The following is a 56,922-nucleotide window of genomic DNA, read 5'->3' on the forward strand; positions in this document are numbered from 1 at the left end:
AATCGTTCATACGCGCACGCAACAGCTGGGAAGGCCGGAACACCAGAACGGCACGCGGCAGGATCGGAACCTCCACGCCCGTCTTTGGATTACGCCCGATGCGCTCACCTTTCTGACGAACCGAAAAGCTTCCAAATCCGCTCAGTTTGACGGACTCACCCTTTTCCAGTGTCGCGGAAATATTTTCCAGCACACTTTCCAGAATGTTGGAGGAATCGTGCCGGGATAGCCCAACACGGCTATAAATCTGCTCGACAAGATTCGCGCGTGTGACTGTGCTCATGACATCTGCGTATCATGCTGTTCAGAACAGTCAAAGGAATCAATCATCAGGGCGCACGGACTTACATCCGGACGAGAGCAGACCCCCAGGTCAGACCACCGCCCAACGCTTCCATCAGCACCAGATCGCCCTTGCGGATACGGCCATCACGCACGGCTTCATTCAGTGCCAGTGGAATGGAAGCAGCAGACGTATTGGCATGTCGGCCGACGGTAACGACAACACGGTCCGAAGGAAGAGCCAGCTTTTTGGCCATTCCGTCAATAATACGAAGATTGGCCTGATGCGGAACAAGCCACTGGATGTCCTTACCCGTCAGGCTGTTCGCAGCCAGCGCCTCATCCACGGCCTGAGACAGTTTGGCGACGGCATGACGGAAAACTTCACGTCCCATCATCTTCAGACGCTGGGTCGTCTGGGTGCAGCCAGCCGCCCCGTCAACATACAGGATATTCCCTGTCCGACCGTCCGAATGGAGATGCGTGGAAAGGATACCCTCTTCGTCTCCGGCTTCCAGCAGAACTGCACCTGCACCATCACCGAAAAGGACACAGGTTGTCCGGTCTTCCCAGTCCAGAAGGCGGGAAAATACCTCAGTCCCGATAACAAGAATCTTGCGGACCTGACCTGATCGGATCATCGCATCCGCTGTCGCCAGGGCATACACGAAACCCGAGCAGGCGGCGCTGATATCAAATCCAAATCCGCGATGCATACCCAGAAGAGCCTGGATCTGTACGGCAGCGGCTGGAAAGACACGATCAGGCGTGGACGTCGCTACAAGGACAGCATCGACGTCATCGACCGAAACGCCTGCATAGTCGAGAGCCTGCCTTGCGGCATTTGCCCCCATGCTGGCGGTATTTTCATCACCTGATACGATATGCCGCTGTGTGATGCCCGTTCGTGTCCGGATCCACTCATCCGAGGTTTCGAGACCGTATTTCGCTGCAAGCTCATCATTGGTCAGAGCTTCGCGAGGCAGATAACCGCCGACACCGGTCAAGCGGGCATGAAGGGTAGCAGACATTTCTCAGCTCACCGGCTCGGGCGTGACCTTGTCAGCTGCCGCGGAAGCCGTTCCTGCCTCCAGCATACCAAGCTGCTCAAGGCGATCACGGATCCGGTCATTCAGTTTGTGGGTTACGGCATCCATGGCCACGTCAATCGCTGCGGCGAAGGCTTCGCCGTCTGCGCCGCCATGGGATTTGACGACAATCCCGTTCAGACCAACGAACAACGCGCCGTTGTAACGGCGCGGATCGATCCATTCCCGCATGCGCTCCAGCCCGGGACGAACCAGAAGATAGCCGATCCGTGTCAGCAGATTGGTCTTGAAGACGCGCTTCAGAAGCGCGAAGGCCAGTTTGAGCGCCCCCTCACCTGTCTTGAGCGCGACATTGCCGGTAAAACCGTCCGTCACTACGACGTCCGTTGTCCCGGCTGTAATGTCATGCCCTTCGACAAAACCATGAAACTGGGAGGAAAGCACGCTCTCACGCAGCCGTTCCGCGGCCTGGCGAAGGCGTTCGTCTCCTTTGAGGTCTTCGGACCCGACGTTCAGCAAACCGATTGTCGGTCGTGGCAGACCGAGAGCAGCCTGCGCGAAAGCCTCGCCCATAATGGCGAATTCAACAAGATTGCGAGCATCACAGGCAATATTTGCCCCAAGATCGAGCATGACCACGTCACCGCGGGCGGAGGGCTCAACAGCGACCATGGCAGGTCGGGAAATACCCGGCATAGCTTTCACGATGATCTTGGCAAGCGCAAGCATGGCGCCACTGTTGCCCGCTGACACCACGCCATGCGCTTCGCCAGACGCGACGCTCTCCATTGCAAGACGCATGGAAGACCCACGGACACGAATAGCGGCCGTCGGTTTCATTTCCATCGAGATGCTGGCTGGAGCATGGCGGATCTCGCAGATCCGGGCTGCCTTTGGATGCTGCGCCAACGCCGGCTTCAGCAGTTTCTCGTCCCCGATCAGAAGCACACGCGCTTTCGGATGACGGTCGGCAGCAAAATCGAGACCTGTCAGGACGATGTCCGGAGCGCTGTCGCCTCCCATTGCATCGACGGCGAGGGCATAAGGCCCGGAGGCCGCGATGTCACGGTCAGACGTGACAGACGCATTGCTCATTGAGACAGTTTCCCGGACAGCATCTTACAGAGACGGGCAGCCAGAGAGTGGGCTGCCCATCGACAGGTTTCAGGCGCGGACAGCGGTCTTCAGGGTCTTGCCAGCCGCCACGATCTCACGGCCGTCATAGTGACCGCAGTGGCTGCAGACATTGTGTGGACGCTTCAGTTCACCGCAGTTGCTGCACTCGGCATGTGCTTCAGCGCGGAGGGCATGGTGGCTGCGGCGCATGCCACGACGGGACGGCGTAGTCTTTCTTTTGGGGACGGCCATGGCTTTTATGCCTCTTTCTGCTTCTGTGTCGGCACCCCTGCTCCGCTCCCTGCGGCATCCGGTGCCCTGTTGTTCGTCGTCTCGTAATTTACGTCGAGTTCAGGCGGGCGGCTCTAGCAGAGCAGAGCGAAACCTGCAAGCCAGACGTGGCATTTTATTCTTTCCGGCCGCCGTTTTTCAGCGCGGCCAGCGCCGCAAACGGATTGGGACGGGACGCCGCGTCAGACGGTTCACCCGGCAGTCCGGGTCCTTCTTCCCCTTCTGACGGGGCCACGTCAACCGCGTTTTCAAGACCGGCCCCTGGTCTGCGCGGATATGGGTCCAGCATGAGAGCAAGCTGCTCGGCCGCTGCCTCCCCGATATCCAGCACCTTCCCGTCGTGCGGAACTTCGTCCGGACCTTCCAGATCAATGGAATCGATGTCGAATTCATCCTCCGGCATTTCCGATTCCGGGATGAACCTCAGAACGAAGCTCTCGGCCAGAACATCATCGAACGGTTCAGACGTGATGACACAGAGCTGCGTCACTTTCGCCGTCAGACGCCCTTCCGCAAGTATGGCATCCCCTGTGGAAGGTGTCAGATGAAAGCGGCAGTTCAGGGCTTCAATGGCGGGAATGCCGAACCGTCGCGCCAGAGCCGCCCTTTCCTTTGGTGAGGCCTCGATGCTCTCTTCCAGCCCCTTGCCCAGCTGGTTGAGCGGAATACGACGGGAAAATTCAGCAGGACGGGACATTCAGACACTCCGACCCCGGATATGGCGGGGAAATCGTTGACATGCGCACGCCATTCGGGCACGCGCTCAGTTAAGCGGTTCTCTTGCACAGGATAGTTTCCGGTTCCATGAATAACGCATCTTCCCCAATGACCCCAAGCAGAACACGCGCTCTTCGCAGCCTAGGGCTGACAGGGCTGGCCTGTGTTCCGCTGCTGCTGGGTGGATGCTCCTTTTTCGCCCCGATTCCCGAGCCCAGAGGATCGCTCATCGAGAAGACGGACTACGCCCAGCTTTCACCGGGCACGACGACGCGCTCGGAAGTGCTGGACGCCCTGGGCTCCCCGACGGCTCACGCCACCTTTGACGACAACACGTGGATCTATGTTTCCATGGTGACGTCCCCGACCCCGCTCGATTTTCCCACCGTGGACAAACAGCAGGTTGTCGTCCTGAATTTCGACAATTCAGGTGTGCTTCGCAAAATGGATACGCTCCACAAGAGAGACGCCATTTATGTTGGAATGGTTGGAGCCAAGACCCCGACCCCGGGCACCAAGATTTCGGTCCTGCAGGAACTGCTCGGCAATGTGGGTCGCTACAATCCGATGAGCAACATGAACAGCACGTTTGGTGGTGCCAATGGTCCGATGGGCATGGGCGGCCAGGGCACAGGCAATGGCGGCTCGGGCAATACCCTGCCCTGATCTGACTATTTTGGCAGGGTGATCAGGACGGCCAGTCCGCCAAGCGGGCTGTCCATCAGCCTGACAGCGCCTCCATGGGCGCGGATGATGTCGCGCACGATGGTCAGTCCCAGACCCTTGCTGCTGTTACCATCCGTGCCTTTCATCAGCAGTTCCTCGCGCCGGTTCGCAGGCAGGCCGGGACCGTCATCCTCCACCATGATCTCGACATTCTCTTCTCCTTCGCGAAGGGAAAAGCGCATCGCACCGCCATGGCGCCGGGCGTTTTCCGCCAGATTGGTCAGTACCCGACGCACCGCATCCGGCCGGACCACGGCCTCGACGCCCCCTCGCCCTTCCACACTCAGAACACGCCCGCCTGCCCTCAGCGTGGCAGCGGCGACTTCGTCCAGCAGCGACCGCATGTCTGTCAGAACAGGCTCTTCAGCCCCTTCTCCACGGGCAAAAGAGAGATAGCTCCCGATCAGTTTCTCCATATCGTCAATATCGACCACCATGTCAGCGAAATCAGGCTGAAGGTCTTCCGCCCGGATCATCCCTTTGACAGGCATCATGGCGATCGTCAGCCGCAGTCGCGTCAGAGGCGTACGGAGATCATGTGACACGCCAGCAAGAACTGCCGTTCGCTGGGTCACGAAACGGTTGACCCGCGACTGCATCCGGTTGAAAGCGACGGCGGCCTGCCGCACTTCCCGCGCGCCCTGCGGACGGATAGGCCCTTCATCCCGCCCCATTCCAAAAAGTTCGGCCGCCTTTGCCAGCCGCCTGATGGCACGGACCTGATTACGCATGAACAGACCCGCAATCAGGAACAGCAGAACGGAACTGCTGACAGCCCAGGCCACGAACAGCCAGATCGGCCCGATATTCAGTCTTTTCTGTGGAACAAGAACATTCAGAACGCCCGATGGCAGGGCTATGGAAACCCGAACGGTCTCATTCGGGCGCGACCAGTGCACATTGAACGGCCGCGCGAGACCTTGCCGGATGGCCCGGGCAAAATCATCATCCATTGGCCCCAGTACGTGATTGGTACCCTGCTTTTGCAGATGGGCGGCCGGACGAAAATCAAACGTCAACTGGGTCCGGGACGAGGCATCGGCAAGGATCCGGCTCCTGTCCTGCGGAGAAGGACTGCTCTCCAGCATGGCGATGACCAGCGAGATCTCTCCCGTCACCCCGTCTGACAGGCGGCGGGAAACGACGTTCAGATAGGAGCCGTAGAACAGGGCCAGCGCGATGATCTGTGTAACAAGCAGCGGGATCAGGACAATCAGCATGGACCGCCCCAGAAGAGAACGCGGGAGCACGCGCCTCAGGGGACGATCCAGGTTTTTCCATCGCTCTGTCGCCAAGGTTCTGTCAACGTCCCGGTTTGAGAACATAGCCCTTGCCACGCACGGTATGAAGAAAGCGTGGCTCACGCGGATCAGGTTCGATACGGCGGCGCAGGCGCGTAACTTGGACGTCCACCGCCCGCTCCCCGATCTCGTCCATGTCGAGGGCACGGGCAATTTCCTCCCGGGACATGACCACGCCCGGCTGACGAGTCAGAACACCCAGCAGAGCAGACTCTCCGCCCGTCAGATGAACAGGACCTTCCGGTCCGCTCAAAAGGCCGCGCTTGACCTCGAATTCCAGCACACCGAGATGCAGTACGTCCGGAACGTCTGCCACCGGCTGGGGCATCGGAACAATACGCCGGAGATGGGCGCGCAGACGCAGAAGCAGCTCACGGGGTTCAAACGGTTTGCCCAGATAGTCATCCGCCCCTGTTTCCAGACCATTGATGCGGTCCGCGGGCTCTCCCCGAGCGGTGAGAAGCAGGATAGGCACGGAAATGCCTTCCGCACGGAGCGAACGGGTCAGAGAGAGGCCATCTTCGCCAGGCATTGTCACATCCAGCACCAGAGCGTCAGGCTGGATCAGTTGCAGGACCTGCCGCGCCGCAGCAGCGTCTGCTGCCGTCGTGACGCGGTAACCGTTTTCGGACAGATAGCGCTGAAGCAGTCGGAGCAGCCGCGCGTCATCATCCACAACAAGAATATGTTCGTCACTCATGGCGCATTTTCACCTGTCGGGATCTGCAGCGGAACCAGAACGCGCCGGAAACCCTCTACGGCCGTAACCCCCGCTTCACGATAGGCCTGTGTCATGGCTTCCCGGATTAGTTTGAAGAGGTCTCGTTCAATGGCCTGTCCCTGCGCCGTAAGATGAAGAGGGCGTTTGCGCCGGTCATGCCGACCCTCGGACTGGATCAAAAAATTGCGCTCTCTTAGATCACCCAGTGCACGCCCCAGGGACTGCTTGGTGATGCCAAGGCACCCGAGAAGCACGCCCGGAGTAATGCCCGGGTGGACCGCCACCAGGAAAAGAATCCGGTGATGGGCAGCCCCCAGCCCGTACTCACGCAGCAGGGCTTCACAGCCAGCGTTCAGCGCCCGCCATCCCAGCATCAGGGATTCATAGGACTGACGGATCTGCTCTTCACGTAAATAGAGGTGGGCCGTCGCGGAAGACGGACCTTCCGGCGCACGTCCTGTCACCGGACAATTTCCCCAACGTAGCCGAAGCGGCTGAAATTCTGGATCCGCTGGGGATACAGGATCCCTTCCAGATGGTCGTACTCATGCTGGAGGACATTGGCGTGGAAACCTGCCGCCTCTCCTTCAAGCACGTTGCCATTCATATCCAGCCCCCGGTAGTGTATTTTCGCATGCCGGGGCACATCACCCCGAAGGCCGGGAATCGAGAGGCATCCCTCACTGCACACCATCATGTCATCTCCCACAGGTGTGATCTCGGGATTGATCAGAACACGGGGCAGCAACGAATCTTCCGGATTCGCCACCCTGTTGGCAGGAACGTGATAGACAAACAGCCGCAGGGGGTTGTGAACTTGGGGTGCGGCAAGACCTGCTCCGCGTGCATCGGCCATTGTCTCAAGCATATCCCCGACCAGACGGCGGATTTCCGGTGAACCCGGATCGGACACAGGCGTGGCAACCTGATGCAGGACAGGGTTTCCCATACGGGCAATCTTGAGCAGGGCCATATTAATGTCTCCATCAGCGGGGCAAAGCGTAACACCGTTAGTCTTTCTACAGATTGCGCGGGGATAAAAAACCGCACAAGCCGCATGGAAGGAATTGCATTACCCAAAAGGAATATGGTAATGCGACCACCCTTAGTTGGAATGCCATATCACGGGTGACGCTGATGAAGCGGACCCAGAAGGAGTTGACGGCACCGTGCAGGTTCTCGTTCGTGACAACAATGTTGACCAAGCGCTCAAAGCGCTGAAGAAGAAGATGCAGCGCGAAGGCGTTTTTCGTGAAATGAAGCTGCGCCGCCACTTCGAAAAGCCCTCCGAGCGTCGCGCCCGCGAAGCAGCAGAAGCTGTGCGTCGCGCCCGCAAGATGGAGCGCAAGCGTCTGGAGCGTGAAGGCTTCTAAATGCCTTCCGTTGTCTGAACGGTAAAAAGCCGCATCCCGAGAAGGGATGCGGCTTTTTTTGTGCCGTCATCCCTCGCTCCCGCCGCAAAGCAGCGGGAGGTTTCTGGGAAAGATTAGTGAGACATCAGGCGATGGCTCAGATAGATGGCTTCCAGTGCGCGTTCATGCGCCACTTCCGCGGCATTGACTGTTCCCGCATGTCCACCTTCCACATCCTCATAATACAGGAAAGGAACGTGAAGATCCGTCAGGCGGGCCGCGAACAGACGGGCATGAATTGGTCCGACCCGGTCATCACGTGTGGATGTGAAGATGAAGGGTTCCGGATAGGTCACGCCGGGTTTGAGATTCTGAAGGGGTGAGGTCTTTTCCCAGAACGCACGGTTCTCAGGGATGGAAACGCTTCCATATTCCGCAGCCCACGACGCTCCGGCTGCCATATGCTCATAGTTCATCATATCCAGCAGCGGGACACCAATGATGGTGGCGTTCCAGAGATCAGGATGCTGGGTGAACTCCACGCCCATCAGCAGACCACCATTGGACCGCCCTCGAATACCCAAGAAACGGGGTGACGTGATTTTTCTGGCGGACAGGTCGCGCGCCACAGCCGCAAAATCATCGTAGGCCCGCTGACGTCCAGCATGTCGTGCTGCCTCATGCCATACAGGCCCGAATTCTCCCCCTCCCCGGATATTGGCCATGACATAAACGCCGCCACGCTCGAACCAGGTAATTCCCAGATCAGCGTGATAGACGGGAAGATAGGACAGTCCGAAACCGCCATAAGCCGTCATCAGCGTAGGATTTCTGCCGTTTTTCTGCCAGTTTCGCTTATGAACGATGAAATAGGGGATTTTCGTTCCGTCCGTGCTGGTCGCCATCATCTGCTCAACGGTAAGATCCGCTGCATCAAAGAGAGCGGGTTGCCGGTAAAGCACATGGCTGGTGTCATCAGCGGTGTTCACGCTCCATATCTGGGGCGGCTGAATGAAACCTTCCATCTGCAGATAGGCCTGTGAACTTTCAGGATCGGTGGATGCGATACTGATCGCCATATTGGCAGGATGGGTAATGGATCGGCTCTTCCACGTTCCATCTGTCGCTCGTTTATAGAGAAGCAGTTGCGGCTGCACATTATCATACAGAACGACGAGAAGACCGTCTTTTGTCGCCGCAATGGCGCTTCCAAGCCCGTCCCCGATCGTCTGCCGCGCACCGGGAGAAATAATGACGTCCACAGCACCGGGTTTTTCCGGATTGATGGCAACAACACTGTCAGCCGGAATTTTCCCCTGCGGTCCGGTCCAGTCCTGAAGAAGATGGAAAACCAGCAAACCGTCAAAATAGGTCAGCCCGTCATATTTTTCTGGCAGATTGACAGGGAACAGTTTTCCAGTCGCCAGATCATAGCGTTGCAGGTCCGAGTGAAAGAAATCCTTGTGACGATCAATGAGAACGAGCCTGCGTCCTTTGCCGTCCCTCAGAACAACAGGCGACACATCCATATCCGCCGGTGTTCCCCGGAAGACTTCCCTGGCCTGTCCGGGCGCTTCTCCACGATGCAGGATCCGCACAACATAGGGATAGCCGGACGTGGTCAGGCCAGCATTCGGAACACCCCAGTCCCGGGCGACCAGCAGCGTATCCTTGTCTAACCACTGCGCATTCTGTTTCGACGTCGACAGGAAAAAACCATTCTGAACGAAATGACCTGTCCGGGTATCAAATTCCCGGAGTTCATGAGCGTCTTCCCCTGCGTTTGACAGCCCCATGAGACAGAAACGCTCTTCAGGTCGCAGACAGTCCAGTCCTTTCATGACCCAATTGGCATGTTCAGAACGGGCCAAGGCATCGAGATCGAAACGTGTTTTCCATTCCGGATGCCCCGAATCATAGGCAGCTTCCGTCGTACTGCGCCAGATTCCACGGGTGTGCTGGCTATCCTGCCAGTAATTCCATATCTCCCCGCCCTGCTGCACAGGATCAGCCAGACGCTCGGGAGACTGCTCGGCTTTCAGAATTCGATCGTACAGCGGCTTGTAAAGAGGATCGGATGTAAGCGTTTCCTGCGTCCGGGCATTTTCCGCCCTGACCCAGTTCAGTGCAGTCTGACCTTCCAGCTGCTCCAGATCATGAACTGGCGGCAATGATGGGGTGGATGTCTGGGCCATGACCCCTCCCAGCGGCAGGAGCGGCAAAGACAGACAGAAGACCCGCAATGCGGTAAGGCGCATGGACCGATCCTTTCGAAGACCGTTTACAAATGATAACGGCATCGTAAAGGAGAAGCCGGGTAGCGCAAGCCTCTGGTCAGGTGACGGAAACCGCATTCACGGCATCTTCCACTTCCTGAAAACCGGGCATCAGTCCGGATGGGATGCTTTTGCGGCCAATTTCCACACTGACCTGCGGGGCGTTACCTTGCAGATGGGCAACGATGACCGAGCGGATCAGCTCCCGGTAACAGGCGTCCTCTTCCACCACCCCTCCCAGCCGGCCAGCGACTGGCGCAACGATCCCATAGGCCAGAAGTATTCCCAGAAACGTGCCGACCAGCGCGCCTGCGATCATTTCCCCCAGAACAATGGGCGGCTTGCTGATGGACGCCATGGTCTTGATGACGCCGAGCACGGCCGCGACGATGCCGAGCGCTGGCAACGCATCTGAAACAGATTGCAGGGCATGTGGAAGATGCATGTCCTCCCGGAGGTTTTTTTCAGTTCGTTCCCCATGACCTCATCCATCTGATAGGGATCGGTCACGTTCATACCGGCCATCCGCAGGTAATCGCAGATGAAAGCGCAGATGCGCGGATTGTCCCTGATTTTCGGGAATGCACCGAAAATGGTGCTGGTTGCTGGCTCTTCAATATGGGATTCGAGCGCCATCAGCCCTTTCATCGAAGCCAGCCTGGTCAGGTGGAACAGTAGCCCCAGCATGTCAATGTAATCCTGCCGTCCGTACTGAGAGCCCTTCATGGCCCTTTTGATACCAGCAGGAACGTGTTTTACGGCCTCAATCGAATTGGCCATCAGAAAGGTCCCAATCGCCGCACCCAGAATGGTCAGCAGTTCGAAAGGCATTGATGACAGGAGCGGACCGATTGCGCCTCCGGATGCTACAAATGACCCGAAAACACAGGCCAGAACGACCCCTAGACCAATAAGAATGAACATTCGGAAATTCCTGACTGAAATCTGCTATGGCGCATCGGTGGACAGGACAAGCACGATGCGCCGGTTTCGCGGGTCGAGAGGATGTGCGGGATCGAAAAGGTTGCGGTCAGCATAGCCGCTGACAGATCTGAGGCGCCGGTCGGGAAAGCCGCTCTGGACCAGAATATCCCGCACGGAGACCGCGCGCGCGCTGGACAGGCTCCAGTTGCTGGGCTGCCCGGGGCGGAACGGAGCCGCATCCGTATATCCTGCGACGGATAGCTGCCCGTGCAACCGTTCAAGATAGGGCACGATCAGCCTGAGAAGCCGGACAGTGCGTGCATCAGGTCTGGCCTGCCCGAGCGCAAACATGGGCTGATGATCGGTATCCGCGATTTCGACATGCAGGCCGTCATCCCCTGCCCTGACCGTGACTTGTGACTGGACATCCGCCAGATCAGAAGCCGCGCTGACGACTTTTCTGATTTGGCTGGCTGCCTGAATCCGGGCTGCATGTTCCTGCGCCGTCGGCCCATCCGTTACAGGTGCCTCACCGGGCTGCACCTGATTGTCATGGAGCACGACAATCTGCGCACTGTGAATGCCGGTTGTACGAGGAGATGATGTCTGTCGGCCTGATGTTCCGTCGTCGGGATGAATCCCTTCCGTCCGACCCGGCTCAAGGGTCAGGGGACGGTTGGTCTCGGCTTTTGGAGTAGAATCGACAGGCGGAATGACGGTCTCCAGAGGGGACGACGTCTCATCGGCAGCGATCGGATTGAAAAAACTGGCAATGCCCCTGCGCTGCTGTTCCGTTGTGGCATTAATCAGCCACATGACCAGAAAGAACGCCATCATTGCCGTTACGAAATCAGCATAGGCGATCTTCCAGCTGCCACCATGATGGCCGCCGGCGACCACATCGAAGCGCTTGATAATGACTTTCTGTTCCTGGCCGTTGTTCGACATCCCGCCTCCTGAGATGGCGCGACTATGGCAGGCAGAAGTTAAGGAGAAATTTAAATCCGTGCCGGAAGCTGTATTCCAGTGACAGTCACCAGCATTTTCAGGCGGTAACAGCGGATGAACCGCCCCCTGCGGCTGCGACAGAGTGCATCGGCACCAGACGGAGCAGACAAAGAGCGGTCTTCCGTAACGGTCAGGGCCTGCGCGACCGTCTGACGTGGAAGATGGAACAGGGCCCAGCGGGGATCGGTCCCGAGCACGGGAAGAAGCGTCTGGTTCAGTGCCAGTTCGGATGCCAGACCATAATCCTCCACGACAAGCGCGGTCGCACCCTCCTGCCTGGCTTTCAGGGCAATCTGGCGGGCGAAATCATTCCATCCCCCGGTCTGACGCAGAACCGGGTCCCGGTGCGGAGAGAGAGGCAGAAGCGAGCAGAGGGCCTGAAGACAGACAAGCCCCGTCAGGAACAGCCCGCTTGCTGCCGCCCATTTGACGCGACGGCCGGTCTGCACCGCAGCGAGCGCAAGAACGGGATACAGAACCGCAGGCCAGTTGGCCTGTACCCGGTCCCCGAACGCATGGAAGACGAAAACAGCCAGAGGCAGAAGGGCAAGCCATGCCAGCAGCCGGTTCCGACGCACGGACACCATGATCCCCAGCCCAAACAGGACGAAAATCAGAGGTGTTGCAAGACCGATCTGACCACCGATCAGTTCCCCAAGGAACTGGAAGGCGCGTGCCGGATGCCAGTCGCCTGCCCGTCCGCCCTGCCGCATGAAACTGGCCCAGTGATGCCCGGCATTCCAGACAAGAACTGGCGTTGTTGCCGCAAGGAAAACCGGAATGGCCAGCCAGGGGCCCGGCTGACGGCGGAAACGGGCTGTCGTCAGAACAGCCCCGCCAAGAGCCGCGACGAGCAGAACGGCCGTGTATTTCGAATCAAACCCCAATCCGAGCAGGACGCCTGTCAGCAGCCACCACGGAAGAGCCCGCAAAGGGGAAATCGCAGGTTCGACGGCGCGGCTCAGCGTGTAAAGGGCACAGGCAACAAAGAAGACCAGAGGTGTATCAGGCGTCATTGTCGCAGCACCAAGCCCCAGCATCAGGGTGCTGTTGAGCAGGAGCGCGGCACGCCAGCCGGACAGTGGCCAGACAATCGACGGCAACAGCCTTCTGGCGGCATGATAGAGGGCCCAGCTTCCTGGCAACACGGACAAAGGCCCCAGAAACCGGACCCCCAGGGGCGTATCGCCACAGAACCAGGTGCCGATGCGGATCCATAGCGCCACCATAAACGGATGATCGAGATATCCGCCCTGCAGATGCCGCGACCAGACCCAGTAATAGGCTTCATCCGGCATGAGCGGCAGAAAAGCTGCCATGAAGAGACGCAGCACCATCAGGACCAGCAGGAGCGCCCAGAACAGGCGCCATTCCTCCCAGAGGGGCGTGCGGTTCACGTCACCGCCAGACAAGCGTGGAGGATACGGCGTAGTTCCAGACAACACCGATCACGGCACCGGCAGCCGAAGAGCGATCCCAGTGACCGTGGCCGGCTCCATGCAGGACCATGCGGGCAATCCCGATATTGGCCAGACCTCCGAGCGAACAGACCACAATAAAAATCGCCAGTCCCCGCCAGAATGACGGCCCTTTCAGGCGGCGGTCATAATAGGTGAAGCGGTTGTTGAGCAGGAAGTTCGCCAGGATGGCGCAGGCCGTTCCCGCAAGCTGCGACCAGGAGAAACCCAGCCCTGCGGCACGGGCCAGATTCATGATCACGACATTCACCACGACGCCACTCAGTCCGACCAGCGCGAAGGAGAGAAACCGCGTTGGCAGCCAGCCATGGGTCAGTTTGTCGAGTACCATGGTACCGAACTGAAGCAGCACAACCACATCGAGCTTGCTTTCCCCGGCGGCACGGGGCCGAAAGACAAACGGGACTTCCGTAATGCGGATCTGCCGGGGTGCCGACATGACGATATCCAGCAGGATCTTGAAGCCCGTGCCAGACAACTGGGGCACGATCTGTTCGAACAGATCACGGCGCATCGCGAAAAACCCGCTCATGGGGTCTGTCAGGCAATGGTGCATGACAGTCTGTGCGGCACGTATGCCTGCCTCTGAAAGGAAATGTCGTCCCCGCCCGGCGAGGCCGCCGCTATCCCCTCCTTCGACATGCCGGCTTGCCACCACGATATCCGAACCGGCCTTCAGGTCAGCCAGCATGGTCAGCAGGACGGATTCGTCATGCTGCATATCCCCGTCCATCACAGCGACATAAGGCGCACTGGACGACAGGAAACCCTCGATCACTGCGGACGACAGCCCCCGCCGTCCGATCCTGCGGAGAACACGCACGCGCGGGTCCTGACGCGCAATGGCAGCAACACGGTCGGCCGTACCGTCAGGGGAGTTGTCATCTACGAAAATGACTTCCCAGGCCTGCCCTGCGAGAACCGCATCGAGTGCCGCCACCATGGGCGCAACATTGGGGGCCTCATTGTAGCACGGCACAATGACGCTGAGGTCGGCCGGGAGATTTTCCTGAACGGAAACGGGCATGGAATGTCTCTGCCGTCAGATCGGCACGCCTGCGAGATCACGACTCGTATGGATGGTCTGAAGAGTCTGGACGCGGACGACATGGGCGCTATCCGTCAGACGGCGGGTAAGAATATTCTGGTGAGCGGCATCACGGGCGACAAGACGGACGAGAAAGTCCCCCCCACCCCGGATCATGTGACATTCCCGGGTTTCCGGCCAGGCTCCGACCTGCGCTTCGAATGCTTCCAGAACGCTGCCTTTCTGGCTGTCGAGTCCGATCAGGGCATAAAAATTGAGAGACCATCCGAGAAGCGCCGCATCGACTTCCGCGTGGTATCCCCTGATGATCCCCAGTTCCTCCAGCCGGCGAACCCGTCGCAGGCACGGAGGCGCCGAGATCCCGGCCCGACGTGCCAGTTCGACGTTGGTCATGCGGCCATCGACCTGCAGCTCGGCAATGATCTGCCGGTCGATGGCATCCAGTTCAATCGGGGGCGAGATCGTAGAAGCGTTCATTTCACCAAAGGGTATATGGCAGCGGTTCGCATCCGCAAAGATGGCAGATGCATCCAAAGTCTCTATATGGAACGGCAAACACCCATAAGGATCGATCATGCCAGCAATCCATCGTACGGACCTTCTGGTCGTCGGCGCCGGCCCTGCGGGCTATACTGCCGCGATTTATGCCGCCCGCGCCAGCCTCAAGCCGATTCTCGTGACCGGCCTTCAGCCCGGCGGCCAGCTTACCATCACAACGGATGTTGAAAATTATCCCGGTTTTGCCGCCCCGATCCAGGGACCGTGGCTTATGGAACAGATGCGTGAACAGGCCGAACACGTCGGTACGCAGCTGGTCTATGACCTGATCGTTCGCGCCGACCTCAGGAACGGCCCCGCACCGGATGGATATTTCCGCCTGTACGGCGATTCCGGTGACGAATTCCATGCCCGGACCATCGTCATCGCCACGGGGGCCCAGGCCAAGTGGCTGGGGCTCGAGTCCGAAAAACGCCTGCAGCGCGGCGGTGTCTCGGCCTGCGCGACCTGTGACGGCTTTTTTTACCGCGGGAAGACGGTTGCGGTGGTCGGTGGTGGAAATACGGCCGTCGAGGAAGCCCTGTACCTCACCCACCACGCCGACAAGGTTCACCTCATCCATCGGCGTGACAGCCTCCGGGCCGAACGTATCCTTCAGGAGCGCCTGTTCGCGAATCCCAAGATTGAAATCCACTGGAACCGAGCCGTAGAGGCGGTCCTCGGTCACGGTGAACCCGAGGTGGTTTCGGGTCTTTTTCTGAAGAATACCAGAAACGGAGAGACGGAAACCCTGCCGGTGGACGGCGTCTTCATCGCGATCGGCCATTCTCCGAACACCGGACCTTTCCGGAGCGAAGTAGCCTGCGACAGCGACGGATACGTCGTGACGGAAAAGGGCGGCACAACAACATCTGTCAGGGGCGTTTTCGCAGCCGGCGACATTCAGGATCGCATTTTCCGCCAGGCGGTTACCGCTGCGGGCAGTGGCTGCATGGCCGCACTCGAAGCCGAACGATATCTTTCTGGCATACCTGCCATGACAAAAACTTGACCCTCGCAACAGCTTGAGACAGTTTCGTCCGCTCAACGACACCTCTTGACGGATAGCGCCAGGGCTCATGGGTAAAAAGGACGAGGAACGCCGTTCCGGCGAACGTGGAGAACACCAGATGGACTGGGACAAGCTGAGGATTTTCCATGCTGTCGCCGAAGCTGGTTCCTTTACCCATGCAGGCGACCGGCTCGGACTCAGTCAATCGGCCGTCTCACGCCAGATTTCCGCTCTGGAAGACGTCCTGCGTGTTCCGCTGTTTCACCGGCATGCCCGTGGACTGATCCTGACGGAGCAGGGCGACGTCCTGAACCGGACCGTGCGGGAAGTCTTCTCCAAGCTTGCACTGACCCAGGCTTTTCTGAGTGAGAGCAAGGAACGCACCGCCGGCAAGATCAAGATCACGACAACAACCGGCTTTGGGCTGTCATGGCTCTCGCCGCGTCTTCACCGTTTTCTCGAGCACCATCCCGACATTGAGGTCACGCTCCTGTTAGAAGACGCGGATCTGGATCTCGGGATGCGGGAAGCAGATGTGGCGATCAGGCTGCATCCACCAACCCAGCCTGATCTGGTGCAGCGTCATCTCGCCAATTTCCCGATGCCCATCTACGCCAGCCCTGATTATCTGGAGCGGCACGGCACGCCAGGCACCCTTCAGGAACTGGCAGATCATCAGATCATCACTTTCGCCGGCTGGCATCTGCCTCTGCCCAATATCAACTGGCTTCTGGACCTCCTGCGGCACGAAGGACTGGCGCAGCGTGGGTCGCGGCTGGCCATCAACAATATCGCCGCCATTGCAAATGCGATTGCCGCCGGAACAGGCATAGGGTCCCTGCCCCTTTATGCCGCAGCAGAGCATCCCCATCTAGTCCGGGTCCTGCCCGAACAGACCCTTCCGCAGGTGGAAGCTTATTTCGTCTATCCGGAAGAACTGAGAACCTCAAAGCGGATTGCCGTATTCCGTGATTTCCTGCTCGCGGAAATCAGCAATCTTAAAGGACACTGACAAGCCCGTATCCGACAAGACTGCCTCCGTTCAGCCTCGCCGGATACGGGAATACGGACAGGCCTGCGCCGAGGGACGGGAGCGGAAAACGGCTTCGCCAATCGGAGCGAAGCCGTTTTTATGGCTGGCCATATAATGGTTGCCATTCTGCTTCAGGAAAATCAGACCCGCAGTCGAACGGTAACACAGCTCTTCATGCGCCGGGAGCTGTGCAGTCCTGGTTGCCTGTCTGGAGTTGTGATGAAGCCGGGAAGACGGGAACGAATGTGCCTGGGCACCTACCGTAACGGTCCCCGCGCAAAGGCAGGACAACAGCAGGGGAACAAGGGTCCGGGAAAAAACCGCGCATGACATCCCGCGATGATACCTCAAAACCATATGGCTGAAGCCCCTTCACCAGCCTTGGGCTGATGTTCTCCCGCAGGCTGATGCAAGAACATCACAGCCCGGCCCAGCGGGATCATCAGGTGGACGTTTTCCGCGTCTGCATGTGGTGATTGATGCGCTCGCGCAGTTCCTTGCCTACCTTGAAGAACGGCACGCTTTTTTCCTCAACGGCAACCATATCGCCCGTACGGGGATTCCGGCCGTTCCGTGCATCCCGCTTGCGCGGGATAAACGCACCGAAACCACGAAGTTCGACTCTGTCTCCACGCGCAAGAGCCGCACCGATTTCTTCAAAAATTGTGCCGACGATCCGTTCGATGTCACGGATAAGGAGATGAGGATACTCCTCGGCGAGTTGAGCAATAAGTTCCGATCGGGTCATGACAGCACTTCCAGCTGACTGCGGCCTTGCGTGAAGACCTCAGAGTTGCAGAACCGCAACGGCACCGTCAAGGCTGGCCGTTTCAAACTTTTCCAGCAACGTGTTTCCGAACATCCATGCCAGCGCAGCACGACGATGAGGGAAACTGAACCAGTTAATGTGGCGCGATGCAGGAAGTAGCGGAAGAACCGGGCAGGAGGCGTCGCTGACGTGAAGTCTCTGACGCAGCCAGTGCCTTGCAGCCTCTTCGTCACCAAGCTCATCGACAAGACCGAGAGCCAGTGCCTGATGGCCCGTATAAGCTCTTCCATCCGCAAGAGTGCGGACCTTTTCCTCGGTCATATGGCGTCCTGTCGCCACCATGGTCACGAACTGGTCGAACAAATCATTGACCAGTCCCTGCAGCATGGCGCGTCCGTCAGGCGTCAGATGACTGGTCGGGTCAGTCTGATCCTTCATTGCGCCGGATGTGACCGCATCGACCTCCACACCGATCCGCCCCAGAAGAGACGTCACGTCAGGCCGTTGCAGAATCACACCGATGGAACCGGTCAGGGTGGATGGAAGAGCCACGATATGCTGGGCAGGCACGGACAGCATATAAGCTGCCGAGGCGCCCATATCTTCCATCGTCACAGCAACGGGTTTGGCGGAAGCGAAGCGGGCGATGGCGTCATGAAGCCTTTCCCCCCCCGTTACGCCTCCACCGGGACTATCCACAACAACAAGTAATCCCCTGACGTTCGGGGACTTTGCAGCCTGTCCAAGAGCCTCGGTCAGATCGGAAACATTGTTTCCGATAATGCCGTGAATAACCAGTCTGGCGATATGAGGCCGGGCAACCTCATCGGAAAGAGCCGGCGTCTTCCTCATCCATGTCATCGCAAAAAGAGCCACAAGAAACAGCGTCACGGCGGCGACCCGCCAGGCTACCAGCCGTCGCTGCCGCGTCCGCTGTATAAGCAGCCATCCCTCCGGAGGAGAACTGGCGGGACTTCCATTTGTGGATGACAACGACTACTTCCTCCCGGCGCCTCTTTTCAAGGAATAATCAGGCTTCGGTCTTTTTGGAGCGGCGTGTCCGGGCGGACTCTTTTTTACCGTCTCCGCTACTTGCACTGATCTTGCGCCCGAGACCGATTTCCCTTGCCAGTGCTGAACGGCGCTCTGCATAATTCGGCGCAACAAGAGGGTAATCGGCGGGCAGTCCCCAGCGCTCCCGATACTGTTCGGGCGTCATGTCGTAAGCGCTCTGCAGATGACGCTTCAGCATCTTGAGCTTTTTGCCGTCTTCCAGACAGATGATGTAGTCCGGGAAAACCGAGCGTTTGATGGGTACTGCGGGCTGGGGGCGTTCGGGAACTGGCTCCTCCTTGGGAGCATCAGCCGTCGCGAGAGCATCATAAACCTGGCGGATCAGAACAGGTAATGCTTCGGCCTCAAGGGAACCACGGGAGGCCTGAGCCGCTACAATCTGCGCAGTCAGTTCCAGTAGACCAGTATTGGAGGCGTTTTCAGACATGCCGCCCTACCCTTTCTATTCATATGTTTTTTTTCAATTCCCTGCCATCCAGAGATGATCAGGTAAACGGGAAGTCGAAATATTTAGCCATACCGTGATGGTTGATGTTCACTATCACGAATCATAAATATTTCGCAAACACAAAAAAGACTTCAACTCACCACGTTCTGCCACGCTTCACAGGGTTTCAGAGGATATCATGACCAAGCATACCGTCAGTCTGGCTTCGAGCAGCGACTTCGCCGGATGGCGCGCCTGGTCCCGGGAACTCCTGAACCAGCAGGTCCCGTCCAATGCGATTGAATGGAAAATCGAACCGCCAGCCGACCTGTACGCACCCCAGGCCTCACGCACCCTACCCGAGGCTCCGTCCACCGTCAGAGTCCCTCGCGCCATGGGAAAACTCTTCCCGGCAATATTTGCCTCGGACACCACGGAACGGTTCTCGTTACTCTACCAGTATCTTGAACACCTTCAGAAACAGACGCCCGTTCCGGATCATCTTCTCGCACAACTACAGACTCTTGCCCGTAACGCTGAAGACATCATTCTCTCTTTCAGAGCCCTGATGCCTGACGGCCATCTTCCCGGTTGGCAACCGATCACCTCGGATCATGCAGCCTCGATCATTGATTCACAGGCCAGTCTGCTTCCGAATCTACGCCTGGGTCCGTGGGCCGTTTCCGCGCCGGAACGGACCCTGTCGTGGGACGGCCAAGAACTGCGGTTCGGGCCACCACTTGAAACCACACCATCCTCACCCGAGGACTGCATTGCCGCCATTCGCGCCGCCACGACCGCCGGGCCAGGCAATTCCTACTGGCAGGCCCCTCTGCCAGCCCGCCTGCACCCTGAGCCGGAAGACGTCCGTCAGGCAAATGCCCTTTCGGAGCTGAGAGCTCTCGCACTGGACTGTACATTCTGCGATCTCTGCAAACCGGCGACACGCACGGTTTCGGGTGAAGGTACTCCGGGAAGCAAACTGCTTTTCGTCGGGGAACAACCAGGAGACCAGGAAGATCTTCAGGGGCGGCCATTCGTCGGCCCTGCAGGACAGCTGTTCGACCGCGCCTTTCAGGAAGCCGGAGGCGACCGCGACAGGACGTGGATCACGAATGCGGTCAAACATTTCAAATTCGTCCCACGCAACCATCGAAGAATTCATCAGAAACCCGACACAGCTGAAATCCAGAGCTGTGCTCCATGGCTTTCAGCAGAGCGCAGAATTCTTCGGCCGCGTGTAACGGTAATGCTGGGCGTAACGGGTGCCAGCGCCGTATTGGGCCGCCCCGTCACCATCTCCAGGGAGCGCTCACGTTTTATTGAACTCGAAGACGGCAGCACCGGTATCGTGACGGTTCATCCCTCTTATTTACTGCGTCTTCCTGACCCCGAGGCAAAAGCGCGTGAATATACAAAATTTGTAACGGATTTAAGAATGGCCATTTCCGCTCTCGCCGAGTAAGGGGGTTTGGGGGTATTACACCTCCCGTAATGAGTGGCAGCACTACGTCTCCGGGACGACCGACTCCGAGCAGTTCAGCATCACCAGGCGCCTGGGCTGCTCCTCTCCGACCACGGTCGCGACCATTTCTCTCCTGGCTTTACGCCCCGAGCGTATCTTCCGTCACATTCGCGCTCCGCAACACGATCGCCGCCTGCATGGCAGTCGGGATTGCGTTCTGGATGGAACTGGACAGCCCGGCCTGGGCCGCCATGACGGTCTGGGCCGTCGCACAGACCACCCGCGGCGAAAGCCAGTCCAAGGCAAAATGGCGTATCGTCGGAACAGTCACCGGCGCTACTGCCGCAATCAGCATCATGGCAGCCGCTCCGCAGGCGCCATGGATGTTCTTCCCGATGCTGGCCACCTGGATTGCCCTGTGCAGCGGCTTTGCAACATTCGTCAGTAACTTCCGTTCCTATGCCCTTGTTCTTGCAGGATATACCTGTTCGATCATCTGCATGGGAGCGGCGTCCAACCCTGACAATGTCTTCATGGTGGCAATGTCCCGTGGGACATACATTATCCTTGGTGTGCTGTGCGAAGCCTTCATGGGGCTGATCTTCGCCACCAGCCAAGAACGACATGCCCGTGCGCAGATGCGCCAGAAACTGGAATCGGCGCTTATTCTCGTCACAGGGACCCTGTGCAGTATTCTGGGCGAAGATCGCGGCGCCCTGAACACAGCGCGCAGACAGTTCGGCACCATACTCACGATCAACGACCAGATCGAATTTGCAGAAGTCGAAATGGGTCCGCATGGTCATGAAGGGGATCACGCGCGCGCGGCTCTGGCCGCGGTTTCAGCGCTGCTCTCCCGCGGGTTTGGCATGGCCATGCGGCTTCAGCTTCTCAACCATGAACATCCGCTGTTCACACGCACGGCCGACGAAATTCTGGCGTTCCTGAAACAGTTTCCCCAGCGTCTGCCCGATCCTGCCGAAATCCCTGCCCTGCTCGCCGACCTTCAGCACTTCCGTGACACCTGCCGCCTTTATGCGGCTCCTCATCGCGAAACAGACGTCCAGCCTGACAACGAACCGATTGTCGGAAGCGATCCATTTGATACCGTAACGGGAAACCCGGAGACGGAAGACGCGCATCAGGACGAACGTATCCTGTTTGTTTCCCTGGGCGAACTCCTGGGAGACCTTGAGCAGGCCATCAAGGAATATGAGGCCAGCACCCACACCATTCGCGGAGATCACTTCCATTTCCAGATGGAAACACATCGCGACACCCGCGAGGCAGTTCACAACGGCCTGCGTGGTGCCTGCGCCGTTCTTCTGACAGCTTATATCTATGAAGTCACAGCCTGGCCGAATGGTCTGGGCTTCATCGCCATTACCACGCTTGTCTGCGGCCTGTTCGCAACCAAGGAAAATCCGGTTCTTGGCACAACCGAATTTCTCAAGGGTGCCATAGCCGCCTATTTTGTTGCGTGGATTCTGGTCTTTGTCCTGATGCCGAAGGTTACGACCTTCGAATCCCTGGCTCTCTTCATGGGGCCTGCCATGTTCCTGGGGGGGCTGGCCAAAGGCAATCCGGCAACGGCAGGTGGTTCTGCGGCCTATGGCCTCCTTCTTCCCGCCATGCTGGGATTGCAAAACCATCATGTCATGAACGAAATGGCATTTTATAACGGCAATATGGCTACGGTTTCCGCGGTAGCCGTAGCCGTTCTGGTCTTCCGGAGCGTCCTGCCTTTCAACAGCGATTCAGAACGCTATCGTCTGCGCCGTATCATGCTGAAAGAACTTCAGCATCTCGCCAATCCGAATTTTCATCCGCAGACCAGCGTCTGGATTGGCCGTAACACCGATCGCTTCGCCCGCCTCATCCGTCACGCAGGCCCTACACCTGCCCCGCTGATCGAAGCCTGCATCATTGGCACGCTGGCCGCCCTCACCCTTGGACTGAACGTGATCCGGCTCCGGACATTGCTGGATCGCGAATATCTGCCTGACAGCGCACGCCGCCCCATCCAGCTTGTCCTGCATTATATCGAGCAATCCACGCGCCGCCATGATAAGGCCGCGCGCATCGCGAGTGCCGCTGTCCGGCGACTTCGCGCCCTGGATGAGCAGGAAACCGATCTTGTGACACGCCTGGAGCTGACGCGCGCCATCACTTATCTCGTGGTGGTTGCACACATCATGAGCACGAATTCAGATTTCCTGGACGCCAGCAAGCCATTCCGGGGAGAAGGAAACAAACTGCCCGCCCCCGAAATCCAGCCCTGATCCAACCCGTCTCACCGTAAGGGAAAATCCAGGCAAGGCGCTGTCTGAAGAAGGCATGCCGTCGCGATATATGAAGGGAATGGCGGAGAGGGTGGGATTCGAACCCACGGTACCCGCGAAGGCACAACGGTTTTCGAGACCGCCCCAATCGACCACTCTGGCACCTCTCCGGATACGGTCCATGATCATGGACCTGATCGATGGAGGGCTTATGACGATCTTTTCGTGACAATGCAAGAGGGTAACCAGCATCTTCGGGCATGAAGTGACGGGACATTCGCATCGCAATCTGCCGTTTTTGATTGACGGGAAGCGCTCTCCCCTGTATCGACCTCCGCTGTTCCGGATCCCTGACCGATCAGGCCGGAACCAATGACAAAAAGCGACTGGGTCGCATCAGGCCGGATCAGTCCGGTCAGATTAAAGAAGCGACCACGGGTTCGGAACGAGAGAGAGTCTCCAGAATGTTTGCAGTCATCCGCACAGGCGGAAAGCAGTATCGTGTTGCTCCGCAGAGCATCCTGAAGGTTGAGAAGCTTGAGGCGGAAGCCGGCAGCACCGTAACCTTTTCCGACGTCCTGATGGTCGGCGGCGAAGGCTCCCTGACCGTTGGCGCTCCGCTGGTTGCCGGTGCAACCGTGACCGCGACCGTCGTGGCGCAGGACCGGCTGCCGAAGGTTATCATCTTCAAGAAGCGTCGTCGCCAGAACAGCCGCCGCAAGAACGGTCACCGCCAGCCGGTGACCGTGCTGCGCATCGACGCCATCAACGCGGCCTGATCAGCCGCACTTTAGGAAGGATACACAGCCATGGCACAAAAAAAGGCAGGCGGTTCCAGTCGTAACGGACGCGATAGCGCCGGTCGCCGTCTGGGCGTCAAGAAGTTCGGTGGCGAAAGCGTCATTGCAGGCAACATCATCGTCCGTCAGCGCGGCACGAAGATGAAGGCCGGTGCGAATGTCGGTATCGGCCGCGATCACACGCTGTTCGCCCTGGTGGACGGACATGTGAAGTTCCAGCGTCGCGCCGAAGGCCGCGTCCACGTTTCCGTGGCACTGCCGGAAGCCGCCGAATAATCACCGCGCCCTAAGCGCGAGCTGAAGGGCCGGTCCTGTTCTAGGGCCGGCCTTTTTTCTTATGTTGCGGATAATACGATGAAGTTTCTCGATCAGGCCAAGATCTATGTACGCTCGGGCGACGGTGGCGACGGCGTGGTTGCATTCCGGCGTGAGAAATACATCGAATTCGGCGGCCCGGATGGTGGTGACGGCGGCAGGGGCGGTGACATTATTTTCCGCGCGGTTCCCAGTCTCAACACCCTGATCGATTTCCGTTACACGCAGCATTTCCGCGCGCGCAAAGGTGGCAATGGCGCGGGGTCAAACCGGACCGGCGCCGCAGCCCGCAATGTCGTGATTGACGTCCCGATCGGGACCCAGATCCTTGATGAAGATCGCGAAACCCTTCTGGCCGATCTGTATGAAGCCGGAAAGGAAGTTCTCCTCTGCCGTGGCGGAGATGGCGGCCTGGGCAATGCGCACTTCAAGACCAGCACGAACCGCGCACCTCGCCGTGCGGACAAGGGCTGGCCTGGTGAAGAGCGCTGGATCTGGCTGCGGCTAAAGCTGATCGCGGATGTAGGACTGGTCGGACTGCCCAATGCCGGCAAATCCACCCTTCTGTCCGTCGCTTCCCGCGCACGCCCCAAAATCGCGGATTACCCTTTCACTACCCTTCATCCCCAGCTTGGCGTCGTCCGCCTCAACACGACGGAAGAGTTTGTCATCGCAGATATTCCCGGGCTGATTGAAGGCGCGAGTGAAGGCGCTGGGCTGGGAGACCGTTTTCTGGGTCATGTGGAACGCTGCGCGACACTGCTGCACCTGATTGACGGCACGGAAAGCCAGATTGTCCGGAACTGGCGCCTGATCCGCAAGGAACTGGAAGCCTATGATCCGGTTCTGGCCGCCAAGCCGGAAGTCATCGTGCTGAACAAGTGTGACGCACTGACGGCAGAACAGAAATCAGCCAAGAAACGGGCCCTGGCCAAAGCCTCAGGGGCAGAGGTCCTGACACTGTCCGGCGTGAGTCAGGAAGGACTTCCCGAACTGCTGCGTCTCCTTCAGGACCGGGTCACCGCGGCCAAAAGAGATCATCTGTCATGACGCTGCCGGCCGCCGCCCCTTCCCTGGCGCAGGCGCGCCGGATCGTCATCAAGATCGGAAGCGCCCTGCTCGTTGACAGCCAGAATGCTGAACTCCGCGCTTCATGGCTTCGCAGTGTCTGTTCGGATATCGCCGCCCTTCATGCACGCGGCGCGGAAGTGATCGTGGTTTCGTCCGGAGCCATTTCTCTTGCGCGCCACCAGCTTGGCCTGATGTCAAAGCGGCTGCGTCTGGACGAGAAACAGGCACTCGCCAGCATCGGGCAGATCGGGTTGATACAGGGCTGGAGTTCTGCACTGGCGGAACACAACCTCGTCGCCGCGCAACTGCTCCTCACCCCGGATGACACGGAAAACCGTGAGCGTCATCTCAATGCACGCGCCACACTACAGACGCTTCTGGACCTTGGCGCCATTCCTGTCATCAACGAGAATGATGCGATTGCCACCGCGGAAATCCGCTTTGGTGACAATGACCGCCTCGGCGCGCGTGTCGCGCAGATGGTGGGGGCTGATTGCCTCGTTCTGCTTTCGGATATTGATGGTCTCTATACAGCAGATCCGCGCAGGGACCCGGCTGCCAGACATATCCCTGTCGTCGAGCAAATGACGGACGACATCATGGCCATGGGCGGGGCACCGCCATCGGGTTACTCATCCGGCGGAATGCGCACAAAGCTGCTGGCCGCTCAAATCGCGAACCGGGCCGGGGTTCATATGGTCATTGCGGCCGGACAGGCCCCTCACCCCATCCAGAGACTGCTGGAAGGAGGCCTGTGCACGTGGTTTCTGGCCCAGACGGATGTTGGATCAGCCAGAAAGCGGTGGCTTGGAAGCAGCCTTCACCCGCATGGACGCATCGTGATTGATGCCGGTGCGTACCAGGCCCTGCGACAGGGAGCCTCCCTTCTGCCGGCAGGCGTCTGTGGCATCGAGGGCGATTTCCGTCGTGGAGATCTGGTCCTGATCTGTGCGGAAGACGGAACCGTCCTGGGCCGCGGCCTGAGTGATTATGACGCCGAAGAAAGCACAAAGCTGATCGGCCATCACTCAGATGAGATGGAAGAGCTGCTGGGATATCGCGGTCGTGATGTTCTGATCCATCGAGACGATCTGGTCCTCGATCACCCCTGAACTGTCCCGATCCTCAGCCGCGGGGAGGCCATCGCAACTGGGGTTCCGAGCGCCTTGGTCGCATCAGGGTATCGTCATCCCGATATGGCGTCTTCACACGGTGAGGCGCAGCATCGCGTCGATCAGCAGCAGGCTCGACCTGTCGGCCTTCCCACGGAGCCTGCGACCATCTGCGCTCGCCGGCCGGCATGGCGTCCCTGCGCGCTGCACGCGGCAGTGCCTCTGCATCCTTCGCCATGGGGCCATCCTCATAGGAGGGCATGTCGGGACGAATCACATGAACAGGGTCCAGATACGCTTCCGGGGAAATTTCCGGAGCCGGACGTTCTGCCTTCCCGTGCCTGCCGTCAGAGGAAGAGCGGTCAACCCCCTGCTCTTCCGGCGGCGCGGCTGACGTGACCAGTCGCTCGGACGGAGGTGTGGCCAGCCGCAGGCTGATGGACTGGATTTCAGCCCGCAGTTCGGCAAGCTGGTATTCCATTTCCAGCATCCTGGGTTTCAGACCGAAAACCGCAAACGGCATGCACAGAAACACAAGCCCCAGCAGTCCGGCTGCCACGAACAGGGTAGCCTGCGCCCATACCGGTAACCACGAGATGTCCAACATCATATCCAGATCCGGTCTTCTGACTGAAACTGCTGGTAGGATTACATGCCCAGAGCGCGGCGATAGATGTCAAGCAGTGTTTCCTGCTCTTCGACCTCAGCGGGTTCCTGTTTGCGCAGACGGATGATCTGCTTGATCACCTTGACGTCAAAGCCGGCGGATTTCGCTTCGGAAAAAATATCCTTGATGTCGCCGGCCAGAGCCTTGCGTTCTTCTTCCAGACGCTCGACCCGTTCGATAATGGAGCGCAGACGGTCTGCGGCGATGCCGCCCGTTGCGGCGCCTTCGTTTCTGCTTTCTGCATCCATGTCCGATTTCCTTTTCCAGGGTGTGTCCGGGGATCTGCGGGGACGCAGCTCCGACCGCGCGGCTTATCCCGCAGAGGGTGGTATGGTCAATGGCAGGAGGCGCACATTTCATGAACATATTCTTTTCCGTGATCGTCTCTCCCGATGTCGTGCGAGGCCTGCAGCTTGACAGAAAGACCCCTGACGCGGAACTAGACCTTGCCTGAGCGAGGCCTGAACCTTAACCCCCCTTCCCGGCATCACGGGTTCGAGAGGTCAGAGAGTCAATCCATGGAACATTTCCAGCAGGTCGAGCCATTCGACTACGTCATCTTCGGCGCCACGGGCGATCTTACGATGCGCAAGCTGTTGCCTGCGCTCTACAATCGCATGCGTGTTGGCCAGATTCCCGACGAAGCCCGCATTATCGGAACGGCTCGGACGGAACTGAATCGCGAGCAGTACCTCGAGCGCGCACGCGACGCCCTGCAACGCTTCCTCCCCGCGGACATTTACAATCCCGGCCTCACAGATCGTTTCCTCGGACAACTCGACTACGTGACGCTGGACGCCACGCAGTCAGGCACCGACTGGAATGATCTTTCCTCCCTACTTGCAGAGGCGCCTCCGGAGCGTATCCGTGTCTATTACTTCGCGACCGCCCCCCAGCTCTATGCCAGCATCTGCGAAAACCTGCATTCGCATGATCTCATCACTCCCCAGTCGCGCGTCGTGCTCGAAAAGCCGATCGGCACGGATATGGCGACGGCAACCGTCATCAATGACGGCGTGGGGCACTATTTCCCCGAGAGCCAGATTTACCGGATCGACCATTACCTCGGTAAGGAAACGGTCCAGAACATCATTGCCCTGCGCTTCGCCAACCCCCTGCTGAATGCGGCCTGGACAAAGGATTTCATCGAAAGCGTACAGATCACCGCTGCCGAGACAGTCGGCGTCGAGGGACGCGCCTCCTATTACGACACGTCCGGCGCCCTGCGGGACATGATCCAGAACCACCTGCTACAGGTTCTGTGCCTGGTCGCGATGGAAGCACCCGATACGCTGGAAGCCTCCAAGGTCCGCAATGCCAAGCTGGCCGTTCTCAACGCGCTCCGGCCCATTCCCGAAGACAGGGTGGCGCAGGAAACAGTGCGCGGTCAGTATACCGCCGGCGTCGTCAACGGTGAGAACGTGCCCGGTTATCTGGAAGAGCTGGGACAACCGAGCAACACGGAGACTTACGCAGCCGTCCGCGTCTGGGTAGACACCCCACGCTGGAAGGACGTGCCTTTCTATATCCGAACGGCCAAGCGATCGGCGAAAAAGGTCAGCGAAGTCGTCATCAATTTCCGCCCGGCCGCAACCGCCATGTTCGGCAGCACCCCCGCCAGCAACCGCATCGTTGTGCGTGTCCAGCCGAATGAAGGCGTGGAACTGCACCTGAACGTCAAGAATCCGGCACTGGACGTCTTCAGCCTGCATACGGCTGACCTGGACGCTTCCATCCGTATGGAAGGCGGGCAGCCTTTCCCGGATTCCTACGAACGGCTCCTGATTGACGCTGTCCGCGGCAACCCGGTTCTCTTCATCCGTCGCGATGAAGTTGAGGCCGCATGGCGCTGGGCCGAACCGGTGCTTGACGCCTGGGCACAAAACAAGGCACCGATGCAGACTTACAGCGCCGGTTCATATGGCCCTCAGCAGGCCAATACCCTGCTCGCCGATCAGGGTGACAAGTGGCACGAAGATATGGAGTGATCCTTTTTGACTGACAACGCGAACGCACCGCCTCGTCTCGGGCGACGAGGCACACCGCGTCCGCCACGCAGCCTCAAGCAGCACCTCAAACGCCGGCTCCTGATGATCGTGCCGGCGTTTCTGCTGATGTTCGTTGCGGTCCGGACAGGACTTCTGGACGTTTCCTACGACAAGCTCACGTTCAACAAACTGAGCTGGTTCGACAATACGGCCCTTGTCGAACATCTCCGGCTGACGGTCACGCAGGATGGCCTGACCGACATGCCACGGCATTGCCTAGTCTTCGTGGTCAATGGCAATGCCGCGGACAACATGCCGGATATTGACGTCTTGGGACGACATGGAAACGGCTGTCCGGGCAAGACGCCATCAGCGGACAAACTGTTCACCCTGAAGGTCAATCGCAGTGAACGCACCGTGCAGACAGATGCCGGCACCCCCGGTTCCTTTCACACCATACGTTCCTGAACAGAAAGGCGTTCCGTTCAGGACGCCTTTCCGGCCGCCCGAAAAATCCCCCTGAGAAACATGCCGCCTTCCCGCAGGGCCGTCCGGCCATCTTTAATGAACGCATAACCGTTCAGGAAACCGTGGATCATCCGGGGGAACAGGCACATACGAACGGAAACCCCGGCTGAGCGTAACAGCCGGGCATAAAGTTCCCCTTCTCCACGCAGGGGATCGAAACCGGCCCCGACAATCATGGCAGGCGCCACATCCCTCAGCTCCGACGCGAAAACAGGCGCAAAGGCAGGATCGAAAAGCTGCTCGACACTGGACAGCGTCTGACCGCAATACCAGTGCAGAAGCTCCGTCGTCAGCATGTAGCCTGAGCCATAATGCTGGCGGCTCAGTGGTGCGACGGGACCGCTGAGCGCCGGATAATAAAGAAGCTGCGCGCTCAGGGCGCGGAAGGGCTGCGTTCTCGCCCATTGCGCGAGCGCAGCAGCGAGATTGCCACCGGCACTGTCTCCCGCCACGGCGACAGGCAGCTCCGGAGCTGCTTTCATTAACCACGCAAGAGCAGCTTTCGCGTCATTCAGCCCCGCCGGAAAACGGTGCTCAGGAGCCAGACGATAATCCAGTGACAGCACCATCGCCCCTGAAGAGGCTGCCAGCCGACAGCAGATCCCATGATGAGAGACGAGATCGCAATGCACGAACCCTCCGCCATGCAGAAACAGGATAACACCGCTGACTTTTCCTCGCGGCCGATAAAGCCGCGCCGGACGTGGCCCTTCGGCTCCCGGCAGCATGACAGTCTTCCACCGCCGAATGCGAAGTGAGGAAAGACATTGAGGGAAGCTCGGCTTTCCTGTGATTTTCCTAATTTTTTCCAGCATCCGGGGAGACGGAACGGGCGCCGGAATGGGCGGAAGCTCGTCCAGGGCGATCATGCGCGGACGGATATCCCGGCGACGCGCCTGCATCTCCAGCCAGAACAGGAACAGACGAAGCGGTAGAGTCGGATGCATGACACCAGTATGCGTGGAATGCGTCGGAAAGTCTGCCCTTGACCGCATCAAAGACTGGGCGCAAGGTCCGCTCGCCAGACGGCTGGACGGTCGCTGCATTCGGGATGAGGATTCCGGATGTGGAGGAAAGTCCGGGCTCCATGGAAAAACGGTACCGGCTAACAGCCGGCGGGGGCGACCCCAGGGACAGTGCCACAGAAAACAGACCGCCCGCCGGGCTGTTTCCGCGCGAAACATGCCGCGGGCAAGGGCGAAACGGTGCGGTAAGAGCGCACCGCGGCTCCGGCAACGAAGCCGGTCACGGTAAACCCTACCGGGAGCAAGACCGAATAGGAACGGCATGCCATCTCTGGTGGCAGGAGTTTTTCACTCTGTCGTTCGGGTTGGTCGCGTGAGGCATGCAGCAATGCATGTCCCAGAGGAATGATCGTCCCGCTTCTGAAGCGGACAGAACCCGGCTTACACGCCGTCTGGCTTTTCCAAACGACAGAATGCTTTCAGTAATTCCACACAGTGGAAGTGTGTAGAACATAAAGAGAACAAATAACGACAAATACAGATTGCCCCGTGCCATTACCCTCGGGAAATCCTAATAAACCGCAAAAAAATCCGTCACAATTCGCTTTTAAAAAAACTCGCAGTTTTCTGCGGTTTTTTGCAGATATGTGTTTGACGTCCCATGAAATCCCATGGTATCCCAAGGAAGAACAGATGAAATAACCATTCAACGAACCAGCGGTTCCTGAAGCAAAGGAGGCACATCATCCATGAGCATGTTCCTCGGTACGCATCAGAACCGCTTCGATGCCAAGGGACGTGTTTCCATTCCGGCTTCTTTCCGTTCTGCCCTGAAGTCACAGGCCCAGCCCGGCGAGCCCCTCGTCATTTTCCGTCCATCCCATCTGCATCCCTGCATCGAAGGCTGGCCAGCCAGCGCCTTCTCCTCGCTGGCGCAACCTCTCGACGAATACGATCCGTTCTCGGATGACCACGAAGATCTGGCGACCAGCCTGTATGCTGATGCCTACCCGCTCGATAGTGACAAGGAAGGCCGGATCATCCTGCCGGACGTCCTGAAAACCCATGCCGATCTGAGTGATGACGTTTCCTTCATGGGCCTGGGACGCATCTTCCAGATCTGGAACCCGCAGACCGCAGCCGAACGTCGTGAACAGGCCCGCGCCCGCGCCCGGACACTGACATCCCGCCGCCGCCCGGCAGGTGACGTATGAACGCCATCACGCTGGTCCATGCGGGGCACGTTCCCGTCATGCTGAAGGAAGTCCTGACAGCCCTCGCCCCCCGTCCGGGAGGCCGCTATCTGGACGGAACGTTTGGCGGCGGCGGATATGCCCGCGCCATCCTCAACAGCGCAGACTGCGTCCTTCACGCCATCGACCGTGACTCCGCGGCCATTGCCCGGGGACAGGAAATGGCTGCGCAGGCTGATGGCCGTCTCGTCCTGCATCAAGGCACCTTTGGTGACATGACCAGCCTCGTGGGTGATGCAGCGCCTTTTGACGGGATCGTCCTTGATCTTGGTGTTTCCTCATTCCAGATCGATCAGGCCGAACGGGGATTCTCGTTCCGTCACGACGGTCCTCTGGACATGCGTATGGGCGGGGATGGCCCGTCAGCAGCGGATCTGGTCAATACGACCTCCGAAACGGAACTGGCGGACATCCTCTACCGCTACGGCGAGGAAAAACTGTCCCGCCGCATTGCCCGGGCCATTGTCGCGGCCCGTGCGGAAGAACCGTTCACGACAACAGGCCGTCTGGCGCATGTCATCCGCTCCTGCGTTCCCCGCGACCGCTCGGGCATTGACGGTGCAACACGCAGCTTCCAGGGGCTGCGCATCGCCGTGAATGACGAACTGGGAGAGCTGGAACGTGCCCTTGAGGCCGCGCCACGCCTTCTGGCGCCCGGCGGGGTTTTCGTTGTCGTGACCTTCCATTCGCTGGAAGACCGGCTGGTGAAGCGGGCCATGGCCACGCTTGCCGGTCGGACCGCCAATCCTTCCCGTTATGAGCCTGCGCCTGCCCGTCAGGAACCGCCAGCGTTCTCTCTCCTGTACTCCCGCCCTCTTTCCGCTACGGAAGAAGAAGAGCGGGGCAACCCCCGTGCCCGCAGCGCCCGCCTGCGCGCACTGGTCCGTAATCCCGTCTCTCAGCCGCCCGCTTCAGGAATGCCCGCATGATCCGGCCCTTCACCATCGCCTGCGCTGTTCTCACCGCAGGTTCCGGTCTGTTTCTCTATACCAAGAAACATGAAACGACCGTGCTTGATCAGAAGATCACGAAAATCGTACAGGACACGCAGCGCATTCGTGGCCAGACCGCCATGTTACGGACGGAATGGGCGCTTCTTAACCAGCCGGACCGCCTGAACACGCTGGCAACACGCTTCCTGCCCGATCTGCACCCCATGGAACCGGACCAGTTCATCCGCATGGCGACGCTTGAAGCACGTCTGCCAGCGCCGGGATCGAAAGCCGCTCCGGCAGATCCGCGGGAAAGCCTGCATGAAGTCGTGAACCGGGCCGCCGCGGAAGCACACCAGCCCCTTCCAGCTCCCGCTCCTCACGTCGCTCCGGCGCCGTCGCGGCCGGTTGTGGTGGCGTCCGCGACGCTGCCCCCTGCACTTCCACGTCCGGTGGCGGCCAGATCCGCTCCACAGCATGCAGCCCGTCTCCATGCCGACCGCATGGCGCAGCATGATGCGGACACGCGTCTGGCAGCCGAGACCGCGCGTCCCTATTCTTCTTATGGCCGCACGCATACCGATGGAACACCGACCGTCCATATGGTGAGCTATCGCGAAAACCGTCTTGCCCCGATGATGGTTGCCGCCTGGCACCCGCAGTCCATTGCCCACAAAGTCCGTCCGGCCACGGCTACCGTCTCGTCGGCCCATCTGACGGAAGATCGTGTCCGACCTTCCCACAGGCCGATGTCTGCACTGGCCAGCGCAGACGATGCATTGCCCGCGCCCGTCCCATTGGCTAACTGAACCTTTCTTTCGTTAACCGCTCGTTCAGTATTTTTCCGGATATCTTCGGGCGAGCACCTTTGACAGGACGCAACCCCGCACGATGGCTCAGGACGTGCCTCCTTCTTCAGGTCCGCGACCCCGGATGCAGCCGGAGCCCAGGAAGGGCCGTCTGTTTTCATCCTTCAGGGCTTCGCGGCGCCTGAACTTGGACCAGATGCATGGCCGCCTTCTGGGCGTTGGCATGGGCTTTCTGGCAATTTACGGAGCCGTGGCGCTGAAAGCGACACTGGCGACCGTCCTGATGCCAATGGAGCCGGAAAAGCGGCAGATCGCCCCACAGGTTCCTGAAATTCCAAAAAGCGATCCGCGCGGCGAAATGGCCGGGGATTTCGTTCTGCCAACCGTCAAACGCGCCACAATCACGGACCGCAATGGACAGACGCTGGCGCTCTCCCTTCCGGTCGCACAGGTCTATGCCAACCCCATGGAGCTGATCGACCCGCAGGATGCGGCCAAAAAGCTCCGGACCGTTCTTCCCAGTCTAGATGAAGACAAGACCATCCAGCGGCTCTCCCTGAAGAAACAGTTCGTCTATATTGCCCGCGATATTTCTCCCGTGCAGGAAATCGCGATCAACAATCTCGGTATCCCGGGCATCTATTTTGAATCCGGCGAACGGCGGCATTATCCCCTTGGCCGGACAGCGGCCCAGATCATGGGCAGCGTGGATATTGACGATCATGGCATCGCAGGCGTCGAACGCTACTTCGACAAACGCCTGAACGGAGACCGGACACCCTTGCGCCTGTCTCTGGATGTGCGTGTCCAGACTGTTGCCCATGACGAGCTTCAGGCCGCCAAGGACGAATTCTCGGCTATCGGCGCGGCTGCCATCGTCATGGATGTGCGGACGGGAGAAATCCTCGCCATGGTCAGCCTGCCGGATTTCGACGCCAACGATTTTGGGCATGCACCGAATGACGCCCGGTTCAACAGGGCCGTCACGGGCATGTATGAGCCGGGTTCAACCTTCAAACTCCAGACAGCGGCGATGGGGCTGCAATACGGCATCATCCATCTGTGGGACCGGTTCTCCACCATTCCCATTCACGTCGGACGCTTCATGATCCGGGACATGAAAACGGATCATTTCGCCCCCTGGCTTTCGCTGCCCGGCGTGCTGGCCTATTCGTCCAACCCGGCGGCGGCCCATATCGCGCTGGATGTGGGCGCACAGCGCCAGCAGGACTGGCTGCGGAACATGGGCTTCTTCAACCGCGTCCCGGTCGAACTTCCCGAAGCCGGACGGCCGCTTGTTCCATCTCCCCGGAACTGGGGACTGTCCACCGTCATGACGGTCGGGTTCGGACATGGTGTGGCCGAACCACCGCTGGCCATCGTGCGCGGAACCGCGGCGACGGTGAATGGCGGCATCCTGCTCAAACCAACCCTCGTGGCCCTGGAACAGCAGGACGAGCAGCAGCCGGACACGGACAAGGCGAAAGTCCGGCCCGTCGCCTATCATCCTGAGGCCCCGGAAGACGGGGACGACCCGGACGCCATCGGCGCGCAGACGCCGGTGGGAACACGCATTCTCTCCGAACAGACCTCTGCCCTGCTGCGCAAGCTCCTGCGTCTGGACGTCACGATGGGAAGCGGCAAGACCGCCGAAGTGCCCGGCTATTATGTTGGCGGCAAAACCGGCACGGCTGAAAAGATCGGCGCGCATGGCGGGTATCTGAAACACGTCAACGTCTCGGCCTTCACCAGCGTATTCCCAATGAACAACCCGCATTATGCGGTTTACGTCATGCTCGACAGCCCGCAGGGAACAGCCGCCACCCATGGCTGGACCACTGCCGCCTGGAATGCTGCTCCCACGGTAAAGAAGATCATTTCCCGCGTCGGCCCCCTGCTGAACCAGTTCCCCGACTTTACGAACAAAGAAGCCATCGACGCTTCGCTCGCCATTCCCATGAACCCGCCGGTTCCCGCAGGATACCGTGCCCTTGGCCCCGGGAACGATCCGGGCGATCCGCACAACCAGGCCCATCATTCGAAGTCCCAGCACTGAACTTGTCTATGCATCTTTCCAAACTTTTCCTACAGTGTGGCTCCAGTGTTTCCGTGTCGCCGGACCCTGAGATTTCTGCCGTCACGGCTGACAGCCGACAGGTTCGTCCGGGCACACTGTTCTTTGCCCTGCGCGGAACACGGCAGAACGGAGCGGCTTTCATCCCGCAGGCTGTTGCAAACGGAGCCGTGGCCATCGTGGCGGACCATCCGGCGGAAGCCTCCGTCCCGGTCATCCTGCGCCCCGATGCCAGCCATGTCCTTGCCAGAATGGCCAGTCTCCTTGCCGGGCCGGCACCCGCTTTCCTGGCGGCCGTGACCGGGACGAACGGCAAGAGCAGCACAGTGGAATTCCTGCGGCAGCTCTGGCTGCTTCAGGGATACAGGGCGGCCAGCCTTGGAACGCTCGGTCTGATATCGGATACGGATGTCCTGCCTCCTCCGAGCCTTACGACCCCTGACCCCGTCTCCCTGGCCAACACCCTGGCGGCTCTGGCGACGGCAGGCGTAGACCATGTCGCGCTGGAAGCATCATCCCACGGTCTTGAACAGCATCGTCTTGATGGTCTTCGCCTGAAAGCGGCCGGATTTTCCAACCTGACACGCGACCATCTGGATTATCACGGCACGATCGAAGCCTACCGCACCGCCAAGCTCAGGCTTTTCGATGATCTCCTGCCGGCAGAGGGCATCGCGGCCGTCAATGCGGACATGGATCCCGATACCCTGAACGCCCTGCAGGCCGCCGCCGCCCAGCGTGGCATGACCCTGAGAACCGTCGGACGAACCGGCACCACGCTGCGCCTTCTGGACGCAACGCCCACGCCGTCCGGACAAATTCTGCGCATTGCCCTTCGGGGCACGGAACTGCCGCCGGTCAGCCTTTCCCTCCCTGGCCTGTTTCAGGCGGACAACGCCCTTCTGGCGGCGGCCATGTGCTGGGAAAACGAGGATGATGCCATGGCGGTTCTCGAATGCCTGCCGAAGCTGACGGGAGTACGCGGCCGGTGCGAACGGGCAGCCGAACTCAGCAATGGCGCAGCAGCCTATGTCGATTTTGCCCACACACCGGACGCTCTGGAGCGTGTGCTCGGCAGCCTGCGTCCGCATACGGCGGGACGGCTGGTGGTGGTGTTCGGTGCCGGAGGCGACCGTGACCGGGGCAAACGTCCCCTGATGGGTGAAATCGCTGCCCGCATGGCCGATCTCGCCATCGTCACCGATGACAATCCCCGCACCGAAAATCCGGCCGAAATCCGCTCGGAAATTCATGCCGCCTGCCCCGATGCCCTGGAAATAGCGGATCGTCGCTCCGCCATCGCGGCCGGCCTGAATGCACTGGGTCAGGGTGATATTCTGGTCGTCGCCGGGAAAGGCCATGAACAGGGGCAGATCGTCGGCACAACCATCCTTCCCTTCGATGACCGGACTGTGGTCCGTGAACTGGCAGGTGTCGCATGACCGCTCTCTGGACCACAGCGGATCTCCGGCACGCTACGAATGGACGTCTTGATGCCGATGTGACAGTCACGGGGTTGTCCATCGATACCCGGACGCTTCAGCCCGGCGACCTGTTCATCGCTCTTGCCGGCGAGAACAGCGATGGTCATGCGCATGTCCGGCAGGCCCTTGAAAAGGGCGCATCCTGCGTGATGGTTCATACGCCGCAGGAACCTCATGACCCGCGCCTTCTCGTCGTTTCTGACACGATGAAAGGCCTTGTCGATCTGGGACAGTATGCCCGCAACCGGTTCCGGGGAAAGGTGGTGGCCATCACCGGCAGCGTCGGCAAGACCACGACCAAGGACATGCTGCGCGTGGCCCTCTCCGCCATCGAACCAACCCATGCCGCCGTGGCCTCGTACAACAATCACTGGGGCGTTCCCCTGACGCTCGCGCGCCTCCCGCAGGACGCCGCGTTCTGCATCAGCGAAATCGGCATGAACCACAGCGGGGAAATCGCCCCGCTGGCCGCCCAGGTGCGTCCGGATGTCGCCATCATCACGACAATCGGCACCGCCCATCTGGGACACATGGGAAGTGTCGAAGCCATTGCGGAAGAAAAGGCAACTCTGCTTAACGCACTTGCCCCCGACGGAACGGCCATCGTGCCGGATGACGCCACCGGAGACGCATTTTTCACGGCGGCCCTGCCGGAACACGCCCGCCTGTGGCGCGCCGGTTTTTCCCATGACGCCACACTGCGCATTACTGACGCCCGTTACGAAGCGGAAGGCAGTCATTTCACGCTGCACACCCCGACCGCTACGCAGGATGTCCATCTCATCGCACCAGGGCGGCATCTCGTCCGCAATGCCGCACTGGCCCTGGGAGCTGTCACGGCCCTGAACCAGCCGCTGAACGCCGCTGTGGCAGCTCTCGCCACCTTCATTCCGGGGGCAGGACGCGGCCAGATCCGGACCATTCTGGATAATGTCCGCCTGCTCGATGAAAGCTACAACGCATCGACGACCAGTGTTCGCGCCTCTCTGGAGACGCTGGCCCTTCTTCCCGCCCAGCGGCGCGTAGCGGCACTGGGGGACATCCGGGAGTTGGGTGCTTTCGCCGATGCGGAGCATCGCGGTCTCGCGGATGCCGTCTGTGCCGCAGGAGCTGTCACCTTCTGTTGCGGGCCGCACATGCGCGCCCTTCATGACGCCCTGCCTCCCGCCCTTCAGGGTGGCTATGCGCCAGACGCCCGTTCACTCGCCCCCCTTCTCTGCGACGCCCTTCGTCCCGGTGACCTCCTGCTTGTCAAAGGCAGTTTCGGCAGCCGGATGCGTGATGTCATCGCGGCTCTCGATAACGCTTCCAACCCGGTCTCCGCCTGATGCTGTTCAACCTCGTCGCCAGTCATGCCTCATCACATGGCGGGTTCTTCAACCTGTTCCATTATCTGACATTCCGTTCGGGATGTGCCTGCCTGACGGCGCTGGTCATTTCACTGGTTCTGGGCAATCCGTTCATCGCGCAGCTCAAGCGCATCCAGCGGGAAGGACAGCCCATCCGCACACTGGGTCCGGAGCGGCATATTCTTGAGAAGGCCGGCACGCCGACGATGGGAGGCGTGCTGATCCTCATCGCCCTGTTCTCGGCCACCCTGCTGTGGGCAGACCTGACCAACGGGTTCGTCTGGGCCGTCATGCTGACAACGGCCGTTTTCGGAGCCGTCGGTTTCGCGGATGACTACCGCAAGCTGGCACGGCGGAACACGGACGGCATCTCCAAACGGACACGTCTGGGCTGCGAATTCCTGACCTCGATCGTGGCCGGGATCTGGCTTCAGCATCTCACGCCGCCAGAACTGCGCAATGCCGTCGCCTTCCCATTCGTGAAGGATATTCTCCTGCCGCTGGGGTATGCATTCCCGATTTTCGCGATGATCACCATCACCGGCTTCGGCAATGCGGTCAATTTCACGGACGGACTGGACGGACTGGCAATCGTGCCGGTCGTGATCGCCGCGTTCGTCTTCGCGCTGATTTCCTATCTGGTCGGCAATCATGTCTTTGCAGATTATCTCCAGCTTCATCCCGTTCCCGGCACCGGAGAGCTTGCAGTCTTCTGTGCGGCGCTGATCGGTGCCGGGCTGGGATTTCTGTGGTTCAACGCACCGCCCGCCTCCGTCTTCATGGGAGACACGGGCTCCCTGTCACTTGGTGGCGCACTGGGCACCATTGCCGTGGCCACGAAGCATGAACTGGTTCTGTGCATCGTCGGCGGACTGTTCGTGGCCGAGACACTTTCGGTCATCATTCAGGTCTTCTGGTTCAAGCGGACAGGACGCCGCGTCTTCCTGATGGCGCCCCTGCATCATCATTTCGAGAAAAAAGGCTGGCAGGAACCCAAAATCGTCATCCGCTTCTGGATTGTCTCCATCGTGCTGGCCCTGTGCGGTCTGGCCACCCTCAAACTGCGATGAGCACGTTTCCGACCGATCTGTTCGCAGGTGAGCGCTATGCCGTCTGCGGACTGGGACGCAATGGCGCAACCGTTGTCGCGGCTCTGCTGGCGATGGGAGCGGAGGTTCAGGCATGGGATGACAATCAGGCCGGCCTGCCTCCCCATGACCGCCTGACCGTGGCTCCACTGACGGATCTGTCTGGCATGCAGGCGCTCATTCTCTCGCCCGGCATTCCCCATACCCTGCCCAAGCCCCATCCGGTTGCCGCACTGGCCCGCAAGCAGGGCATTCCCATCCTTTCAGATGCGGAAATCCTGTTCCGCGCCGTCCGTCAGGCAGGCTCGAGAGCCCGCTTTGTCTCGGTCACGGGAACGAACGGGAAATCCACAACAACCGCCCTCATCGCCCATCTTCTCGATGTGGCGGGTCTTGCCTGTGCCGCAGGCGGCAACCTGGGAACGGCATCACTGGCCCTGCCACTCCTTCCGGATCAGGGTGTTTACGTCCTCGAAATGTCATCCTACATGCTGGAGCGGCTGGACCGGTATCATGCCAGCGCAGCCTGCCTACTGAACCTGACACCAGACCATCTGGACCGTCATGGTGACATGGAGGGCTATGCCGCGGCAAAAGCCCATGTCTTCGACAACATGACAGGTGATGATCTCGCCGTGATCGGACAGGACGATGTCTGGTGCCGGCGAATTGCCGAAAGCGTGGCCGCGCGGGGGATCCCGGTCGCATCGCTGGAAGCGGACAGTCTGCCCCCCTATGACGCGCCGGCCCTTCCGGGACGCCATAACGTTCAGAATATCGCAGCTGCCTGGAAAATCGTGCGGCATCTTGGAATAAGCGACGATATGGTCCGTGCAGGACTGAAGACCTTCGGAGGTCTGGAGCACCGCCTTCAGAAAGTGGCGAAATGCGAAGGGATTTCCTTCGTCAATGACAGCAAGGCCACCAACGCCGAAGCCGCGTCCAAGGCGCTGGAAGCCTATGACAGAGTCATGTGGATCGCTGGTGGCATGGCGAAGGCTGGCGGAATTGAAAGTCTGGCGCCCTGGTTCGGTCATGTCGCCCATGCGTTCCTGATCGGACGGGACGCGTCGCTCCTGGCCAGAACGCTTGAGGCCCATAACGTGCCTTTCACGCTCTGCGATACGCTGGAAAAAGCCGTTCCTGCCGCCTTCAAAGCCGCAGAACAGACGCAGACAGACACGGTTCTGCTCTCTCCGGCCTGTGCAAGTTTTGATCAATTTCGTAGTTTTGAGGATCGAGGTTCACACTTTCTCCAGATTTGCGATAATATTGTGAAAACAGTTCGTTCGGGCGGAATGTTCACCACACGTCAGGAAGGTTGAGGCCATGGCGGGACCATCCCGTGTCGATTCATCCGGGTTCGCCCGCTGGTGGCGGAACATCGACCGCGTGACACTGGCCTGCGTGGGCATTCTGATCGGTCTTGGCTATATCCTGATGCTGGCCGCCAGCCCGGCCGTGGCCTCCCGCATCGGCGCATCACGCAACATGTTCATTCTCAAGCAGGTCATCTTCCTGGCGCTAGCCGGGCTGATCGTGCTGGGCGTGTCCTATCTCTCACGGAGCGCCATCAAGAAACTGGCCTTCATCGGCGGCCTCATTGCCCTCGGCGCCACAGCCATGACCCTTGTTCATGGAATGGAAATCAAGGGCGCTAGACGCTGGATTTCGCTGCCCCTGATGTCCGTCCAGCCATCCGAGTTTCTCAAGCCCTGCTTTGCCGTCATGACGGGCTGGCTGCTCGCCGCACGGCGAACAATCGTGCTGCGGGGGAATTTTGCTTTTCCCGGAATGCTGCTGGCATTCATGTGCTTCGGCGTCATCCTGTTCCTGCTGAAATCCCAGCCCGATATCGGAATGCTGTCCGTCATCACGATGGTTTTCATGACACAGCTCTTCGTGGACGGGCTGCGGCTGTACTGGGTCGGGCTCTGCGTTGCCGGCATGGTGGGGTCCTTCGTGATGGCTTATGCGGTTTTCCCGCATGTGCGGTCGCGCGTGCAGCGCTTCCTTCATCCCGATGTCGGTGACCACTATCAGATCGATACCGCCCTGCGGGCCTTTGGCAATGGCGGTCTGACAGGCCGCGGTCCTGGCGAGGGCCGGGTCAAGGATCTGCTGCCCGATGCGCATGCGGATTTCGTGTTTGCCGTTGCGGGCGAGGAATACGGCCTCATCCTGTGCCTGTTCATCATTGCGGTCTTCGGCATGATCGTGCTGCGGACGCTGCTCAAGCTGATGCGGGAAGATGATCCGTTCGTGATTGTCTCGGCGGCCGGTCTGGTGACGGGTTTCGGTCTTCAGGCGTTCGTCAACATGGGTTCGACATTGCACCTCATCCCCACAAAAGGCATGACGCTTCCCTTCATTTCGTATGGCGGCAGTTCAGCCATGTCGATCGCCCTGACCATGGGCATGGTCCTCGCCCTGACCCGTCATCACGTCGGCCAGAGCCGGATCACACAGCGGGCCGCGGCCCAGTACGTGCAGGCTCCCCTGCTTGAAAGGAACGCCCAATGAGCCGCCCGATTGTCATTGCCGCTGGTGGAACGGGAGGCCATTTCTTTCCTGCTGAAGCCGTTGCGACGGTTCTGGCGGAACGGGGCCACGATCTCGTGCTGATGACGGACGCCCGCCATGGCCGGCGCGATACGGGACTGTTCCGTGATCGCCCGCAATATGTGCTCGATGGCGCAGGCGTGGCCGGGAAAGGCCTGGGCGCCAAGATCCAGGGGGTTCTGGCGCTTGCAAAAGGGGCGACGGAAGCCCGTCGCATTCTGGCGTCCCTTGACGCCGCGGCGGTCGTAGGGTTTGGCGGTTATCCATCCATCCCCCCTCTCGTGGCCTCGCGCCTGCTGCCTGCCGCCCGGCGACCGGAAATGGTCATTCATGAAGGCAACGCCGTGCTGGGACAGGCCAATGCCTTCCTGTCGCGGTTTTCGCCTCTCGTCGCCACGTCCTATGAAAAGGTTGCGCGTCTGCCCGCCAATGCCCGCGTCACCCTGACGGGCATGCCGGTCAGGGCCGGGATCGAGGCCCTGTACGGACGCTCCTACAAAGCCCCGGTGGACACAATTCGCGTGCTGGTCTGGGGCGGCTCCCTGGGCGCCCGGATTTTCTCGGATGTGGTGCCCCAGGCCCTGCTTGCGCTCCCTGAAGCGCTTCGCCGCCGCCTGAAAGTCACGCAGCAGGTCCGTGATGATGACCTGCCACGCGTGCGGAGCCTGTATACCGAAGCCGGCATCGACGTTGATGCCGCGCCCTTTTTCACCGATGTCCCGGATCGTCTGAAAAATGCGCATCTCGTCATCGGCCGGGCTGGCGGTTCCTCCGTGGCGGAACTGGCCATGGCCGGACTGCCGTCCGTTCTCGTGCCGCTTCCGATCGCCGCCTCGGACGAACAGGGCGCCAACGGACAGGCCCTTCAGGATGCCGGCGCAGCATGGATGCTCCGCCAGCCACAGTTTACACCCACTGCCCTGACCGAGCTGCTGACCGATCTCTTTTCCCATCCGGACAGACTGGTGACGGGTGCCCGGGCCGCCAGCCGCTTCGCTCGCCCTCATGCTGCCGCAAAAGTAGCCGACCTCATTGAAGCCGATCTCCGGCCCTGATCGTAACACTTCCCGTTTCTGCCCCCTGCTGCCCAAAAGAGTATCTGCCTCATGCGTGCCCTGCCCCTGAACATCGGAACCATTCATTTCGTCGGTATCGGCGGTATCGGGATGTCCGGCATTGCGGAAGTCCTGCACATGCTGGGCTACAAGGTGCAGGGATCGGACATTGCGGAAGGGTCGAACGTCCAGCGCCTGCGCAAGGTTGGCATTCCCGTTCATATCGGCCACGACGTCAGCAATCTGGGCGATGCACAGGTTGTCGTCACATCTACCGCGGTCAAAAAAGACAATCCGGAAGTCGTGGCTGCGCGCGCCAAGCTGATCCCGGTCGTCCGGCGGGCGGAAATGCTGGCTGAACTGATGCGTCTGCGGTGGTCCGTCGCCATTGGCGGCACGCATGGCAAGACCACCACGACCAGCCTCGTGGCCTGCGTGCTGGAGCAGGCCAAGCTTGATCCCACCGTCATCAACGGTGGCATCATCGAAGCTTACGGCACCAACACACGCATGGGCTCCGGGGACTGGATGGTGGTCGAGGCTGATGAGAGCGACGGGTCTTTCCTGCGTCTGCCAGCCGTCATCGCCGTTGTCACGAACATGGATCCCGAGCATCTCGATCACTGGGGGTCGGAAGAGGCCATGCAGGCGGGCTATGACCAGTTCGTCTCCAATATTCCCTTCTACGGTTTTGCCGTGCTGTGCGTCGATCATCCACAGGTCCAGCAGATGATTCCGCGCCTCTCCGATCACCGGGTCATCACCTACGGCTTCAGTCCCCAGGCCGATGTCCGTGCGGAAAAGGTCATCATGGACAAGCGCGGCGCGACCTTCGAGGTCGTGGTCACGAACCGGGCGCGCAACCGGACGCGCCGGGCCGGTCCGTTCCGCCTGCCCATGCTGGGACATCACAACGTCCTGAACGCGCTGGCCGCCATTGCCGTGGCTCTGGAGATGGAAATCAGCGATTCCGTCATCGCCTCGGGTCTGGCGTCCTTCAAGGGGGTCAAACGGCGCTTCACGCGGGCGGGCGAATACAATGGCATTTCCGTCATTGATGACTATGGCCATCATCCCGTGGAAATCGCCGCAGTTCTGAAAGCCGCCCGTCAGGCCGGGGCCAAGAACGTCATCGCCGTGGTCCAGCCCCACCGCTATTCGCGCCTGCAGGGACTGTTCGGTGAGTTCTGTACCTGCATGAACGACGCGGATACCGTGATCGTGGCAGATGTGTATGCGGCGGGTGAAAATCCGATCGAGGGCGCGGATCGCGATGCCCTGGTAGAGGGACTGCGCGACCGCGGACACCGCTCCGTCGTTCCCCTGCCCGATCCGGCCCACCTGCCGGAAATGATCAATGCCATCGCCAAACCGGGGGATTATGTCGTGTGCCTTGGCGCAGGCACCATCACACACTGGGCGCAGGCCCTTCCCGGACAGCTTGCGGAGATGAATACCAAAGCGCCGGTCCGGGAAGGCACGGCATGAGCGAAACGCTTTCCTTTCCCGTCTCGGGGCTGCGCGGACGGCTGACCGCCAATGCGCCACTGGGACCGCGTGCATGGTTCCGGACAGGCGGCCCGGCGGACTGGCTGTTCATTCCGGAGGATCAGGATGATCTAATCGCGCTGCTTCGCCAGCGCCCGGCCGACATGCCCCTGACGGTTCTGGGGGCCTGCTCGAACGTCATCATACGGGACGGTGGCATTCCGGGAATCGTCGTGCGTCTGGCGCGTGGCTTTTCGGAAATCCGCGTAGAGGAAAGCGGCGTCATTGCCGGTGCCGCAGCCCTGGATGTCACGGTCGCCGAACATGCTGCCTCCGCCGGACTGGCCGGTCTTGAGTTTCTGGCAGGCATTCCCGGCTCCATCGGCGGAGCCATCCGCATGAATGCCGGCGCCTATGGCTCAGACATCAACGCCGTTCTCGACTGGGCGGAAATCCTGATGCCTGACGGTGAACTCCGGCGTCTTTCCCGCGCGGATCTGGGTTTCGCCTATCGTCATTCGGACCTGCCCGAAGGCAGCGTGGTCGTCCGGGCACGTCTGAAAGGAACGCCGGACAGTGCGGACGCCATCCGCGCCCGCATTTCCGACATCCGGGCCTCACGCGAGGCCTCACAGCCCGTCCGCGCCCGGACAGGTGGCTCGACATTCCGCAATCCGGCAGGCCACAAGGCCTGGCAGCTGATTGATGAAGCCGGGTGCCGGGGTTTACGGCTTGGTGGCGCGCAGGTCAGCGAGAAACACTGCAATTTTCTACTCAATCTGGGAGATGCGACCAGTACACAGCTTGAGGCTCTGGGAGAGAAGGTCCGCAGGGACGTTCTGGACCAGAGCGGCATTGACCTGCACTGGGAAATCAAGCGCATTGGCCGCAGAATGGAAAAAAGGGAGACAGCATGAAGGTTGCAGTCCTGTACGGAGGCACATCCAGTGAAAGACCGGTCAGTCTGGTCAGCGGTCAGGCTGCAATCGACGCCCTGAAGGAAAAGGGACATGACGTCACGCCTATTGATGTCGGCCCGGACATTGCAGTCACCATTTCCGCCCTGCGATCGGCCGCACCGGACGTTGTCTTCAATGCGCTTCATGGACCGCGGGGAGAAGATGGCACCATCCAGGGCGTTCTCGAATGGCTGAACCTGCCCTACACCCATTCAGGCCTGCGCGCTTCCGCCGTGGCAATGAACAAGGCGGCAACCCGGACACTGCTGGCCGCGGCCGGACTGCCTGTCGCGGAAGGGCGCGTCGTAACGGTTGAGGAACTGGCAGAGGCGGACCCACTGGCAGCGCCGTATGTCGTCAAACCCGTGGCGGAAGGCTCATCGGTCGGCGTGGAGATCATCCGCCCGGGAGACAACCGGCGTAAAGCCATTGCTGATGGCTGGAAATTCGGCAGAACGGCCCTGGTGGAGAATTTCATTCCCGGACGCGAACTGACCACCGGCGTCATGGGAGACCGCGCACTGGCCGTGACCGAGATCCTGCCTGCAGAGACAGCCGCCTTTTACGATTTCGATGCCAAATACAAGGCTGGCGGGTCGCGTCATGTCGTTCCCGCTGATCTCCCTGATGGCGTGACGGAGCGGGCGCTCGATTACGCACGCCGGGCGCATGAAGCCCTGGGCTGCGCCGGAGCAAGCCGGACGGATTTTCGTTATGACGACGCAACGGACAGGCTTGTCATCCTTGAAGTCAACACCCAGCCGGGCATGACACCCACCTCACTCCTGCCGGAGCAGGCCGCCTATCGTGGCATCTCCTATCCTGATCTGTGTGACTGGATGGTCCGGGAGGCGCTGCCGCTCTGATGCGTCGCGAGCCCCGCAATCAGGAACCGGATTTCCGGCGTGACCGGCCTCTTCCGGGAGGAATGCCCCTCTACGAGGATCGGCCATCACGGGCAAAGCTGTTCTGGCGCCGGCAGAAGCGACTGGTGCGGCCTGCCATCGTGTTCCTGGCCATCATGGGCATCGCAGGCGTGGGCATACGGCTGCTCTATGACGCGGCGTCTGAAGAGCGCTTTGCGCCCTTGCGAACGAAACTCGTAGCCATGGAGCCGCTCCCGATCCGGCACATCATTATCAATGGCCGCGTCATGACAAGTGAAGCGTCCATCACCGACGCACTCGGGACGGGGATCGGTCATCCCATCTTCGGTTTTTCAGTCGAGGCCGCACGAAAGCGGCTGGATGACCTGCCCTTTGTCGATCACGCCACGGTCGAGCGGCATATGCCCGATACGGTCATCATCAACCTGATCGAACGTACACCCGTTGCCGTCTGGCAGGATCACGGACATTTCTCCCTGATCAACCGTGCCGGCGAGAAAGTCTCCGATCAGGGCCTGACGGGAAAGAACGCCCAGGCATTTCTTCAGCTCCCCCTCGTCGTGGGCGACGGTGCCAACACGGCGGCGGCTTCCGTCATTGATGCGCTCGACAAGGTACCAGCCGTCAGATCGTATGTGACAGCTCTCGTCCGCGTCGGCGGACGGCGCTGGAACATGACGCTGAAAGACGGCACGACCGTTCTTTTGCCCGAGGGGGAAGAAGCGGCCGCAATCAGCCGCCTGGCACAGTACCAAGAGAGCATGAAGCTGCTTGAGCGGCCCGTTGTTTCCATTGACATGCGCCTCCCGGACAGGATGGTGGTGCATCAGGTGCCTGCGGCTGAACCACCGCCCGATGCCGCTCCATCCGCCCCGAACGCCAGGCCCTCACAACCCAAACCACCACAGGACAGCCAGAAGCAGCCATGACCGATCTCACCTCCATGTCCGATCTTCCGGCTTTCCGCCGCCGGCGCGGTCTGCGGGGCCGGTCTCTCATCCCGGTGGGGGGTGAGCGCGAGGTCAGCCCGAACCGTCCACCCCGCGAAATCCTGCCCCTGCCTCCGGAGGAAAGCGCGCATCCGAAAAGCTGGCGTCCCGGTATCTTCGGCGCGCTGGACATCGGCACGACCAAGATGACCTGTCTGATCGGCCGGGGTGAATCCGATGGTTCAATCCAGGTCCTGGGCTATGGCTGGCGCCGCTCGCACGGCGTGCGCTCCGGCTCGATCGTCGATATCCGGGAAGCGGAAGCCGCCATCCGCGCCACTGTCGGTCAGGCGGAGGATTCAGCCGAACGGCGCATGGACTCCCTCGTCGTCAACCTGTCCTGCGGGCGCCCGGAAAGCAGGCTCATTGATGCACGCCAGCCAATTGGCGGCCGGGAGGTCACGGCAGGCGATGTTCAGCGCCTCATCATGGAAGGTCAGGTCCTGGCATGGCGCGAAGGACGGGAAGTCATCCATACCCTCCCGATCGGTTACGTCGTCGATTCCATATCCGGCATTGCCGACCCGGTCGGGCACCAGTGTGAACAGCTTGCTACCAAGCTCCATGTCGTGGACATGAACGCCAGCGCCCTGCGCACACTCGATACGGTCCTTCAGCGTTCCGAGCTCAAACTGGATGGACTGGTTTCCAGCCCGTTTGCATCCGGCGTTTCGGTTCTTGCACCCGAGGAACGCGAACTGGGCGTGACCGTCGTGGAGATGGGCGGCGGCACCACCTCCCTGGCAGTTTTCTGTGAAGGCAAACTGCTGCATACGGCGCAGATCCCGGTGGGCGGCCTTCACGTCACACGCGATATTGCGGGTGTCCTGTCCACCTCCATCGAAACGGCCGAACGCCTCAAGACCATGTATGGCGCAGCGCAGATGGGATCAGACGACCAGCGGGAGATCCTTTCCGTGCCCCTCATCGGGGATCGCAGCCACCGTCTGGCACGCATTCCCCGTTCAAAAGTCATTTCCGTCATCCAGCCACGGATCGAGGAGACACTGGAACTCGTGCGTCACGCGCTGGACAATGCCGGACTTGGCCGCCTCGCCAACGGGCGTGTCGTGCTGACGGGCGGAGCATCCCTGCTGGAAGGCATCGTCCCGGTTGCGACACGCATTCTGGCGCGTCCCGTCCGCATGGGGAAACCACAGAACATTTTCGGCCTGCCGGAGACAGCCGCAGCTTCGGCCGGTTTTTCAACTGCAGCAGGGCTTCTGGCCTGGGCCGCAGGTGCGGACAGGGAGTTCGGGGACATTTCTGCTCCCGAACCCCGACCTCGCGGTCTTCTGAAGCGTTTCGTGGGCTTCATACGCCATCATGGATAAGCTACAGAGACTCTAACGCCTTTTCTTCAGTCGCTTCTTCGCAGTTCCGGACCTGATCATGACGCTCAATCTTACCCCTACCCCGAACTCCCACGTCGAACTGGCCCCCCGGATCACCGTCATCGGAGTCGGTGGCGGCGGTACGAACGCCGTCAACAACATGATCGATTCCGAGCTCAAGGGCGTGGAATTCGTCGTGGCCAACACCGACGCCCAGCAGCTGGCGCATTCGAAAGCGGAACGGCGCGTCCAGCTTGGTCCGCATCTCACGCGTGGCCTGGGCGCAGGCGCAAAACCGGAAATCGGGCGGGAAGCAGCGGAAGAAGCCGCGCAGGAAATCGACCGGCAGCTTGAAGGCGCGAATCTGGTCTTCATCACCGCCGGCATGGGCGGTGGCACGGGAACGGGTGCGGCCCCCGTCATTGCGCGCATGGCACGGGAACGCGGTGTCCTGACAGTCGGCGTGGTGTCCAAGCCTTTCAATTTCGAAGGACGCCGCCGCTCCACGGCGGCCGATCACGGCATTGCGGAACTGCAGAAGCATGTCGATACCCTGATCGTCATTCCAAACCAGAACCTGTTCAATTCCGCCACACAGAACACGACGTTCAAGCAGGCCTTCAAGATGGCCGACAACGTCCTGTACATGGGCGTTCGTGGCATTACGGACCTCATGGTCTCCCCCGGCCTCATCAACCTCGACTTCGCCGATGTGAAGGCGGTGATGGAGGAAATGGGCAAAGCCATGATGGGAACGGGCGAAGCCACAAGCGAGGAAGATGGCGAAGACCGCGCCGTGATGGCCGCGGAACGCGCCATTTCCAATCCGCTTCTCGAAGAAACCTCGATGGCCGGTGCGCAGGGCCTGCTGATCAACATCACGGGCGGTGATGACCTGACCCTGTATGAAGTGGACCGCGCCGCCGACCGTATCCGTCAGGAAGTTGCCGAAGACGCCAACATCATCTTCGGCGCCCTGATCGACGAGACCCTCAACGGCCGCGTCCGCGTGTCCGTCGTTGCAACGGGCATCGACACGCAGGCCCGCCCGGATCAGCCTTCCGGAGCCGATGCCTCTGCACCGGCCCGCGAAGCGCCGTCCGCATCACGTGAGGGTTCCGCAGCGCCAAAGACCTCTTCGGCTCCGTTCCAGCCGGGTTCGACCTATGCCGGTGGTCCGCCGCGCCCGAATTTCGCTCTGGACCAAAATACGAACCAGACGGCTTCTCCCGCACTCGGCGCAGCGTCTCCCGCTCCCGAAACCGCACAGCCTGCCGCCACGCAGGCCCCTCCTGCGCAACAGGCGCCGCGCGCAGATGAACACCGGCAGGCCTCGCCGCGTTCGGGACTGTTCTCGGATCCGTCGCGTCATGCGCCACAGCCGGAACCCGCACCACGCAGTCTTTTTGGTCTCGTCACCGGAGCTTTCCGCAGCCGCCCGGCAGCGCCACAGCCCCAGCAGCCTGCACAGCAGCGCCCGGAACCGACGATGCGGGACATCTATCAGAAAGAGCAGCAGCAGGACGGTCACGGTCAGCATCAACAGACCGACAATGGCGGCCCCGACGATTCCGATCTCGATATCCCAACCTATCTGCGTCGTTGATCTCCTCATCCCTCCCTGTTTCTGCGCCATTCGCACAGGAACAGGGAGGGTAATATCTGGCAACAATCCTTGACTGGCGCGGTAGCCTCATCTGGTTTTTACTGAATTGGTCCAGATTACCGGAGGCTATATGCAGTTCACGCCAGCGCAGGATGGCAGCACGGCTGAAAAAAGCCGCGTGCGACACTTGGCTGATCATGCAGCCACTGAGCATCCTCTTCCTGTCGTTCACGACCTGCCGGCGTCCGAACATCTCCAGACAACACTGGCCGCCCCCATTCACTGCCGCGGTATTGCACTTCACAGTGGCCTGGACGTAAATCTGGTCCTGTCTCCGGCAGCCGCAGATACAGGGATCCGCTTCGAAAGAAGCGACCGTCCCGGTTCCTCTTCCTTCCCCGCTCTTTATGATCGCATCGTGGACACCCGCCTGTCCACCGTCGTGGCCTGTCCGGAAGATCCATCCCTGCGGGTCGCAACCATCGAACATCTGATGGCGGCCCTTCATGCGCTTGAAATCGACAACGTGCTGGTGTCTGTCAGCGGACCGGAACTTCCGGTTCTGGATGGTTCATCCGACGCATTCGCCTTTCTCATCAAATGCGCCGGGCGCCGCATACTGGAAACGCCACGCCGCACGATCGAAATCCTCCGGACCGTCCGGGTCGAAGGGAAAAATGGTTCCTTTGCGGAACTTCGTCCTGCTCCGCGTGGGCTTTCCCTTGCCATTTCTCTCAGTTTCGAAGCCAGCGCCATCGGAAACCAGCGCTACGCCATGCAACTCGAAGAGCGGCGTTTTCTGGAAGAAGTCGCGTTCTGCCGAACCTTCGTCAATCGTCAGGATATTGAACACTTGCAAAGTATTGGCCTTGCACGCGGTGGTTCTCTTGATAATGCCGTTGTTGTGGACGGAGCGAACATTCTCAATCCTGGCGGCCTGAAAATCGAACGGGAATTTGCCCGTCACAAACTTCTCGATGCCATCGGTGACATCTATTGCTGCGGCCATCGGATGAAGGCCGGATTCATTGGCCACAAATCCGGTCACGCTCTCAATAACAGCCTTCTGCGTGCTGTCTTTGCGGACCAGAAAAACTGGCGTTTTCTCCCCGTCGCGCAAAATTCAGTCGATCATCTCCGGCGACGCCCGCGCGTGGCGGCTTAAGATCGCAGAGCAGGTCTTTCGTCCCCAAAATCCCGTGATATAAGACGGGCATCACGGGAAGAGCAGGTATGGCAAGCAGAACTCAGCGTCATTTCGAAGTTTCATCCAGCGGACGGGGGCTTTTCCTGAAAGCGGCGGCCGTCAGCGGGCTTGTGCTTCTGTCTGGCTGTTCGATGTTTTCGTCAAAACACGAAAAACCTGCGATTCCCAAAGTAGCGGATGCTGAAACACTTTATAATTACGGCATTGATGCGCTTCATTCGGGTCATTACGAACTCGCAGGCGGTGAATTCGAACTCCTGCAGCAGAACTACCCTTATTCCGGCTTTACGGGTAACGCCGAGCTGATGGAGGGATATTCCTACTATCTGCAGGGAGAATACGCCCTCTCCGTCCAGCAGCTCGAACGCTACCTGCAACTTCATCCGACCAGCCCCGATGCAGCTTACGCCTTCTATCTGCGTGCCTTGTGCTATTACGAGCAGATTGCCGACGTGGAGCGTGACCAGCAGGGCACGGTCGAGGCCCTGAATGCGCTGGAAGAAGTGATCACACGCTTCCCGCAGACATCCTATGCCCGCGATGCGCAGCTGAAGATCGATCTGTGCCGTGACCATCTCGCCGGCAAGGAAATGCTCGTTGGCCGCTGGTACCAGCAGCAGCGGAACTATGAAGCGGCGATGGGCCGCTATCAGCGCGTGGTCCAGGATTACCAGACTACCAACCATGCCGCCGAAGCCCTTGAACGACTGGTTGAAGTCTATCTGGCTCTGGGTCTGAAGAACGAAGCCCGTCAGACAGCCAGCGTACTGGGATACAACTATCCCGACAGCCAGTGGTATCGTTACGCCTATGCCGATCTGCGCGACAACAAGCTGTTGACGGATAATTTCAAGAAACCGGTCCGGGCTCCCCATCATCACAGCCAGAACCAGCGCGGATTCTTTTCCCGCATGTGGCACAGCGTCTTTTGATGATTGGCGTTTGACACACGCCACGACACGCCCAACATTCGCGTCATGCTGACCCATCTCTCGATCCGTGACGTCGTTCTGATCGAAAAGCTCGATCTGGCCCTCTCCGCAGGACTGACCGTCCTGACGGGTGAGACGGGCGCGGGTAAATCGATTCTTCTGGACAGTCTGGGCCTTGCCCTCGGAGAAAGGGCCAGCGGCGGCCTTGTCCGGGCCGGTGCCGCGCAGGCCAGTGTCTCGGCCATGTTCGAGATCCCGTCCAATCACCCCGTGCTCCCCATCCTCGAAGAACAGGGCATTCTCCGCGACGACCCGACCGAACCGCTGGTTCTGCGCCGGATCGTTACGCCGGATGCCCGGTCCCGGGCCTATATCTGCGACCAGCCGGTGGGCGTGACACTGCTACGGCGGATTGCTTCCGAACTCGTCGAGATTCAGGGTCAGCACGAGCAGATGGGTCTCGCGGACCAGAGCACACATCTGGATCTGCTGGATGCCTTTGGCGTTTCGCCCGTCCTGCGGCAGCGGACAGCCAGAGCCTATCACGCCTGGATTGACGCCCGGCGGGCATTGGACAATGCACGGACGGACATGGAAGCTGCCGCAAGGGAAGAAGCATGGCTGCGGCAGACCGTGGATGATCTGAGCATTCTGGCACCACAGGAAGGAGAAGAAGAATCCCTGGCCGCTCTCCGGATCAGTCTGCAACGTGATGAACGTCGCGGAGAAGCCGTCGCGGCGGCGCTGTCTGATCTCACACCAAAAGACCGACGCTCGGCGGCACCAGCTGCTGCCCTGCGCTCTGCCAGCAGGGCGCTGGCCCGTCTCCTGCCTGCCCCGACAGATACGGAAGAAGCCTCTTCCACACATCAGACTCAGGCACAGGAAGCGCTGGACGCCCTGGAGAAAGCCGAAGAAGCCCTGGCGGACGCTGAAATGCTCCTGACCCGGCTGGCAGCGGATACGGAAGGTGATCCACGCCTGCTTGAGGAAACGGAAGAGCGGCTGTTCGCTCTCAGGGCCGAAGCCCGGAAGCATAATGTGGCGGTCGCAGAACTTCCCTCTTTTCTGGCCTCCCTGAAAGAACGACTGAATGCCCTTGATTCCGGTAATGCTGAAATTGCCCGTCTGGAAACGGCACTGACCGAGACACGTCTGGCTTATGAAGAAGCAGGCCGCGCCCTTTCCGAGGCCCGTCAGAAAGCCGCCCGGACACTTGAAAAGGCAGTCAGCGCCGAACTGAAGCCAGTCAAACTGGAACGGGCCCGCTTTACGGTTTCGATTCTTCCGCTGGAGCTTTCACAGTGGAGCAGCCGCGGGATGGAACAGGCGTCCTTCCTGATCGCTGCCAATCCGGGCCAGCCTGCCGGGCCTCTGGCGAAAGTCGCATCTGGTGGTGAACTCTCCCGCCTGATGCTGGCCCTGAAAGTTGTGCTGGCAGAGCGGTCAGCGATCGGCACGCTCGTTTTCGACGAGGTGGACTCAGGCGTCGGCGGCGCGACAGCGTCCTCTATCGGGGATCGGCTTCACAAAGTGGCACGGGACGTTCAGGTGCTTGTCGTCACGCATAGCCCACAGGTCGCAGCAAGAGGAGACGCCCATCTCCGGATCGCAAAACGGATCCGTGCTGAACGGACGGAGACACTGGCCGAACCTCTGGACAGTGATGCCCGGCGCGAGGAAATTGCCCGCATGCTGGCAGGCGACATCATCACCGATGCGGCGCGTGGCGCTGCAGACAGCCTTCTGGGACAGACGTCATGACCCCGTCCGAACGTCACGCTGAACTCGAGGCAAAACTCGCACGATGGGACGAAGCCTATTATGGAAAAGATGATCCCGAGGTTTCCGATGCGGAATATGATGCCGCGCGCCGTGAACTGCTGGCATTGGAAGACACGCACCCAGACCTTCGCCATGCGGGCGGAGCTAGTGAACGTGTAGGTACGGCGACTGAGTCCATCTTTCGCAAGCATCGTCATCTGGTGCCGATGCTGTCCCTCGACAATGTCTTCGATGACAGCGGGTTCGAGGGCTTTGTCGCCCGGGCCGGCCGTTTTCTCGGACTGGATGAAGACGGCATCCAGGCTCTTCAGTTTGTCGCGGAACCGAAAATCGACGGGCTTTCAATCAGCCTGACATACGAACAGCGGCGTTTCGTCCGGGGAACGACGCGCGGAGACGGATTTGAAGGTGAAGATGTCACCGCCAACCTTCTGACTTTAAAAGATGTTCCGGAAACTCTTCCTGCTGATGCTCCGGAGCGTCTGGAAATCCGTGGAGAAGTGTTTCTTTCCAAATCCAGCTTTCTGGCGCTGAACGAACAGCAGCTTGCCCGTGGCGCCAAACCCTTCGCCAACCCCAGAAACGCGGCCGCAGGTTCCCTTCGCCAGCTTGATCCAGCCATCACAAAGAGACGTCCGCTTTCCCTGTATACCTACGCCCAGGGCTATGCGTCCTCGCCCATAGCAGCAACACACTGGGATTATCTGGAGACTCTCAAACGCTGGGGATTCCACGTCAATCCTTTGTCCCGGCGCATCGCCCATGCGCGGGACATTCCGGATTATGTCAACGATCTGGCTCTGAAGCGTTCTGCACTGGATTACGATATCGACGGTATCGTCTTCAAAATAAACGATATTTCCCTTCAGGAACGCCTCAGTTTCGCAGGTCGTGCCCCCCGCTGGGCGATCGCCTGGAAATTTCCGGCAGAGCAGGCCATCACGCACCTGCTGCAGATTGAAATTCAGGTCGGCCGCACGGGCGCCCTGACACCCGTAGCTTATCTGGAGCCCGTCAATGTGGGCGGCGTCATCGTCTCTCGTGCCACTCTGCACAACGAGGATGAAATCGCCCGCAAGGACGTTCGGGCGGGCGATCTCGTCCGGCTGCAGCGGGCAGGCGATGTCATTCCCCAGATCCTCGGCGTGGTCCCACAGGACGAACCTCGTGGCCCGCCCTTCGTCTTTCCCGATCACTGCCCCGTCTGTGGCTCACTGGCCGAGCGTGTTCATGGTGAAGCCGTCCGCCGCTGCACAGGTGGACTGACCTGTGAAGCGCAGGTCGTCGAACGGCTCATTCACATGGTCTCCCGGAATGCCTTCGATATTGATGGCCTTGGAGAACGCAGCATCCGGGAATTCTACGATGCCGGTTACATCCGGCGCCCCGGTGATATCTTCCGGCTGGCACAACACAGGGATGCCCTTCTGGGACGCGACGGCTGGGGACAGCTTTCTGTAGACAACCTGCTCCGTGCCATTGATGAACGCCGGCGCATTCCGTTTTCCCGCCTGATTTTCGGACTTGGCATCCGCCGGATCGGAGAACGGAACGCTCAGCTTCTCGCCCGTCATTACAGGACATTCGAAACCTGGCACGACGCGATGCTGGCAGCCCATCCCGGTACGGAGGAACGTGCGGCCTTGGGAGCGATCATGGGGGTTGGCGATGCCATTGCCGATGAACTGGTCGCGTTTTTCTCCGAGGAACATAACGTCCAGACGCTGGATGACCTCGCAGGTGAACTGGAAGAAATCCAGCCCGAGGATGCTCCCGCCACGGGTAAACTGTCGGGAAAGATCATCGTCTTCACCGGCACCCTCACCACCATGGCACGCCCGGAGGCCAAGGCCATCGCGGAACGGATGGGCGCGCAGGTCACGGATAGTGTTTCAAAAAAGACCTCTCTTGTGGTTCTGGGTGAAAAAGCGGGCTCCAAAGCCAGAAAAGCAGCTGAACTGGGCGTGGAAACCGTTGATGAGGAAGGCTGGCGAAAACTGGCAGGCCTCTGACGCAAGGCTGTTGCCGCGATGGCCTGAAAACGCTTGAGAAAATTAACGCCACATTTCTGTTTCAGGGTATAAGGCGGCTGCATGTCAGTCTCTTCTCCCCCCCAGCACCTGATCATTCTTTTCCTGCTGGGCCTGCTGGCCACGGTGGCGCTGATCGCCGTCTCCGTCCTGATCTCCCTTTCGGAAATTTCCTTTGCTGCTGCCCGGGACGTGCGCCTGCGCTCAAGGGCCGAGGCCGGAGACCAGCGCGCCGTCGCGTTCCTGAAACTGCGCCGCAACAGCGGGCAGGTCATCACGGTTCTTCAGATCTGCCTCAACGCAGTTGGTGTTCTGGGCGGCATCATCAGCGAATCGATGCTGAGCACGCCGTTTGCCATGGCGTTCAGGGAAATCGGGTTTTCAGAGTCGATCGCGAACAAGGGCGGCTCCACCTGTTCCTTCATCCTGATTACCGGCCTGTTTGTCCTTTTCGCGGATCTGCTGCCCAAGCGCATCGCCATGAATGCGCCAGACAGGATTGCGCTCAAGGTCGGCTGGTTTCCAGCGCTGGCGCTCAAAATCCTCTATCCGGCCGTCTGGGTTTTTTCCCGGATTTCCGATGTCCTGCTCCGGCTGATGAAAATCCCTGCCGCCGTGACCGTAGAGCCTGTCACACCTGAGGATCTGCGCGCCATTCTGGCAGCCGGTACGGCATCCGGCGTCCTGCTGGAGCAGGAACACCAGATGATCCAGAACGTCCTCGGCCTTCAGGACCGGGCCGTGACATCAGCCATGACCCCGCGT

General features: G+C 60.1%; 53 protein-coding genes, 1 tRNA gene, 1 other RNA gene and 1 pseudogene (2 of these 56 cut by a window edge). 34 read left to right on the forward strand and 22 right to left on the reverse strand.

The annotated features are described in order from the left end of the window. The 5 genes from GMO_RS06480 to GMO_RS06500 all read right to left on the reverse strand — a co-directional run. On the reverse strand, window positions 1-283 hold the 5' portion of the coding sequence (locus GMO_RS06480; protein WP_008851523.1) for an integration host factor subunit alpha. The gene continues 44 nt to the left of window position 1, outside the view; the window shows 283 of its 327 coding nt (coding positions 1-283); it begins with the start codon at window positions 281-283; its stop codon lies beyond the left edge, outside the window. 61 nt (window positions 284-344) lie between these two features. Beyond that, on the reverse strand, window positions 345-1,313 hold the full coding sequence (locus GMO_RS06485; protein WP_008851524.1) for a beta-ketoacyl-ACP synthase III: 969 nt from the start codon (window positions 1,311-1,313) through the stop codon (window positions 345-347). A 3-nt stretch (window positions 1,314-1,316) separates the two neighbouring features. Further along, on the reverse strand, window positions 1,317-2,426 hold the full coding sequence (plsX, locus tag GMO_RS06490; RefSeq protein ID WP_008851525.1) for a phosphate acyltransferase PlsX: 1,110 nt from the start codon (window positions 2,424-2,426) through the stop codon (window positions 1,317-1,319). Between the two features lie 69 nt (window positions 2,427-2,495). Next, window positions 2,496-2,699, reverse strand: a complete 204-nt coding sequence (gene rpmF / locus GMO_RS06495) for a 50S ribosomal protein L32 (protein ID WP_040508404.1) — start codon at window positions 2,697-2,699, stop codon at window positions 2,496-2,498. Between the two features lie 154 nt (window positions 2,700-2,853). Then, window positions 2,854-3,435, reverse strand: coding sequence for a YceD family protein (locus GMO_RS06500; RefSeq protein WP_008851528.1), 582 nt, complete (start codon window positions 3,433-3,435; stop codon window positions 2,854-2,856). A 107-nt stretch (window positions 3,436-3,542) separates the two neighbouring features. On the opposite strand from GMO_RS06500, the gene GMO_RS06505 reads away from it, so the two are divergent. After that, window positions 3,543-4,121, forward strand: coding sequence for an outer membrane protein assembly factor BamE (locus GMO_RS06505; protein ID WP_040508405.1), 579 nt, complete (start codon window positions 3,543-3,545; stop codon window positions 4,119-4,121). 5 nt (window positions 4,122-4,126) lie between these two features. On the opposite strand, the gene GMO_RS06510 is transcribed toward GMO_RS06505, so the two are convergent. Genes GMO_RS06510 through def form a run of 4 tightly spaced genes read right to left on the reverse strand, consistent with a single transcriptional unit; the run spans window position 4,127 to window position 7,176 of the window. Continuing rightward, window positions 4,127-5,506: an ATP-binding protein gene (locus tag GMO_RS06510; RefSeq protein WP_050801420.1), complete on the reverse strand. Its 1,380-nt coding sequence runs from the start codon at window positions 5,504-5,506 to the stop codon at window positions 4,127-4,129. Further along, the gene (locus GMO_RS06515) at window positions 5,484-6,182 is read right to left on the reverse strand and encodes a response regulator (RefSeq protein WP_008851531.1); all 699 of its coding nucleotides are present in this window, start codon (window positions 6,180-6,182) and stop codon (window positions 5,484-5,486) included. Before GMO_RS06515 ends, GMO_RS06510 begins: the two co-directional genes overlap by 23 nt. Continuing rightward, entirely contained in the window at window positions 6,179-6,667 is a 489-nt protein-coding gene (locus GMO_RS06520; protein WP_008851532.1) for a MarR family winged helix-turn-helix transcriptional regulator, read from the reverse strand. The genes GMO_RS06515 and GMO_RS06520 overlap by 4 nt, the downstream gene beginning before the upstream one ends. After that, entirely contained in the window at window positions 6,664-7,176 is a 513-nt protein-coding gene (gene def / locus GMO_RS06525) for a peptide deformylase (RefSeq protein ID WP_008851533.1), read from the reverse strand. Before def ends, GMO_RS06520 begins: the two co-directional genes overlap by 4 nt. A gap of 196 nt (window positions 7,177-7,372) precedes the next feature. Between def and rpsU the strand changes: the two genes are divergently transcribed. After that, window positions 7,373-7,576, forward strand: coding sequence for a 30S ribosomal protein S21 (rpsU, locus tag GMO_RS06530; RefSeq protein ID WP_007283570.1), 204 nt, complete (start codon window positions 7,373-7,375; stop codon window positions 7,574-7,576). A gap of 113 nt (window positions 7,577-7,689) precedes the next feature. On the opposite strand, the gene GMO_RS06535 is transcribed toward rpsU, so the two are convergent. The 6 genes and pseudogenes from GMO_RS06535 to GMO_RS06560 all read right to left on the reverse strand — a co-directional run bounded on the left by GMO_RS06535 (window position 7,690) and on the right by GMO_RS06560 (window position 14,766). Beyond that, window positions 7,690-9,813: a prolyl oligopeptidase family serine peptidase gene (locus GMO_RS06535; protein ID WP_008851535.1), complete on the reverse strand. Its 2,124-nt coding sequence runs from the start codon at window positions 9,811-9,813 to the stop codon at window positions 7,690-7,692. A 76-nt stretch (window positions 9,814-9,889) separates the two neighbouring features. Beyond that, window positions 9,890-10,755 (reverse strand): annotated as a pseudogene (motA, locus tag GMO_RS06540) (flagellar motor stator protein MotA). A gap of 24 nt (window positions 10,756-10,779) precedes the next feature. Beyond that, entirely contained in the window at window positions 10,780-11,703 is a 924-nt protein-coding gene (locus tag GMO_RS06545; RefSeq protein ID WP_008851537.1) for a flagellar motor protein MotB, read from the reverse strand. 50 nt (window positions 11,704-11,753) lie between these two features. Then, window positions 11,754-13,160: a glycosyltransferase family 39 protein gene (locus GMO_RS06550; protein ID WP_008851538.1), complete on the reverse strand. Its 1,407-nt coding sequence runs from the start codon at window positions 13,158-13,160 to the stop codon at window positions 11,754-11,756. Window position 13,161: 1 nt separating this feature from the next. Next, window positions 13,162-14,268, reverse strand: a complete 1,107-nt coding sequence (locus GMO_RS06555) for a glycosyltransferase (RefSeq protein WP_008851539.1) — start codon at window positions 14,266-14,268, stop codon at window positions 13,162-13,164. Window positions 14,269-14,283: 15 nt separating this feature from the next. Further along, complete coding sequence (locus GMO_RS06560; protein ID WP_040508534.1) at window positions 14,284-14,766, reverse strand: Lrp/AsnC family transcriptional regulator; 483 nt, start codon at window positions 14,764-14,766, stop codon at window positions 14,284-14,286. 97 nt (window positions 14,767-14,863) lie between these two features. On the opposite strand from GMO_RS06560, the gene trxB reads away from it, so the two are divergent. Next, window positions 14,864-15,838 carry a thioredoxin-disulfide reductase gene (gene trxB, locus GMO_RS06565; protein ID WP_008851541.1) on the forward strand — a complete coding sequence of 325 codons (975 nt, stop codon included), beginning with the start codon at window positions 14,864-14,866 and terminating at the stop codon, window positions 15,836-15,838. A 118-nt stretch (window positions 15,839-15,956) separates the two neighbouring features. Beyond that, window positions 15,957-16,850, forward strand: a complete 894-nt coding sequence (locus GMO_RS06570) for a LysR family transcriptional regulator (protein ID WP_040508537.1) — start codon at window positions 15,957-15,959, stop codon at window positions 16,848-16,850. 463 nt (window positions 16,851-17,313) lie between these two features. On the opposite strand, the gene ihfB is transcribed toward GMO_RS06570, so the two are convergent. The 3 genes from ihfB to GMO_RS06590 are packed head-to-tail and all read right to left on the reverse strand — an operon-like array spanning window position 17,314 to window position 19,141. Beyond that, on the reverse strand, window positions 17,314-17,619 hold the full coding sequence (gene ihfB / locus GMO_RS06580) for an integration host factor subunit beta (RefSeq protein WP_008851544.1): 306 nt from the start codon (window positions 17,617-17,619) through the stop codon (window positions 17,314-17,316). 39 nt (window positions 17,620-17,658) lie between these two features. Beyond that, window positions 17,659-18,633 carry a signal peptide peptidase SppA gene (gene sppA / locus GMO_RS06585; protein WP_050801421.1) on the reverse strand — a complete coding sequence of 325 codons (975 nt, stop codon included), beginning with the start codon at window positions 18,631-18,633 and terminating at the stop codon, window positions 17,659-17,661. Between the two features lie 37 nt (window positions 18,634-18,670). Next, window positions 18,671-19,141, reverse strand: coding sequence for a MucR family transcriptional regulator (locus GMO_RS06590; RefSeq protein WP_008851546.1), 471 nt, complete (start codon window positions 19,139-19,141; stop codon window positions 18,671-18,673). Between the two features lie 199 nt (window positions 19,142-19,340). Here GMO_RS06590 and GMO_RS06595 point away from each other — a divergent pair, with 199 nt between their 5' ends. Together GMO_RS06595 and GMO_RS06600 are read left to right on the forward strand one after the other, a co-directional pair. Then, a complete protein-coding gene (locus GMO_RS06595; protein ID WP_008851547.1) occupies window positions 19,341-20,606 on the forward strand; it encodes a UdgX family uracil-DNA binding protein in 1,266 nt (421 codons plus the stop codon). A gap of 29 nt (window positions 20,607-20,635) precedes the next feature. Then, the gene (locus tag GMO_RS06600; protein WP_040508410.1) at window positions 20,636-22,888 is read left to right on the forward strand and encodes an FUSC family protein; all 2,253 of its coding nucleotides are present in this window, start codon (window positions 20,636-20,638) and stop codon (window positions 22,886-22,888) included. An 80-nt stretch (window positions 22,889-22,968) separates the two neighbouring features. On the opposite strand, the gene GMO_RS06605 is transcribed toward GMO_RS06600, so the two are convergent. Further along, window positions 22,969-23,058: transfer RNA gene (locus GMO_RS06605), tRNA-Ser, on the reverse strand. A gap of 294 nt (window positions 23,059-23,352) precedes the next feature. On the opposite strand from GMO_RS06605, the gene rplU reads away from it, so the two are divergent. The 4 genes from rplU to proB all read left to right on the forward strand — a co-directional run bounded on the left by rplU (window position 23,353) and on the right by proB (window position 26,186). Next, window positions 23,353-23,667, forward strand: coding sequence for a 50S ribosomal protein L21 (gene rplU, locus GMO_RS06610; protein ID WP_008851549.1), 315 nt, complete (start codon window positions 23,353-23,355; stop codon window positions 23,665-23,667). 30 nt (window positions 23,668-23,697) lie between these two features. Next, window positions 23,698-23,964, forward strand: a complete 267-nt coding sequence (gene rpmA / locus GMO_RS06615; protein ID WP_008851550.1) for a 50S ribosomal protein L27 — start codon at window positions 23,698-23,700, stop codon at window positions 23,962-23,964. A gap of 78 nt (window positions 23,965-24,042) precedes the next feature. Continuing rightward, window positions 24,043-25,053: a GTPase ObgE gene (obgE, locus tag GMO_RS06620; RefSeq protein ID WP_008851551.1), complete on the forward strand. Its 1,011-nt coding sequence runs from the start codon at window positions 24,043-24,045 to the stop codon at window positions 25,051-25,053. Beyond that, on the forward strand, window positions 25,050-26,186 hold the full coding sequence (proB, locus tag GMO_RS06625; protein ID WP_008851552.1) for a glutamate 5-kinase: 1,137 nt from the start codon (window positions 25,050-25,052) through the stop codon (window positions 26,184-26,186). The genes obgE and proB overlap by 4 nt, the downstream gene beginning before the upstream one ends. Before the next feature lie 13 nt (window positions 26,187-26,199). Here proB and GMO_RS06630 read toward each other — a convergent pair whose 3' ends face one another. Together GMO_RS06630 and GMO_RS06635 are read right to left on the reverse strand one after the other, a co-directional pair. After that, complete coding sequence (locus tag GMO_RS06630) at window positions 26,200-26,796, reverse strand: hypothetical protein (protein ID WP_040508413.1); 597 nt, start codon at window positions 26,794-26,796, stop codon at window positions 26,200-26,202. Between the two features lie 38 nt (window positions 26,797-26,834). Next, window positions 26,835-27,101, reverse strand: coding sequence for a DUF2312 domain-containing protein (locus tag GMO_RS06635; protein ID WP_008851554.1), 267 nt, complete (start codon window positions 27,099-27,101; stop codon window positions 26,835-26,837). A 270-nt stretch (window positions 27,102-27,371) separates the two neighbouring features. Between GMO_RS06635 and zwf the strand changes: the two genes are divergently transcribed. Next, window positions 27,372-28,841: a glucose-6-phosphate dehydrogenase gene (gene zwf, locus GMO_RS06640; RefSeq protein WP_008851556.1), complete on the forward strand. Its 1,470-nt coding sequence runs from the start codon at window positions 27,372-27,374 to the stop codon at window positions 28,839-28,841. A 6-nt stretch (window positions 28,842-28,847) separates the two neighbouring features. Further along, window positions 28,848-29,309 (forward strand): hypothetical protein, encoded by a 462-nt coding sequence (locus GMO_RS06645; RefSeq protein ID WP_040508415.1) that lies wholly within the window; start codon window positions 28,848-28,850, stop codon window positions 29,307-29,309. Window positions 29,310-29,326: 17 nt separating this feature from the next. Here GMO_RS06645 and GMO_RS06650 read toward each other — a convergent pair whose 3' ends face one another. Beyond that, a complete protein-coding gene (locus tag GMO_RS06650; RefSeq protein WP_008851558.1) occupies window positions 29,327-30,316 on the reverse strand; it encodes an alpha/beta hydrolase in 990 nt (329 codons plus the stop codon). Window positions 30,317-30,390: 74 nt separating this feature from the next. On the opposite strand from GMO_RS06650, the gene rnpB reads away from it, so the two are divergent. From rnpB to GMO_RS06755, 22 genes are all read left to right on the forward strand, one after another. Further along, window positions 30,391-30,794: RNase P RNA component class A (gene rnpB / locus GMO_RS13545), an RNA gene on the forward strand. A gap of 289 nt (window positions 30,795-31,083) precedes the next feature. Beyond that, window positions 31,084-31,548 (forward strand): division/cell wall cluster transcriptional repressor MraZ, encoded by a 465-nt coding sequence (gene mraZ / locus GMO_RS06655; RefSeq protein WP_008851559.1) that lies wholly within the window; start codon window positions 31,084-31,086, stop codon window positions 31,546-31,548. Continuing rightward, entirely contained in the window at window positions 31,545-32,516 is a 972-nt protein-coding gene (gene rsmH / locus GMO_RS06660) for a 16S rRNA (cytosine(1402)-N(4))-methyltransferase RsmH (RefSeq protein ID WP_008851560.1), read from the forward strand. The genes mraZ and rsmH overlap by 4 nt, the downstream gene beginning before the upstream one ends. Continuing rightward, window positions 32,513-33,328 (forward strand): cell division protein FtsL, encoded by an 816-nt coding sequence (gene ftsL / locus GMO_RS06665; RefSeq protein WP_008851561.1) that lies wholly within the window; start codon window positions 32,513-32,515, stop codon window positions 33,326-33,328. The genes rsmH and ftsL overlap by 4 nt, the downstream gene beginning before the upstream one ends. Window positions 33,329-33,452: 124 nt before the next feature. Then, window positions 33,453-35,384: a peptidoglycan D,D-transpeptidase FtsI family protein gene (locus tag GMO_RS06670; RefSeq protein ID WP_008851562.1), complete on the forward strand. Its 1,932-nt coding sequence runs from the start codon at window positions 33,453-33,455 to the stop codon at window positions 35,382-35,384. A gap of 8 nt (window positions 35,385-35,392) precedes the next feature. Then, window positions 35,393-36,844 carry a UDP-N-acetylmuramoyl-L-alanyl-D-glutamate--2,6-diaminopimelate ligase gene (locus GMO_RS06675; protein WP_008851563.1) on the forward strand — a complete coding sequence of 484 codons (1,452 nt, stop codon included), beginning with the start codon at window positions 35,393-35,395 and terminating at the stop codon, window positions 36,842-36,844. Next, window positions 36,841-38,214 (forward strand): UDP-N-acetylmuramoyl-tripeptide--D-alanyl-D-alanine ligase, encoded by a 1,374-nt coding sequence (locus GMO_RS06680; RefSeq protein WP_008851564.1) that lies wholly within the window; start codon window positions 36,841-36,843, stop codon window positions 38,212-38,214. Before GMO_RS06675 ends, GMO_RS06680 begins: the two co-directional genes overlap by 4 nt. Further along, window positions 38,214-39,305 carry a phospho-N-acetylmuramoyl-pentapeptide-transferase gene (gene mraY / locus GMO_RS06685; protein ID WP_008851565.1) on the forward strand — a complete coding sequence of 364 codons (1,092 nt, stop codon included), beginning with the start codon at window positions 38,214-38,216 and terminating at the stop codon, window positions 39,303-39,305. Before GMO_RS06680 ends, mraY begins: the two co-directional genes overlap by 1 nt. Then, the gene (gene murD / locus GMO_RS06690; protein ID WP_008851566.1) at window positions 39,302-40,648 is read left to right on the forward strand and encodes a UDP-N-acetylmuramoyl-L-alanine--D-glutamate ligase; all 1,347 of its coding nucleotides are present in this window, start codon (window positions 39,302-39,304) and stop codon (window positions 40,646-40,648) included. Before mraY ends, murD begins: the two co-directional genes overlap by 4 nt. 4 nt (window positions 40,649-40,652) lie before the next feature. Further along, complete coding sequence (locus tag GMO_RS06695; protein ID WP_008851567.1) at window positions 40,653-41,846, forward strand: FtsW/RodA/SpoVE family cell cycle protein; 1,194 nt, start codon at window positions 40,653-40,655, stop codon at window positions 41,844-41,846. Beyond that, window positions 41,843-42,940, forward strand: a complete 1,098-nt coding sequence (gene murG / locus GMO_RS06700) for an undecaprenyldiphospho-muramoylpentapeptide beta-N-acetylglucosaminyltransferase (RefSeq protein ID WP_008851568.1) — start codon at window positions 41,843-41,845, stop codon at window positions 42,938-42,940. The genes GMO_RS06695 and murG overlap by 4 nt, the downstream gene beginning before the upstream one ends. A 51-nt stretch (window positions 42,941-42,991) precedes the next feature. Next, the gene (gene murC / locus GMO_RS06705) at window positions 42,992-44,428 is read left to right on the forward strand and encodes a UDP-N-acetylmuramate--L-alanine ligase (protein WP_008851569.1); all 1,437 of its coding nucleotides are present in this window, start codon (window positions 42,992-42,994) and stop codon (window positions 44,426-44,428) included. Continuing rightward, complete coding sequence (murB, locus tag GMO_RS06710; protein ID WP_008851570.1) at window positions 44,425-45,345, forward strand: UDP-N-acetylmuramate dehydrogenase; 921 nt, start codon at window positions 44,425-44,427, stop codon at window positions 45,343-45,345. Before murC ends, murB begins: the two co-directional genes overlap by 4 nt. Then, entirely contained in the window at window positions 45,342-46,253 is a 912-nt protein-coding gene (locus tag GMO_RS06715; RefSeq protein ID WP_008851571.1) for a D-alanine--D-alanine ligase, read from the forward strand. The genes murB and GMO_RS06715 overlap by 4 nt, the downstream gene beginning before the upstream one ends. Continuing rightward, window positions 46,253-47,203, forward strand: coding sequence for a cell division protein FtsQ/DivIB (locus GMO_RS06720; protein ID WP_008851572.1), 951 nt, complete (start codon window positions 46,253-46,255; stop codon window positions 47,201-47,203). Before GMO_RS06715 ends, GMO_RS06720 begins: the two co-directional genes overlap by 1 nt. Next, window positions 47,200-48,597 carry a cell division protein FtsA gene (ftsA, locus tag GMO_RS06725; RefSeq protein WP_008851573.1) on the forward strand — a complete coding sequence of 466 codons (1,398 nt, stop codon included), beginning with the start codon at window positions 47,200-47,202 and terminating at the stop codon, window positions 48,595-48,597. Before GMO_RS06720 ends, ftsA begins: the two co-directional genes overlap by 4 nt. A 58-nt stretch (window positions 48,598-48,655) precedes the next feature. Further along, window positions 48,656-50,203, forward strand: coding sequence for a cell division protein FtsZ (gene ftsZ, locus GMO_RS06730; RefSeq protein ID WP_008851574.1), 1,548 nt, complete (start codon window positions 48,656-48,658; stop codon window positions 50,201-50,203). A gap of 130 nt (window positions 50,204-50,333) precedes the next feature. Then, window positions 50,334-51,368 (forward strand): UDP-3-O-acyl-N-acetylglucosamine deacetylase, encoded by a 1,035-nt coding sequence (gene lpxC / locus GMO_RS06735; RefSeq protein ID WP_008851575.1) that lies wholly within the window; start codon window positions 50,334-50,336, stop codon window positions 51,366-51,368. Window positions 51,369-51,436: 68 nt separating this feature from the next. After that, a complete protein-coding gene (locus GMO_RS06740; protein WP_040508419.1) occupies window positions 51,437-52,342 on the forward strand; it encodes an outer membrane protein assembly factor BamD in 906 nt (301 codons plus the stop codon). A 45-nt stretch (window positions 52,343-52,387) separates the two neighbouring features. Then, window positions 52,388-54,106, forward strand: coding sequence for a DNA repair protein RecN (gene recN, locus GMO_RS06745; protein ID WP_008851578.1), 1,719 nt, complete (start codon window positions 52,388-52,390; stop codon window positions 54,104-54,106). Continuing rightward, complete coding sequence (gene ligA, locus GMO_RS06750; protein ID WP_008851579.1) at window positions 54,103-56,139, forward strand: NAD-dependent DNA ligase LigA; 2,037 nt, start codon at window positions 54,103-54,105, stop codon at window positions 56,137-56,139. The genes recN and ligA overlap by 4 nt, the downstream gene beginning before the upstream one ends. An 81-nt stretch (window positions 56,140-56,220) precedes the next feature. Continuing rightward, window positions 56,221-56,922, forward strand: partial view of a hemolysin family protein gene (locus GMO_RS06755; RefSeq protein ID WP_008851580.1) — the 5' portion only. It continues 654 nt past the right edge of the window; only the first 702 of its 1,356 coding nucleotides appear in the window; it begins with the start codon at window positions 56,221-56,223; its stop codon lies beyond the right edge, outside the window.

The organism is Gluconobacter morbifer G707, assembly GCF_000234355.1.
Lineage (GTDB): Bacteria > Pseudomonadota > Alphaproteobacteria > Acetobacterales > Acetobacteraceae > Gluconobacter > Gluconobacter morbifer.

What these genes read in the sequence shown, in the direction of transcription:
- GMO_RS06485 (WP_008851524.1), bottom strand. Translation starts at nt 1,313, where the DNA reads ATGTCTGCTACCCTTCATGCCCGCTTGACCGGTGTCGGCGGTTATCTG.
- plsX (WP_008851525.1), bottom strand. Translation starts at nt 2,426, where the DNA reads ATGAGCAATGCGTCTGTCACGTCTGACCGTGACATCGCGGCCTCCGGG.
- rpmF (WP_040508404.1), bottom strand. Translation starts at nt 2,699, where the DNA reads ATGGCCGTCCCCAAAAGAAAGACTACGCCGTCCCGTCGTGGCATGCGC.
- GMO_RS06500 (WP_008851528.1), bottom strand. Translation starts at nt 3,435, where the DNA reads ATGTCCCGTCCTGCTGAATTTTCCCGTCGTATTCCGCTCAACCAGCTG.
- GMO_RS06505 (WP_040508405.1), top strand. Translation starts at nt 3,543, where the DNA reads ATGAATAACGCATCTTCCCCAATGACCCCAAGCAGAACACGCGCTCTT.
- GMO_RS06510 (WP_050801420.1), bottom strand. Translation starts at nt 5,506, where the DNA reads ATGTTCTCAAACCGGGACGTTGACAGAACCTTGGCGACAGAGCGATGG.
- GMO_RS06515 (WP_008851531.1), bottom strand. Translation starts at nt 6,182, where the DNA reads ATGAGTGACGAACATATTCTTGTTGTGGATGATGACGCGCGGCTGCTC.
- def (WP_008851533.1), bottom strand. Translation starts at nt 7,176, where the DNA reads ATGGCCCTGCTCAAGATTGCCCGTATGGGAAACCCTGTCCTGCATCAG.
- GMO_RS06535 (WP_008851535.1), bottom strand. Translation starts at nt 9,813, where the DNA reads ATGCGCCTTACCGCATTGCGGGTCTTCTGTCTGTCTTTGCCGCTCCTG.
- GMO_RS06545 (WP_008851537.1), bottom strand. Translation starts at nt 11,703, where the DNA reads ATGTCGAACAACGGCCAGGAACAGAAAGTCATTATCAAGCGCTTCGAT.
- GMO_RS06555 (WP_008851539.1), bottom strand. Translation starts at nt 14,268, where the DNA reads ATGCCCGTTTCCGTTCAGGAAAATCTCCCGGCCGACCTCAGCGTCATT.
- GMO_RS06560 (WP_040508534.1), bottom strand. Translation starts at nt 14,766, where the DNA reads ATGAACGCTTCTACGATCTCGCCCCCGATTGAACTGGATGCCATCGAC.
- trxB (WP_008851541.1), top strand. Translation starts at nt 14,864, where the DNA reads ATGCCAGCAATCCATCGTACGGACCTTCTGGTCGTCGGCGCCGGCCCT.
- GMO_RS06570 (WP_040508537.1), top strand. Translation starts at nt 15,957, where the DNA reads ATGGACTGGGACAAGCTGAGGATTTTCCATGCTGTCGCCGAAGCTGGT.
- ihfB (WP_008851544.1), bottom strand. Translation starts at nt 17,619, where the DNA reads ATGACCCGATCGGAACTTATTGCTCAACTCGCCGAGGAGTATCCTCAT.
- GMO_RS06590 (WP_008851546.1), bottom strand. Translation starts at nt 19,141, where the DNA reads ATGTCTGAAAACGCCTCCAATACTGGTCTACTGGAACTGACTGCGCAG.
- GMO_RS06595 (WP_008851547.1), top strand. Translation starts at nt 19,341, where the DNA reads ATGACCAAGCATACCGTCAGTCTGGCTTCGAGCAGCGACTTCGCCGGA.
- GMO_RS06600 (WP_040508410.1), top strand. Translation starts at nt 20,636, where the DNA reads ATGAGTGGCAGCACTACGTCTCCGGGACGACCGACTCCGAGCAGTTCA.
- rplU (WP_008851549.1), top strand. Translation starts at nt 23,353, where the DNA reads ATGTTTGCAGTCATCCGCACAGGCGGAAAGCAGTATCGTGTTGCTCCG.
- rpmA (WP_008851550.1), top strand. Translation starts at nt 23,698, where the DNA reads ATGGCACAAAAAAAGGCAGGCGGTTCCAGTCGTAACGGACGCGATAGC.
- obgE (WP_008851551.1), top strand. Translation starts at nt 24,043, where the DNA reads ATGAAGTTTCTCGATCAGGCCAAGATCTATGTACGCTCGGGCGACGGT.
- proB (WP_008851552.1), top strand. Translation starts at nt 25,050, where the DNA reads ATGACGCTGCCGGCCGCCGCCCCTTCCCTGGCGCAGGCGCGCCGGATC.
- GMO_RS06630 (WP_040508413.1), bottom strand. Translation starts at nt 26,796, where the DNA reads ATGATGTTGGACATCTCGTGGTTACCGGTATGGGCGCAGGCTACCCTG.
- GMO_RS06635 (WP_008851554.1), bottom strand. Translation starts at nt 27,101, where the DNA reads ATGGATGCAGAAAGCAGAAACGAAGGCGCCGCAACGGGCGGCATCGCC.
- zwf (WP_008851556.1), top strand. Translation starts at nt 27,372, where the DNA reads ATGGAACATTTCCAGCAGGTCGAGCCATTCGACTACGTCATCTTCGGC.
- GMO_RS06650 (WP_008851558.1), bottom strand. Translation starts at nt 30,316, where the DNA reads ATGCATCCGACTCTACCGCTTCGTCTGTTCCTGTTCTGGCTGGAGATG.
- mraZ (WP_008851559.1), top strand. Translation starts at nt 31,084, where the DNA reads ATGAGCATGTTCCTCGGTACGCATCAGAACCGCTTCGATGCCAAGGGA.
- rsmH (WP_008851560.1), top strand. Translation starts at nt 31,545, where the DNA reads ATGAACGCCATCACGCTGGTCCATGCGGGGCACGTTCCCGTCATGCTG.
- ftsL (WP_008851561.1), top strand. Translation starts at nt 32,513, where the DNA reads ATGATCCGGCCCTTCACCATCGCCTGCGCTGTTCTCACCGCAGGTTCC.
- GMO_RS06670 (WP_008851562.1), top strand. Translation starts at nt 33,453, where the DNA reads ATGCAGCCGGAGCCCAGGAAGGGCCGTCTGTTTTCATCCTTCAGGGCT.
- GMO_RS06675 (WP_008851563.1), top strand. Translation starts at nt 35,393, where the DNA reads ATGCATCTTTCCAAACTTTTCCTACAGTGTGGCTCCAGTGTTTCCGTG.
- GMO_RS06680 (WP_008851564.1), top strand. Translation starts at nt 36,841, where the DNA reads ATGACCGCTCTCTGGACCACAGCGGATCTCCGGCACGCTACGAATGGA.
- mraY (WP_008851565.1), top strand. Translation starts at nt 38,214, where the DNA reads ATGCTGTTCAACCTCGTCGCCAGTCATGCCTCATCACATGGCGGGTTC.
- murD (WP_008851566.1), top strand. Translation starts at nt 39,302, where the DNA reads ATGAGCACGTTTCCGACCGATCTGTTCGCAGGTGAGCGCTATGCCGTC.
- GMO_RS06695 (WP_008851567.1), top strand. Translation starts at nt 40,653, where the DNA reads ATGGCGGGACCATCCCGTGTCGATTCATCCGGGTTCGCCCGCTGGTGG.
- murG (WP_008851568.1), top strand. Translation starts at nt 41,843, where the DNA reads ATGAGCCGCCCGATTGTCATTGCCGCTGGTGGAACGGGAGGCCATTTC.
- murC (WP_008851569.1), top strand. Translation starts at nt 42,992, where the DNA reads ATGCGTGCCCTGCCCCTGAACATCGGAACCATTCATTTCGTCGGTATC.
- murB (WP_008851570.1), top strand. Translation starts at nt 44,425, where the DNA reads ATGAGCGAAACGCTTTCCTTTCCCGTCTCGGGGCTGCGCGGACGGCTG.
- GMO_RS06715 (WP_008851571.1), top strand. Translation starts at nt 45,342, where the DNA reads ATGAAGGTTGCAGTCCTGTACGGAGGCACATCCAGTGAAAGACCGGTC.
- GMO_RS06720 (WP_008851572.1), top strand. Translation starts at nt 46,253, where the DNA reads ATGCGTCGCGAGCCCCGCAATCAGGAACCGGATTTCCGGCGTGACCGG.
- ftsA (WP_008851573.1), top strand. Translation starts at nt 47,200, where the DNA reads ATGACCGATCTCACCTCCATGTCCGATCTTCCGGCTTTCCGCCGCCGG.
- ftsZ (WP_008851574.1), top strand. Translation starts at nt 48,656, where the DNA reads ATGACGCTCAATCTTACCCCTACCCCGAACTCCCACGTCGAACTGGCC.
- lpxC (WP_008851575.1), top strand. Translation starts at nt 50,334, where the DNA reads ATGCAGTTCACGCCAGCGCAGGATGGCAGCACGGCTGAAAAAAGCCGC.
- GMO_RS06740 (WP_040508419.1), top strand. Translation starts at nt 51,437, where the DNA reads ATGGCAAGCAGAACTCAGCGTCATTTCGAAGTTTCATCCAGCGGACGG.
- recN (WP_008851578.1), top strand. Translation starts at nt 52,388, where the DNA reads ATGCTGACCCATCTCTCGATCCGTGACGTCGTTCTGATCGAAAAGCTC.
- ligA (WP_008851579.1), top strand. Translation starts at nt 54,103, where the DNA reads ATGACCCCGTCCGAACGTCACGCTGAACTCGAGGCAAAACTCGCACGA.